Source organism: Metallosphaera yellowstonensis MK1 (assembly GCF_000243315.1).
GTDB classification, from domain to species: Archaea; Thermoproteota; Thermoprotei_A; order Sulfolobales; family Sulfolobaceae; genus Metallosphaera; species Metallosphaera yellowstonensis.
The window spans coordinates 377878-421928 of the sequence record NZ_JH597761.1; the positions used below are offsets into that span (position 1 = coordinate 377878).

Genomic DNA, 44051 nt, shown 5'->3' on the forward strand with positions numbered 1-44051 from the left:
TCAGAGGAACGTAAAGTTGGGCTGGATTTATACCATAGATGGTGGGTAGTACTTGGAAAATGAAGAAGTTGAAGACGAGGATGGCAAAGAGAAGGGCAAGCCTTTCAACGATCCGCCTCATCAGGTAACGGATCAACCCCATAAATATCAGTATAACATATGTGGTACGTTTTTAAAAAACTTAAGTGTTACCAACCTGGTTTCTTTTAAAATAATAAAAAAGCCAAGGTTCACTAAGAGAAGAACGACAAGCCTCGCCCCTTCTCGGTAGACCCAAAATCACCTCCTTGAAAATAAATCTATATTATTAATAAGCGGTTCTATTGATTTAAGTAGAAAATCTCTTAGATAGAATAAATCATCAGAAAACAAGAGTATTAGGAGTACCCTGAACTGCTCTCTCCTCACCTCCCCCTTGAACACGGTGTACAGGGAGTAGAGGGCCACGGCCAGCACGAAGATCAACGTGCGGAAGACGAACTTGGTGGAACTGGTGAAGGGGAGGAACGCCTTAACGTTCCGGTGAGAGGTCTCTATGGGACCCCTCACCTTGTTGTACAAGTCCAACACCTCCCCCTTCGGTAGGTCGAGGTTCGTAGCCCTAGCGAAGTAAACGAGAGTCTTCCTCTTCCCCTTCTCCCTACCGTAGACCAAAAGCCTGAACTTGACCTGCTCGTCCCTCCTGTGCCTCTTACTGTTAGTCTCGTACTCGCCGTCGAACTCCTGGTAGACCTTCACGTCCCCAACAGGGACGGCAATTACGTACTTGAACTGCGAAACGAAGTTGAGCACGTCAATCGCGTAGAAACCAGCGTCGAGAGTCATCAACCTTACCTTGAACCCCATGGCGACGACTTGCTCCACGAGGGCCTTCACGACCTCTTCCTTGGTCATCCCCTTGACTTGAGTGACGAAGGCCAGTAGGAGCACTTTCCCATTAAACTTTGTCGTCGCAGTTGCGTAGTTCCAAGAGTTTCCCTCCTCCGAACTCCCGAGCCCTCCCACCGTTTTCCCGTACCAGGTCTTGGTTGTCCAGTCTATTGAGAGGTCTATCTCCTTGACTCCCTTCAGCGTCTCCAAGGATATTTTCCTCACAGCAGTTATGGGAATCTTAGGGAGGTAATACGGGAAAGTCGGTATTAGCGAGAAGTTTTATTTTCGACGTCTTCCTGCTGAAAAGATGCCGAACGGAAAGGGACAGATCGAGTTCGCTAGGGGAGAGGCTGGTCAAGGCGGTAAACCAGGTTCTGGGCGTGGTCAGGAGGAACGGGAGGAGCAGGAAGGTCGGGTTGGCGCTAGTCCTCATGGTCCTGGTGGGTGGGGGGCCAGCGTGAGGAACGCGGCCGAGACGTTCGGGTTGGACTACGCGAACCTGCTGGAGGCGTTGGGGGAACTCGAAGACGCGTGGAGGGACTACCTGGAGGTCCTGTCGGGGCTGGTGAAGGGTCAGGTGGCCGTCATCGTGGACGACACCGTGGACCACAAGGAGTACTCCAGGGGGAAGGACGTGAGCCCCTGAGAACTACTGGACAGCAGTTATGGGGATCTTAGGGAGGTAATACCAAGAACTCGGTATTAGCGAGAAGTTTTTAATTTTAGACGTCGTCCCGCTGAAAAGATAAAGATGACGAACAGAAAGGGACAGGTCGAACTGGCTAAGGAGGATCTGATCAAGGCGGTCAACCAGGTCCTGGGCATAGTGAGGAGGAACGGGAGGAGCAGGAAGGTCGGGTTGGCACTCATCTTGATGGTCCTGCTAGGTGGGAGGTCCAGCGTGAGGAATGCTGCTGAGACGTTCGGGTTGGACTACGCGAACCTGCTGGAGGCGTTGGGGGAACTCGAAGACGTGTGGAGGGACTACCTGGAGGTCCTGTCGGGGCTGGTGAAGGGTGAGGTGGCCGTAATCATAGACGACACCGTGGACCACAAGGAGTACTCCAGGGGGAGGGACGTGAGCCTCCACGGGAACTACTGGATCTACTGCCACGCCCACGGGAGGTTCGAGAGGGGCGTGCAGCTCCTCACTGTAGCCGTAGTGGACCTCTCCACGGGCAGGGCGTTCATGGTGGGAGCCTTCCCCTACGCCGTGAGGAAGATGTTGGATTTGGGGATGGTCAACGAGTTCAAGACCAAGATCGACTTGGCCAGGGAGATGTTGGACGTGCTCAAGGGGTACTTCCGCGTGTCCAGGGTAGTCTTCGATTCGTGGTACTGGTCCGAGAAGCTCGTGAAGGACAACGTGGTGTCTGAGCTCAAGTCCAACCGGAGGCTCCTCAGGGTCGAGTCGGCCCAGGGGACCCTCGAGGAGGTGGAGGGACACCTCCGAGTGGGAGACCTACCCCCCGGAGTCTACTACGCCGACCTGACCCTGGGAGACCGAGCGATTACGGTAAAATTGCTAGTCCGGGAATATAAACGTGACTCCGGGACACACGTGAAGTACCTCTACACGACCGACCTCTCGCTCAGCGAGGAGGAGATCGAGGAGGCCTGTCGGGTGGGAGATCGAGGACCTCCAAGGGACGTTAAGGCCCTGGGCTGGAGGACTCCTCATCCTGGAGGAGGGAGAGGCTTCAGGGCTACCTCACGATCTTCACCATCAACAACGTCGTCAGGGAGCTGGTGGGGGAGCTGAACCTGAGGAGCGTGGAGGCGTTCCTCAGGCTCTCGAGCGCCCTTTAGGCGGACCGCCGGGGCTGATGAAAATCTTTAAGTTACGTTAAAGTCCCATAACTGCTGCTAGTTAGTCATCTTGGCTAGAAAAATTGAAGCAGGACTCTAAGCATACGACTCCTCTTTGTAATACTTAGGCTTCCATCCCTCCGGTAACTTGACCTCCAATATCCTCATCATCACTTCTCTCCTATTGTTCTCGTCTATGTACGTGTCCAAAAGGTTGTAGATGCTGTGTTCCTCCAGGGATTCGTGAGCCTCGAGCATCCTTGCTAGGTAAGAGATCGAGTCCCTCGGACTCTCCCTAGCTTCAGTTAGGGAAAGGAGTTCACGCCATATCCTAGAGTGTTGCTCCTGGAGTTCCTTGAGCCAGTACGCTAGGCCGTAAAACCTCCTAAAAAGAGGGAACACCAATTCCTCCTCCACATACATGTGGAATTTGATCTTGGTTTTTATGTTCCTAATCTCCTCTTCAGTTACAATATTACCTCTCAGGGAAGACTCAATCAATTCCTCGATCTCCCTGTGACTCCCAGATAGGACAGACCTCAAGGAATTATTACCACTCACCTTTTACTCCTCAGCATAATTTAAACGTCAGACCCTTTATGTCTTCTTGATTTTCCTGTTAAACGCGATACACAGAAAGTTTCAATATCTAAAATTATCTTACCTTGGCCTTCTATTAGCGTTCGACTTCCTCGTTCTACCTCTCGAATCCGTTGTCTCTCTCCTTCCTAGATTAGGCGGTACGTCCTTCGATTTAGCCTTCTCCCCCGTCATCACGAAGTAGTCCCTCATCCTCGCTAACGCTTCCCTGTAATCTGAGACTCCCTTCAGCATCTCAGCTAAGGTCCTGTTCCCTACGTAGTTCAGCCAAGATACTATGTGTCCCTCCCTCAGGTGATAATTCACGCACGCTGGATCCTGGCTCCCTATCCTCATGATCTCGGTCTCCAACTCCCTCTCGTCTCTAGCTACGCCAACTACCCTATCATAGGACTTGAAGTAAAACGGTTCTACCATGCTTACAAGATGCTCACGAAATTACTTATAAGGAAGAGGGCTCTTGAAGCGTTTATGTAGATGTTCGTGTAGATGGGATTAGTCATTAAGCCATAGATCTGGCATCAAACTTCTCTGTTACAGCAGTTATTAGATTTCGCCTTGACTTCAAGGCTACACCTAACGAGAAATCCCATAACTGCTGTCTGTTATAAGATAACGTCATTTAGTACTTGGTAATTTTTAATCGTTTTAGCAACTTTCGTCTCCCCCAAACTTAACTATCCTGTCCCTCAGTGAAGAGAGTCAGTTCGTGGAACTGTCCAGAACCCAAGTTGGCTTATCAGTCTCATATTCGTTGAGCCAGAGTATATGTTCAGGTTCTCCAATAAAAACAGATAGGGGAATTTCTCTTCAAGTACAAGATAACTCCATGGGAACATTTTCTCCTAGAATATATCTGGTTTATTTTTAATTAATGATTTATTAATTTATTTTTAGCATTAATTATTTCTTTATCTAAGCTCATTATCTCGCTCCCTAGGAGCTTGGCTGCCGATAAGTGGAGCAAATCTAAGGTCTTAAGCTTCACCTTGTTTGATAACTTTACAGCGAGATCTACTGCTTTGTCAAATTCAACATCTTCAACTTTACACCCGCACTTGTGGATGATGTAGTTAACGATCGCCTCCAATTCCTCATCCGAAACGTTCAACCTCCTGGAGTAGACTGAATATAACTCTATTAACACTAATTTACTGACCAACTTCTCTCCCTCCTTTGGGAAGATAGACAAAGCCAGTTCGTGGTTGGGGTCCCCATCGTTCACCAAAGCAACTGCGAGGCTCGTATCGATATAATATTTCATTCCCTCTCACTGATCACGTCCAGCGAAGTGGGTAACTTGAAGGGCAGACCTTCCTTAAGCCATCTCTGTGTTAACTCCTCAACTCTCTTTTTCCTCTGGATGTCCTCCCTGACCTTACCTATACCGTAAGATAGGATCATGTTGAAAGCCTCATTCTTGGACTTGGCTAAGCCTAACCTGACCATCTCCTCCGCGATGTTGTAGTACTCATCTTTTACCTTAAGTGTTACTATCTTCATACTATCATATTACTAAAGTAAGGATTTAAAGGTTACTCATTGTTAGAGAGCCAAAGAATTGAGAGGTCCTCTCTCACGTTCTCTAGTATGCGGTAGCAGAGGTTAACTTCAGGAGAGGATACTTCATTTAGAGATGTGAAGGAGACGCACGAAAATATGAATGGGGAAGTGTTCTCACGACTTCGCCTCATCCTAGAACCAGACTCAATGTTTACAAAAGGGGTCTATACACGAGACTGAGTCCCGTTCCTTCGTCTCTCCTTCCTCACCTCAAAATTCACACTCGACCGGTTATTGCAACATATAATAGTAGTTATTAGATTTCGCCTCGATTACAGGTCGATATTTTAGGGAAAGTCCCGCAACCGCTGATATAATAAGTTGGGAGTGATGAGGACGTTACAGTGTCTACCGTGGGTAACTTTCGCCTTCGTTTCTAGATACGCCACGGGCAACCCCTCTTGAGGGAAGACAGGTCACCCTCAGATCGTTAAAGCCAGTCGAGGAAAACACTGTCACCCTCCCGTCCACCTTCATCACTCCCAAGACCTCTGGGGCAGGGCCGATCATGAGCGAGGAGATCGTTGAAAGGAAATTTTAAAAGTAATACCACGTGGACGCGACGCTCACGTTGATGGTATTTTAAAGTGATTAATGGTGCTTGGAGGTTGCTCAGGAACTATACAGTCTAGTGGACCATCATCTCACAAAGGTAAGTCGCAGGAAGAAGGACAGCAGGAACGCTACCGCCTCCAGTCCTCCTAACGAAGATTAAGGCCAGCGACTCTCCAGTGGAGAACACTGAACCTAGGTACTCTTCCGTTTCGTGTCCTAAGTGGGGGAGAAGATGGGGGAAGTATCCCATCGTTGGTTCAAATGCCCCTGCGGTTATGAGAACGATCGTGACGTGGTCGCGATCATGAACTTGAACGGCAGGGGTCTCTGACCCTCTCGTCTGCCCCTCAGATGAGAGATGTAAGCCCGAATCGATGAGGGAAACCATCGCCCTTAGGGCAGGGAGGAAGTCAGCTTGTTACTTAAAATTAGTCATGCTCGAAATTCTATTAAATATTTGCTCCATGCCTACTCGTTAAAGGTCAATGGATGCCTTTAACTTTCCATTCACTCAGATGTCTGTTCCATTAAATACTGTTAAAAGAACGATATAATTACCTGTGTATGCAAAACTTGCATAAATAACCAGCTTTATTATCATTTCGGCATATTCTCTATAATGTTCAGGACAGACCCAACCTTTTACCCCTCGTCTAGGGCTGCCATGAGAGCCCCAAGAGAGGACTTGGCGTATGTTGCCTGTCTCTACGAAGGAACCGGCCTCAATAGACCGGACTTCATGGCGGTAGTGGACGTAGACCCCTCCTCCCCTACGTACTCTCGGATAGTGGGAAAGGTAGAGCTCAACAACGTGGGAGACGAACTTCATCACTTCGGATGGAACGCCTGTTCCTCCTCCCTGTGCCCCAACGGTAAGCCAAACCTGGAGAGGAGGTTCCTCATAGTCCCTGGACTCCGTTCATCTAGGATATACGTGATAGACACCAAACCGGATCCCAGGAACCCCAAGCTGACCAAGATCATCGAGCCCGGAGAGGTGGTAGAGAAGACTGGGTATACCAGGTTACACACTGTACACTGTGGTCCTGACGGGATCTACATAAGTGCATTAGGGAACGAGAAAGGGGAGGGACCAGGCGGGATATTGATGTTGGATCACTTCTCGTTCGATGTATTGGGGAGATGGGAGTTGAACAGGGGAGACCAATATCTGGCTTACGACTTCTGGTGGAACCTACCCAACGAGGTGATGGTGACCAGCGAGTGGGCTGTCCCAAACGTCATGGAAGGTGGCCTCAGGTTAGAACACCTTAAGGACAGATACGGTAACAGGGTGCACTTCTGGGACCTGAGGAAGAGGAAGAGAGTCTCCTCTATCACCCTCGGGGAGGACAACAGGATGGCCTTGGAGTTGAGGCCACTTCACGATCCTACTAAACTCATGGGATTCATTAACGTAGTGGTGAGTCTGAAGGACCTAAGTAGTTCCATTTGGCTGTGGTTCCACGAGGACGGGAGGTGGCAGGCTAGGGAGGTCATCAATATCCCAGCGGAGCCTTCTGAGGGAGGATTGCCTGAGATCTTGAAACCATTTAAGGCCGTGCCCCCACTGGTCACTGACATAGACCTCTCCCTGGACGACAAGTTCCTTTACGTTAGCCTGTGGGGAACGGGAGAAGTCAGGCAGTATGACGTCACCGATCCCTTCAGACCTAGACTTACCGGAAAAGTGAAAGCTGGAGGTATACTGCACAGGGAGGACCATCCCATGGGGAGGCTCACCGGAGCCCCACAGATGCTGGAGGTGAGCAGGGACGGGAGGAGAATATATGTGACCAACTCGCTCTACAGTTCCTGGGATAATCAGTTCTACCCGGAGGGAATAAGGGGATGGATGCTGAAGTTGAACGCCGACCCTGAAGGGGGACTCATCCTAGACAGGGACTTCCTGGTGGACTTCGGTGAGGCTAGGTCACATCAGGTGAGACTGAGGGGTGGAGATGCTAGTTCTGACTCTTATTGCTACCCTTAGTCTCTCAATCGTCTACGCCCTAGATCAGGGAAAGGGATCCCTTTTTCCGGTTTACTTCTACGCCCACAGGGGATTGAGGGCTAGTGCGTTAGCCATGGGTATAGCCAACTTGGGGGTCGTCCTACCTTTTCTACTCCTTTTCGTGCAGGTTCACTTGTATCGGGCCTTGTCCCTGGCGTTGATAGTAGTAGTACTTAATCATGCCGTGGTGAAGGCCCTAGTGGGTAACCTGTTTCACTATACTGGAAGCTTCAGACCATCCGTAACTAGTTTGGGTAAGTGGTATGCCGTGAACTACGTGCTCTCTGCCGAACCGCTCTACATTTTACTCATTGCCTCCCTAGGTAGTTTACCTCTCCTCATCTTCGTGAGCTCCTCTCTATCAGTGAGGCTTCTAGCGTGGACTACGCTAATATCACGGCGAAACGAGGGAATAAGAAGGCTCACCATGATAAACTACGACCGCGTCAACTTCGTGACGTCAATCCTCCTAATCCTGAGCGTGCTCCTCAAGGGAGTCAACTGAAGGGGACCAGCGAAACCAACGACAACGGCTAGATCTCACAAATACTCCCCAGCAGTTATGGGACTTTCCCTTAAATATCGCCCTGTAATCAAGGCAAAATCTAATAACTGCTGTTCTCCCTTAAAATTTCGCTCAGACTGACTGAGTCCCCCTCCTTCAACCCCAGTCTCCTATACAACCTCACCACTGGGTTCCTCCCGTATCCCAGCACGAACTCCATAAGTGCTCTCCTCCCACACACGGGTTTGTTGGAGAGAACCTTGAATGAGGCGTCCTTCTCCCAATTTCTCAAGACCCCACGTCTCATCTCAAAGAGGGAATACCTAGGCTTTGCCACCTTAACCTCACCTAACCTGACCCCCAGGCAGTTCACCTCCCCCTTCCTCAACTTTACTCCAACCACCCCTCCGTAACAGGCCCAAGGTATGCTCCCGTTGAGCAAACCTCCCGAACACGGAACTCCCGTCAGCTTTCCAGCCCAAGCTGGTTGAGTTACCTCCAGGTCCAGGTAATACGTGGACCTCCTGATGACAACAGCATCGTCTCCTCCCTCAGGTTTCGTGACCTTAGGAATCACTACCCTCAGTCCCTCTAAGTGAGCGTGAGGAATGTCTCCTCCACTGTACGGCGTGGAGATGAAGTACCCCAGTCTCTCTCCTCTCCTCACGGTGTCGCCTCTCACCTTGATTGGCTCAACGTGGAGTACCTTCACCAGGGATTCCCTAGTCCTGATTAAGGTCACCACGTCGTAACTCCTCTCAGCCCTCCTGTTGGGCCTCCCTATCTCCACAACCTCCACACTCTCAACTACACCGTCCACCGGGGAGTAGAACACGTCTATGTCTACGCTACCAATGTCAATGGCCTTTCCTCTGACGTGGGAGGCGAAACCGCTGGAGAAAAAGCTCAGTAGGTAACCTTCCTTCAAGAAAATTCTCGATCACTGAGAGAATTTGTTAATCAGTGAGGGTAACCTGGTTTGTCTTATGGACTTCAAGGCCTGCTCCCTGTTGGGATACCACGGGTAGTTCCTCATTTCCATCCCGGGTCTCTCGTTGGAGTACGGTCTGTTACATCCAGGACAACCGGAGGTCATGAATGCGGGCGCCAGCTCCTCCAAGGTGAGATCCTCGGGAACCTTCATGTCCACTATCCTGCCCTCCTGGTCGTACAGGATATCTTCAGGGGTTATCAGGTCGTTCTCGATCAGCCACCTGGCCAACTGAACTCTCCTATACACGTTAACCGGTGCAGGCCTCCTCCTCTCCATGACCGTGTTCTGCTCAGGGTAGAAGGCGAACAGGGTTATCTTGGCACCCCTTTCATGGGCGTACCACATCAGGTCCACGGCCTCTCTCTCGGTCTCTCCAAGCCCTACGATCAGATGTACCCCGGCGTTGCCTCTTCCGAAGACCTCCACAGCCTCATCTATGCCCTCCAGGTATCTCTCCCACCTGTGCATACTCCTGACCATCTTCCCTCTGGTCTCCTCAAAGACCCTCTTACTGGCTCCATCTATGGCCACATCTATCATGTCCGCCCCGTACTTCCTCATGTCCACCAGGTGTTTCTTGAAGGTGTAGGTAGGGGTGACCAGCTCTGAAATCCTGAGCTCTATCCCCTCCTCCCTTATCCTCCTAGTTATCTCAACTGCATCCTGAGCCGCCCTAGGGTGGGCCAACTCTCCCACACAGATCCCTTGTAACCCTAATCTCGGGTCTCCTTGTCTCTCCTTGATCCTCCTGAGGACGTCATCGAGTCTCCTTAGTGGCCACTCCACCCTTATGAGGGTCTTACAGTCTGGCCCCTGGGATACCTCCCTGGCCTGACCGCAATATGAGCAGTTGGCCTTACATCCGTCTGGATAGTACTGCAGGAGGTTTATGGTCGTGTTCAGTGCTCCCCTCAGGAATACTCCTGGGGAGAAACCGAGAACCATGTCGGCCCCGAAGCTGAGTCTAACCCAGTCGGGACTGCTTATCCTTTGAGTTCCTTCTAGTCTCAGGGTCATGACACGGACACCTGTGAAGATATGAAGTCGTGAACAACGTTGGCGCAACAGGCCGAACTAAACCTGAGCTCCCTCCTCCCCTTGGCATAATCGACTGTCTCCTCCTCAGGGAAGGCTATTCCGTCAACTCCGTAATCCACGGCGAACTTCTCCACCGGAAGATAGAGGTTCCCCCTGGGCCTGGCACAGCCCAACATGATGGGTATGCCAGGATATTCGTCCCTGGCCAGTTTTAACACCTGGATTATCTCCTGAGGGGAGGGTTCCCTAACTAACTTGTACTCTCCAGTCAATGGCATCATGGCGACAACTATCAGGGCGTCAGGGCTGACCTCCTTGAGCATGAGCACTGCCTCGGCCTCACTGCCCCTCTTACTTAATCCCACCACAACGTGGGGAACAACCTTCAAGCCTGCCTGCTTCAGGAACTTAAAGGAGTTGAGGTAGTCCTCCACGGTGAAGGGTTGTCCTAGAACCTCCCTGATGATCTCGTCATCTCCCACCATGTCCAACAGGCCTACCTTGACACCTGACTCGGCGAACTTCTTGGCAACCTCCAGAGACCTGACCACTCCAGTGTGTGCTATTACCGTGAGTCTGTCACTGTACTTCCTCACCACCTGGGAGAACCTCCAAACTGGCACTTCCCCCCTCGATGTCGAGCCCCCGGAGAGTATCACGCCCCTGTCACCATCCCTCACCGCGTCTCTTAGGATTTCCTCTAATCTCTGGGGAGTCGAGCCGTCACTCATGCCCTCCAATATCCTCCTTCCGCAGTGCTTACAGTTGAAGGCGCAAGAGGTTCCAGTCACGGAGACTGCCTTCCAACCCTTCCTCGAGTCCATGTAGTCCGTCTCGTACCTCTTGAGGTTCGGTGCGTACAGGAATAAGGGTTTCACTTGGAGGCCACCTCCCTTATGAGTGCTGATAGGTCAGCGGGGGAAATTCCCAAGATCTTCACTTCCTTTCCCCAATCCTTCACTTCTCTTTCTACGTCCTCTAACCTACTCCACTTGAGCCTAGCCTCCAGGTCGTATATGGCCCTCCTGGGCTCCACGAAGAAGTCTCCCGTGATCAGGACCGACTCTATGAGTCCTGGTCCAGCCCTCTTCACTTGAACCCTCACCAGACCTCCCTGGAACTTCCTCTCCCCTTCCACAACTCCCTGACCCTCCAAGGACCTCCTCGTACCAAAGATCCACTCCCTAGATGAGTACTTAATCCTCAACTCCCTCAAGAGCTCCAATTCTTCCCCTGTGTAATTCCCATCCTTAAGCGCTTGGTTGAGGACCGAGCTGAAGGCCTCCTTAGCCGGCTTGATGATCTCCTCCATTCCCACGTTCCTCCCCAACTCCCTGCCTACCCACGTGAGTCTCTCCTTGAAGTCCTTGGCGATCTTGTCCTTCATCTTCTCAGTTGACAACTTCAAGACCTTAACCATCTCCTCAGGATCGAAGTTCACGAGGATGGTTCCAGTCACAGCGGTGAACCTTCCGAAGGAGAACGCACCTATTCCAGAGATTTTCCTTCCCTTGACCTCAACGTCGTTCTTCGGCCTGAAGTTAGCCTCTATTCCCATTTCCCTCAGCGTTCTGATCACCCCATCGGCACCCAACCTCATGGCGGTCTCTGGAGTTCCTCCAAGAGCGTCAGAGGGAGCGTAGATCTCCCAACCCAGTTGCATATCTCCCATTATTATGGTTCCTCCACCGGTCGGTCTCCTCCCTATACTCCACCCCCTCCTCTCAACCTCCTCAACCCTGACCTCCTGTTCCACCGCCTGATGATATCCCACTAGAACAGCAGTGGGCTTGAACACGACAAACCTCAGGACGGGTTCAGCCCCCCTAGCCACTGACTCCAACAAGGCCTCCTCTCCGGCAAGGATCAAGTCCTGAGGACCTTCCTCCACCATGAATCTCATGGAAATTCAGGAAGATAAATAGCATAAGTATTATAAAAAGATTATGATCTATTTTTTACGAAACAAGGAACTTAAACCGGACGTCGAGTCCAGTCATGATAAAGGGGATTAAGGTGATTGAAAGCCCCCCTTCCGATAGAGCTAAAAACGAGTTTTCAAAATATTTCATAGTAACGTCAGAAATTAGATAAATTAACAGATTTGTTTGTCAGTATCACCTCTGTCAGCATCGATTCCCCAACAACATCAATTCACGTCATATACATCAGGGGTTTGGGCTTCATAGGATTTCATAATATTTAATATCAATCCTCAGCCCTTGGGCTTCACAGGAGTCGCGGGGAAACCCTTACTCCTCCGCCCCCTTAGCGGGGTAACCTAAACCCACCTACTCCCAGTGGGAGTGAGAAAGAGTTGGGGAAACCCACACATCTTGAGGAAGATGTTGAGGGATGCGTTCAGTTGCCTGTCCAAGGTGAAACCACACCTCTCACAACGAAAAGTCCGACCTTTCGGGAAACCCGTCCACATCTGGGGCAGGACTTGGAGGTGAGGTGAGGGTTCACCTCCTTAACTAAGGAGCCGTATAGTGGGGCCTTGTACTTCAACGCACGGTGGATCGACCTCCATACAGTCCTTGAAATCTTCTTAGACAACCTGTCGTCAGTGTCTTGGAACATCGACTGCTTGTTCAACTTCTCTATGGCGAACGTAGTCACGGGATACATCTCAAGGAGCTCGTTGACGAACTTGTGAACGTAATCTAGGACGCGGTCCCTTTCGCGGTGGGAGTACTTCCTCATCAACACTTTCCCTTTCCTACCGTGCTTTGAAGCGAAGGACTTGATTCTACCCCTCTTCAACTCCATCCCAAACTTGAGACTGTACAACTCCCTCAAGGAGAAAGTGACGAACTTCTCGCCGTCGTAAGCGTCCAGCGTGTAGAGGTTACTGTCGACTGCCAGGAAGTCCAGGGGAGTAAACCGGGGTAATTTGTGACGGAAAGGTAGGTGAACCTTGTCCTCCTTTATCACGGGCTCACCCAGTTCTAACCCTTTGACCCGTGGAGAGAACCAGGTGTGGGACCAGGAGAAGGTCAAGTACTGGTGAGGTTTTACTGTAATCCTAACAGTTTCGCCCTCAACCTTCCTCAGAGTAGACTTAACCCTTAGGTAAACCCTCTTCAATCTAGGTTTCCTCAACGACGCTCGTCCTTTTTCGGCCCTCCTCCTCCAACCTTTCAACACGGAGTAAGCGTCTCTTATGGCCTTATCAGCGTAGTGGGAAGCTAGATTGTTGATCTTCTCAAGCTCGTCTCTCAACGTCCTGTACACTCCCTTCTTCTCGGGGAGGGTTATCTTGACCTTCGTGAAGGTTTTCTTACCCTTTTTAACCTCCTTCCTCTCAACCTTGATCCTCTCCCACAACCAGTCTAAAGCCCTCTGCAGTAGGACACTGTAGTTCTCCAGCAGTACCCTGCTCTCCTCCCCCTCGTCGTTCTTCATGGAGTAAGTTAGGTAGACGTACTCCTCCTCTGGCTGAAACGATTTAAGCCTCAATTTCCTCGACGCACTTCCTCACCTTTTCGTACTCGTGACTCCCCACTCCGTACAGTTTTCCACATAAATGATACCGGTATAGAGATCAAGTCTTAGACCAGTTGCCGCTCAGGTGTTTTGTCCTCCCTATTTAGAACGACTATCTCACAATGTGCTTTGCACACTTCCTCTACTATCTCGAAGCCGAACCTAACTAGTCTGTCTGGGTAGGCTATGGCTTTTGACACCTCGTTGTTTAGTATCATTCTCAGTGATTTGAGGAATCCTCTCCTCTCCGTGTTTAATGAAGATCCCACGTCAGTTATCACCTGGTCGTCCTTTAACGGTCTCCTCTAGGTATTTCACTTGGTTTATCAAGTCGTCTTTTTGTGTGTTCGATACCCTAGCGTATAATATTACTTTCCTCTTTCTAACAATTCCCATTAACTTTTCTACATCCTCTTCTCTAAACCTCCACTTTCCAGTCTGTAGTACTACTGGTTTTATGTATCCCTTCTTTACGTATTCTCTGAGTGTTGCATAGGATATTCCTAAGCGTTGGCATACTCCTTTAGGTCTTAGCATTATATGAGAGTTTATGATGAAATAATATAAACTTTACGGTTTATCGGAAACTGTTGTTAACGGCTCTGAAGGGAAAGATAATCTATTTGATAAATAACGAAATTATGAAATATTTCCTCAATGCTTTCTCTAACACTTCGTTAATATGGCCGACCAGATGGGAATCCCGGTTAGGTAGAAAAATGAGTGGCATCGATTGAGAGAATTAATCTTCAGCGGACAAGATCCCTGGACTTACTTCCTGGAAATTCAAATAGGAAACAGCCTTAAAGACCCTTACTTCCTGGCTAGGAACCCTTACGTGGGTTTTCTAAAGTTCTCCCCTCAACGCTTCGGTTCAACCTTGAGGTTGGATCGCTAGGGAACCTCAGAGCCACGTAACCTCCCTTAGCCTAGTCTCAGTCTCAAGAGGGACTTGACGAGAGACTCCACGGTGCTGGCCTGGATGAAGGGGCTATACACGGAACAATCCGCGAATCTCCTGAGGCAGGCCACCTTAATCCTGGAGTCCGAGTACCTGACCGAGAGGAGGTCCAGTGGGGAGGAACCTATCACGACTGTTTTCATGGGGTCCCAGTCTGTTCTTGCTAGGAGTGCCTTCACTGGTTCCCCACTGGGCTTCGTCTTGATTGTATCTTCCCTGACCACCACCAGTTGAGGTTCCAGACTGAGGGATTTCATCACCTTCATAGTTTCGTCTCTTGTGAAAGGAGAGAGGATCGCGTATCTCCTCGTCCTCAAAAACTGGAGGAGTGGTCCTATGTCCTCGAACGTCTCACCTCTGAGGGAGAGGTCTACAGGATCACCCGAGTACGCCCTGTAGAGCTCCTCCGTAAGGTCTTGATTCACCAGGACACCGTCGATCCATAAGGCCAGTGGCATATTAATTAAGTTTTTAAATTAGTTAATAATATTTCCCCCATGCAGATAGGACAGTTCGATTTCCCTGATGAGCTGCTTTACGACCCTGAGAAACACCTATGGTTCAGGTTCCAAGGGGACGTGGTGGAGGTGGGTATGACCAGCTTGGGACAATACATGGCGGGAAAGATCTTTCAGGTCACAGTCAAGGGAAGAGGGGAGGAAGTTAGTCCCAGATCTGTGGTGTTCTCCTTGGAGTCGGCCAAATGGATAGGGAAGTTTAGACTTCCCCTTGAGGGAGAAGTGGTAGAGTATAACGAGGAGGTCGTCAGAAACCCGAGTCTCCTCAACTCAAGTCCTTACTCAGCGTGGATAGTGAGAATTAAGGTTAGGGATGCGGAGAAGAGTAAGTCCAAACTGAAGAGCGTAGAGGAGGCGAAGGGATCGTTCGAGAATGAGGTCAAGAGGCTAGTTAGGAGGTAGCACTCAGGCCAAAGGTTACACCGTCCCCTTTGGTTAACTGTTCCATCGATGTCACTACGGAACCGTTTAAAGCGGCGTGGTCGTCTATGTATAGGAACGAGTTGGTTGCCCTCCAGAGGGATATTCCATGAGCCGTCAAGGGTGGAGCGGTGGTGCCTATACCCGTGGCTAAAGGCTACGGGTAAGGTGGGGCTATGGAGCAGGAAGCCCCAACATGAGGGCAGGATGAGTTCACAGCGGTAAAAGGAGGGTATGGAGAGACTACGAGCTCAACAAAGATAAGGGGTGGAGGGTTTAACTAATCATTACGTTCAGTCCTTTGGCGTAGTTCCTTACTATTCTATTAATCTTGGAGCCAGTTAGGACTGGGATTACTCCCTTATCCTGTCTCTCTTGGAGGATCGCCTTGGTCTTCAGTAAAAGGACGTCCACGTCTTTTGGCTCCGCTCTCATCTTCACCTCTAGGACGTAAATTTTCTCATTGGTCTCCACAATTGCGTCGACCTCCCCATGTTCCGTCTCATACTTCCTGTAAATATTGAGGATCGCCTGGTTTTCCCTGACTAGACGGTTGATGAAATTCGAGATGTAGACCTCTTCCGCCACAAGTCCCAGGTCGCTCCTGGTCGCCTCGACCTTGGAGTCCACCTCCTGGATCTTCCTCTCCAGGTCGGCCTTGGTGTTGTGGAGATCGTTCCTGGTCGCCTCGACCTTGGAGTCCACCTCCTGGATCTTCCTCTCCAGGTCGGCCTTGGTGTTGTGGAGATCGTTCCTGGTCGCCTCGACCTTGGAGTCCACCTCCTGGATCTTCATGTCAGAGGCCGAGATCCTCACCTCCAAACCCTCAATTCTCTTGAGTAACTCCTGCCTTATCTTCTCGTCGTTGGCAAGTAACTCCTCTCTGGTCTTCCTTATTTCATCCCTGAGGTTCCTCTCGACTTCCACTAACCTATCCATTAACCGTCTCTCCAGGTTAGCGTTCAACTCCGTCAACTTGTTAACCAAGTAAACTACATGATCTCTCAACTGTGTGTTAGCCATGTAGTTAGCTACGATTTGTGTCTCGCTATTAGTCAACTCCTGTCCCTTCCTTATCTTCTCAATAACTCTCTCCAAGAAGTCCTTGTACCACTTCTCTAGCTCCTCTCCCATGAGCTAAAATCACCTTCTCTATTTAAAAATCTTTTAGGACTGGGAGGTTCACGATAGTGAACTCAGGATTCCAAGTTGGCTTTAATGTAATAGTCGAACTCCTCTGGCCTGACCATCTTTACGTTCTGTAACCTAACGAACTCCTCCTTGTCTTCTATCCTAAAGGCCTTGTTGAACTTCTTCTCGAACCCAACTGTCGATGCGGGTTTACCACTTATTCCGAACCCGCACACAGAACCTGACGTGTGGGCGGGGTAGACCTCAACGTAGTCCGGTAATTCCTTAAGCTTCTTCAGACTATAGAAAAGTAGCTCCGCCGAGTCCTCTCCTCCTATGTCGACTCTTCCCACACCTCCAACGAAGAGCGTGTCACCGGTCATCACCATCCACGGCTCTTCTCCCCTCCTGAAGTCCGTCACCAGGAGCGAGAGACTGTCTGGAGTGTGTCCAGGTGTATGTAAGAACTTTATCTTTACATTACCGGACTTTATCTCCTCCCCTTCTCTAACTCTCTCCACAGGGAATTTCACCTTAGAGGACTCATGGAGGTATACCCTGGCTCCAGTGAGCTCTGCTAACCTTCTCTTACCTGAGAGGTGATCTGCATGCGTATGAGTATCAATCACATACGCTATTTTCATGTTTAATGAGCTTGCAAGTCTCAAGATCTCCTCCACGTCTGAGGCCTTCGGATCAACGACGAAGAGCTCTCCAGCCTGGGTACAGCCGAACACATAGGTGACGCATCCTCCCTGTTTGGAGATCAACTGCCTGAATATCAACCCCTATCAGCTTTTACTCTGCCCCAATAGTAATAAGGATTCTTCACTTCCAGTGGTTAATTTGTCCCAGACCAGCTGAAAGTGTTCTGTGGAGTGGATCATGCAACCCTCACAACTCTCCACCGTTATATAATCCTCTCCCGTGAAGATGATGGAGAAGGTCTTATCGACAATGATATATTTGGATCTCACGCCGTTCCAGGCCCTTATCTCCCCAATGATGCCTGAGAGTCTCTCCTTGTCCCTTTCCTCCACAATCAGGAGGAGTTTGCCCCTGAAACTCTTTAACAGTCTAATTAGCCACTGCGGTATTCCTGGGTAGACCACTCTCAACTCCTTGGCCTGCTCCACCAACTTCTTGACGAATGCCATCACCTGCCTTCTTCCCTCCACGTGCGTTGACCTCTCGGTCTTGGAGAGCCTCGATCTCTCCTTGATCTCCCCCTTGACCTCCTCAATTATTCCGGAGAGGTTCTGCTTGAGTTTCTCAAAACTTACCTCAGGATCAATCAGTTTAACCCTCTTGGGTCGACCCTCCACTATCTCCAGGAAACCCCTGTTGGCCAACCTGACCACGACGTCATAGACCTTCTGGTACGGTACCCCCGATCTCTCGGAGAGTTGTTTCATGGTAGCCACGCAGAGCTCAACCGACGCCGTGTACACTAACGCCTCATACCGGGAGAACCCTAAGGCCTCCAGTTTGTCTAGAAATTCACCACTCACAGTGAATAAGCAGTATAAACGTTTAAAAATATTTGGTTCCATGAGAATTCAGTTCCTCCTCTTCACTGTCCTTGTGTTCTTCACCGGAGTGTATCTAGGGGAGTTCAGAGTAGCGTATCCCTTAGAGGCCGCTCACGTCTTTAACTTGGCTGAGCTCTCCCTGGTGATCTTCGGTTTTGGGAAGGGCATAATGAACTTCGCCTCTGGATTCCTCAGCGACGTTTATGGTAGGAAGGTGGTTCTGACGTTGGGGTGGCTCATGGCAATTCCTTTGCCTATAGTAGCGTTAATCTTTCACTCCCTACTCCTGGTTGCCCTATTGACGATGTTCTTGGCGATCAATCAGGCAATGACGTGGACCACCACAATAACTTCACAGATAGATATCTCGAGGGGAAGAACAGGGTTGGCCGCGGGAGTAAATGAGGCCTCCGGATACGCAGGAGTGACGATGGGTAGCTTGATCGCTGGCTACCTCCTCTCCGTGAACGTATCTCCGTATATTCTGATGGGAGGAGTTGCGACAACGTCGTTCCTTCTATCCTTCGTGGGCGCTAGAGAGACTAGACCGGTGATGCGGAGTGGGAAAACACGATCTTTAGCAAGAGGCGAAAAAGTCCTTGAACCCAGCGTCGTCCTGGGACTTGGGGGACTCCTTGAGAAGTTTGTGGACGCCTTCTTTTGGCTCATAGTGCCCGCTTTCCTTACCTTGAGGGGAGTCAATCCATTATTAGTGGCTTACGTGGTGGGAACATATGTGGGTGTATGGACGATATTTCAACCGCTCACTGGATACATAAGTGATAGGATGGGGAGAAAAGTTCTGATATTGGCAGGTTTCTTACTGATGACCTTGGGAATGACACTGTTTATGCTCAATTACTTTGCGTCGGCACTAATATGTGGTGCGGGGATGGCAATGGTGTACCCCACCTTAATAGCAGCAGTCAGCGACTATTCTCCCCCTGAGGGGAGGGGGACATCCCTGGGCGTGTATAGACTACTCAGGGACTCAGGATACGGTGTGGCTGGTCTCCTGGGGCTACTCGTTATGAGGGGGGACATCTTCACCTATTCAGAGACTGCCAGTTTAACCCAGCTCGTGGGATTCCTCTCTCTCATGCTGTGGTTCGCATTGAGGAGTAACGCCGTCAAGAGGACGACGCAGTGACGCGTGCGATTAATGACGTAATGAAATCGCTTATCCTCGTAACCTGAAGGACTAGATGAACCTTTCGAATTCCTTGAGGTCCTCAGTCTGACTTCCTGCCACAAACGGGCCGCATTGAAGCGTGACGGGTATGAGGTAAAAGGCGGCAGTAATTAGATCTCGCCTTGATCTTGAGGTAATGTTTGAGGGAGAGTCCCATCACTACTAGGGGACGTTTCTCGTCTTACGTGCCCCCCAAGGGGGGATGTTCTGGAGATATGGGAACCACATTTCAACCGCTCTGAGTTCTAAAAAATTTTTAGTGAACTAATTGGTATTCTGGATCATGAGCGTCATAGCTTACTTCGATGGTCTATGCGAGCCTAAGAATCCACGGGGAATTGCGACCTTCGGCTACGTAATCTATTTGAAAGAAAAGAAATTACGGGGGTACGGTCTGGCGGCTAAGCCCTTCTCCAAGGACTCCACAAATAACGTGGCAGAGTACATGGGGGTAATATGTCTCATGGAGGAACTCTCCAGACTGAACGTAAGAGGTTCAGTGGTGAGAGGAGATTCTCAATTAGTCATAAGACAACTCAGGGGAGAGTATAAGGTTAAGGCTCCCAGGATAAGACCCCTCTACGAGAGAGCCTCGGAACTGGCAAGGAGATTGGAAGTTACCTTTCAGTGGGTTCCCAGGGAAGAAAACGAGGAGGCGGATAAACTGAGCCGAGTGGCTTACGAACTTGTTAGGAAGGGGATAATAAGATCCGTGGGATGCGGAGAAGTCCACGGCGAGGACGAGAGGGTTCAGGAGGAAATTACCCATGCAGTTGCCGACAGTTTCCATGAGCTGTGAATTTTATGTGCCTTGAGTTAAACGAGGTGGCCCATGATTACTTTTGATACTTCGTTATTCAGAATCATTCTTAATAATTTGACGAATCCTTTCCTCTTCATGTTTAATGAAGATCCCACGTCAGTTATCACCTTCGTATTCCTTAACGTTCTCCTCTAGGTATTTAACCTGGTCTACCAAGTCGTCCTTTCGCTCGTTTGATACCCTAGCGTATAATGCCACTTTCCTCTTTCTAACAATACCCATCAATCTCTCGACATCCTCTTCCCTGAACCTCCACTTCCCGCTCTGTACCACTGGTTTTATGTAACCCTTCTTAACGTAGCTCTGCAACGTGCGGTAGGACATTCCCAATTCTTGGCACACTTCCTTAGGTTTCAGCATCATAATTAAACTCACAGACAAAATGTATAAACTTCACGGTTTGTCGGAAACTGTTGTCAACGGCCTCAAGAGTTCTTGAAACTCAACTTGGTCAGCCAATAGACCGACTTGAGCACTCCCAAGGTGTTATTGAGGCTAACTGCGGAGAAATCCAAGGACTTTTTGCCCTTACTCTCCTTAAGCTCGAGGAATATCTGGTCTATGGAGTCGAAGACCTTCTCTATCATGGTCCTAACTATCTTCCTCACTATGCTGTTGGGTATTCCGTTGGTGAGGATGGGAGACAACTTTTTCGTCACCTTAATGTTGTGATGCCAGCTAACGTAGAGGAGATCCCAATACCTAGACGGGAGCCTCTCGGCGTACGGGAAGGGATTCTCCCTTATCCTAGTGGTAGAGATTGGGATTACGGGGAGCGGGAACACCCACGCGGTGAAATCGTGGTCCACTATCTTTTGCACAAGTTCTATGGAGTCCTCTACGTCTTCGTTGGTCTCCTCAGGGTACCCTATGGTCATGGTATAACACGGGTAGATGTAGTTGTCGTTCATGATCGCGGTGGCGTCGATTATCACATCATCCCACTCCATAGGTGACCAAGGAAACGCCTTGGCTCTCATATATTTCTCAAATATCTTCACGCTACCAGTCTCAAGTCCCACAACCGGAGCCACAGCCCTGTCGAAGTTGTAACCCACTATCTCTGCCATGGCCCTCACGGTACCTGGACTCTCCCTGACTGCAGGTGCAGATATGTGGGGCCACCATATACCGTCAACACCCATGGCCATGACTTCGCTGAAAAGTCTGACTACAGCTTCCTTGTTGGTTCTAAGTTTCCTGGAACCGTAGAGGAGGACGTCATCCGTTATGAACTCCACCCTCCTCATCCCTCCAACCTTCAAGTTCACCTCAACTTCACTCTTTATCACGTCCAAGGGGATGGATCGGAAAGTCTCAGGCGTGATCGAGCAGAACTGACACCCCCTAGGACAACCCCTCGTTATCTGTACCTCCCCGAGCCTTGCAGGATTAATGATGGGAGGTATCTCCTCAACCTTGGGATCCCTTCCCCTTATCACTGTCGGCAAGTCCCCTCCCTCAATTATCTGCCTTGCTACCTCTGGAAAGGTGACCTCTCCCTCCCCCAAAAATATGTGGTCCACCCAAACTGGTCTGTCTCTCACTAGCTCCCACGCCCCTGGACCTCCCACTATCACCTTAAGGTTAGGTCTCCTCCTCTTAATCGTCGAGACCTTCTCCCCCAGTTCTCTAAAGAACCTGGCAGTCCAGGTCTCTCCTCCCCCAAACAAAAAGGTCAACTTAAATGATACTGGGTCTAGGCCGTAGGGATCATGTGCAGTGATCCCCAGTATCTTGGTCTCGTCCTTTACATGAGCCTCAAGGACCTCTGGAGGGATAACCGAGACCTGAAAACCCTTGTTGACAAGTGCCGCCTCTAGCTTCCTCAGGGCATAAGGTGCAATGATCGCTCCTCCGTCAGGATCAACCTTAACTGGAGGCGTGAAGAACTTATCCATGAAGAGTCTCGGTACTAGCCTGGAGGGCATGCAGGCAACGTATCCTAAGACGCTGGATCCCCCATAGTCGGTGAAGGAACCCCTATCCGCGGTCAGAACTATCTGAGGTTCCCTTTCAGTCATAACTTAGATTCTTGAGTATCAAGGATAAAAGCGTTTCTTTAAAGTGGCATAAATCGGCATTCAAATCCTCTTGGCCAGATCAAAGAACGCCCTCCAGAAGGGGTCTTCCTGCGGTCTCTCTATCCTCTTTCCGTCGACGTATACCCCATCCCCTTCCTCTACCTTCCCTACGATCTCAGCTTCTATTCCCTGCGATACCAATTCGTCCCTTACCTGAACCTTGTCGGTTAGGATTACCATAGTACCCTCGCTTATGGAGGAGAACGGATCGATACCGACTAGGTTCGTGACTTCCCTGACAGCTTGGTTTATGAATAGCCTGTCACCCTTAATGGTAAGCCTTTTTCCCGTGACCTCAGACAATTCCACCAGCGCGTTCCATAGACCACCCTCCGTGGCGTCATGCATCATGTGTACCCCTACCTTGCTGGCTATGAGCCCGTCCTTCCAACAAGACATCTTCCAGTACATGTCCATCGCCTCTTTGAACAGGTGTGGAGGAAGTCTCTCCTTGAAGAAGGATGGGTAGAGGTTCACCAAAAGTCCAGTAGCCTCAACGGCAGGCCCCTTGGTGACTATTACCAAGTCCCCATTCCTCACCTTCCTTGGATGACCCATCTTCTCCATCTCCCCTATTCCCAACATAGTGAAACCTCCAACCATGGGGTAGTTCACTCCATCATACCTGCCTGTATGACCTCCAACTACCATGACTCCTATTTCCTTCATGGCCTCGTGAAGACCAATCCACATCTCCTTGAACTGTTCGTCAGACATGTCTGGAGGTAAGTTGAGGTCAAGTAGTGCATACCTGGGAGGTATTCCTGAGGTCATTACGTCTGAGGCAAGGATGTGGACCGCAAACCATGCCGCCTTTCTAAAACCGAACTGTGGGACTATGAAGACCGGATCTGTCTTAACCACCATCACCTTCCCTCCCCCCAGATCGATCGCTCCAGTATCCACTCCGTGGCTCGGGGGAACCACGACCTCAGGTAATCTCTCTCCTAGATTCGGAAATATTACCTCGTCGAACGTCTTCCTGCCGATTTTTCCGAGCACGGGAGAAGTTATACCGATTAGGATAAAACGCTATCCCTCAATCCAAAACGTAATCTGAGACATACTTCAATATCTTCTTCTGAGCATTCCTCCAGTGATAGAGGAAAGTGACCTTGCTCAGGTTCAGCATTCTGGCCAGTTCCTCAGCATTAACCTCCCTGGGGTAGTCTATGTAACCGCGTGATATTGCCACCTTAAGTACCCTCCTCTCCATCTCGGTTAGGTTAGGGAAAGAGGGAAGGTAATCCTCAACTCTCATGTCCACAACCCTTCCCAGGGATGAAATCTCCCTCCTCAGCTCTGAGAGGGCATTCTTACCGGCCACAAACGACCAGACTTCCCTTCCCCCGACGTTGTAATTCCCCAAGATCAAGACCTCCCTGCTGTAAAGCAGGCCAGCCACAGACCCCTCATATACGTTAAGGAAGTCCACTATGACTTCACCCCTTGAGGAATAGACCTTATTGACCCTCTTCACTGTTGGTTCCCTGGCCATCCGTTCAGCCAGGTTGGGCTCTGAAGATAGGATCCAGCTTCTCAGATAACCCTTGTCCGGATAAACCTCAAGGTTAATTGTCCTGACCGTCTCATTGGAGGATTCAGTCCAACAGCCCTCATGTTCCAATGTCAAGTTCACTTTCTTCAACATCCTTTAACATCACTATATAGTACTGCTTATACTCTAATATGTTTAACACCTTATGAAATATGTAACACCATTAAACTAGTTTAATATAATATAGATTAATTACTGTTTTAAATGTTTAGATATGGCGGAAAAATCCGTTAAGGCGGGAGAGATTCTAGCTAGGTTGGATAGGATCCCGATTTGGGCCCTCTCCTACCTCTTCATAGGTATATTGGGGATGGGATTTCTCTTCACCTTTTTCGATATTTTCGATATCAATGTCTCTTTTATTCAGACATCTCTCACAATCTTTCACGTCTCTAGTCCAGCGTCTCCACGGATAGCCGCGCTCTTGGGACCGGCAGTGCTCCTCAACCTAATAGGGTACATAATCGGAGCCATACTACTCTCGCCACTTTCAGACAAGATAGGAAGGAGAAACATGCTCATGATAACCATGGCCATCACAGGTCTAGGTAGTCTGTATAACGCTCTAGTTAATGATTACCTCAACTTCTTGATCGCTAGAACCATAACTGGTATTGGCGTAGGTGCTGACCTGGCCATAGTGAACACGTATATAGGGGAGGTTGCCCCTTCCAACGGGAGGGCCAAGTACACCAGTTTCGTCTTCCTGTTCTCAACCATAGGTGCCGGTCTGGGCCTATGGTTGGGTCTCCTCCTAACAACTCCTCCAGCACCGTTTCCCCTGGGATTGCCAGTGGCCCTTGGAGGCTCAGGGTTCCTGGCAACTAACGGTTGGAGGGTCATGTACGGTATTGGAGCCCTGTTGGCCCTCATAGGACTTATACTCAGGTTTAATCTACCTGAGTCTCCCAGGTGGCTCATAAGCAAGGGAAGGTTGGAAGACGCTGAGAGGGTAGTGATGGGGATGGAGGAGAGAGCGAGCAGGAAGTTGGGACAGCTTCCCCCATTACCTAGCGTGATACAGCCCTACATCGTTGAGAAACAGTCGTACGCGGATTCCCTGAGAACCATCTTAGGACAGGGGAAGTACCTGAGGAGGCTCGCAGTCTTGATAGCCATGTGGTTCTTCGGTTACATGACTGTCTACGTCCTGGCAGCTGGCCTGACCACAATACTATCGTCACTGGGTTATCCACCACCTGAGGCAGGTATTATAGCCTCGTTCGGAGACATAGGATTCATACTGTGTGCCTTAACCATAATGGCCGTAGGGGACAGATTGGAGAGGAACAGATGGACTGCAATATCGGTGCTCTTTACAGTGCTTGGAGGGCTTACAATAGCCTTAGCCAGGACTGATCTTCCTCTTTCCTTCCTGGGCTCCATAATACTCTTCTACGGATTTAACCTCTGGGTACCTGTATCCTATGCCTGGAGCGCAGAGAGTTTCCCCACCAGGGCCAGGGCGACCGGGTTCGCGCTCACGGACGGTATAGGTCACATAGGAGGGGGAATAGGCGTGGTGGTCGTAGCGTCGTTCATTACCGCCCTAGTGTCCAGCGGGGTAAGCACGTCGTTGGCCGTTGAGGTCTTCCTGCTGATAGCTCTCTTTCAGGTGATATCTACCGTCATAGCCGTCGCCCTTGGTCATAGGACCGCGAACAGGAGGCTAGATGAGATCTCTCCATAAATTTAATGATCTGAACGAGGAACGGGTTGAAATCCCTTGTCTGACGTCATCAGGGAGGTGATGAGGAGTTTCCCTCTAGGGGTAGCAGTAGTTACCACCACCTGGAACGGTAAGAGTGTCGGGATGACGGTGAATACGTTCAACTCCCTCTCCCTCAATCCTCCCCTAGTTATGTTCGCTGCTGACGTTACCAAGGGAAACGACATACCCTTCAGGGAAAGCAAGGGATTCATCGTGAACCTAACGGATGACGAGGAGACATTGAAAACCTTTGCTTTTTCCCCAGTGGAGGAACGCTTCAAGTTGGTAGAGTATAGGGAGGTTGAAGGGATGCCGCTCCTGAGTAAGGCTTACGCCTACGTTGTTGCGGCTAGGAGGGAAGTGTTGGAGATAGGGGATCACGCCATAATTGTAGGAGAGGTAAAGTTCGGAGAGAGGATGAGAGACCCCACACCCCTGGTCTACTACATGAGGGATTTCAGGCGGTTATGTTAACTTTTTAATAGGCGTTCGGTGTAGAATCTTTAAGTATGGCTGGGAAACCACGTGAAGGTAGTTTTAAGTGTGTGACCCCCACCACTCCAAGGAGAAGGGTTCCGGGAGGCCTCAGGAGTTACGCCCTTTTGGGGGCACTGGGATCGTTTCATTCCTTTTCGCAGGTATTGAGGGAGTAATCAGCTAACGCTCCTCACCTCTGGGAAGGTGAGTAGACCATTTATAGCAGTTATGGGATTTTCCCTTGATTGCCCTGTAAGAAAGGCGAGATCTAATACAGCAGTTATGGGCATCTTAGGGAGGTAAAACAGGAAAGTCAGTTCCGCATATTAGAGATATTTACATTTCCCCTATTTCGACCAGCACTGGTACGGGCTAGGCATGCCTCGGCATTCTCATTCCTTTCTCTTTACCACTCTCCCTATTACGAGTTCCACTCCCATCTCCTTGGCCTTCCTCTTAATTTGAGGATAGACCTCACGGGCTACGGTCAGTGCTATGAGATACTTTCGTGGTTCTGCACCGAACCTCTCTCTAACCAATTTCGCCTTTCTCATCAACTTGTCCAACTCTGTTAGCGAATCAGCGTGACCCGTTACCTCCCCCACTATTAGGGGATTTTCGCTGAAAATATCTATTTCCTCAGAGTCTAATACCTTTCTTCGCAATGAGGCATTTTTAGGAAGTACACCTAGACCCTGTAGATAATTCTGCAGGAAATTCCTGGACAGTTCCTCCAAAGACATCCCAGCGAACTTGGACATTTCTGCGAAACCGTTGAGCATGGCTTTGAACAATGAGTCTATCTTCTCGTCCCTTTTCTTGCCCTCCTCTTTCATCTCCCTAATCTCCATTAACATCTTGTTGAAGTCCTCCCTCAACTTCTTGGTCTCCTCCCACAGGCGAGCGGTCTCCGTACGCATCTCCTCCCTCAGGCTCGTTATCTCCCTGTTGAAGTCCTCCCTCAACTTCTTGGTCTCCTCCCACAGGCGAGCGGTCTCCGTACGCATCTCCTCCCTCAGGCTCGTTATCTCCCTGTTGAAGTCCTCCCTCAACTCCTTAAGATCTTTACGTAATTCTGTAGTTTCCTTTCGCAGGTCCCTTATCTCCTCCCAAATTTTTCCCTGGCTCTCAAGTATTGCCTGGACATTCCTGTTCAGCTCCTGCTGTTCTTTAACTAAAGATTCCAGGACTACGTTCTCCAGTAGCCTCCTAAGCTTCTCTCCCAATGCTGGGTTACTACTTATCTCCTCGATTAATTTCTCCGTGAGCGACATGTACTCGTTTTAACTCTACACTCTAAATTAATATGCTTTCTACACAGGCTAGAAGGGGGCGAATTTAAGGGACGAGACTGACGTCCTGACCTGAGAGGGCCTTGAGCCATTTAGGAGAGGTTGTTCACACAAAGTTCCTGCACGCTGGGACGCCATAAGGAATCGGGACGTGCCAGTCACGGAACCAACGACGAATCCCATTATGGTCCCCACACTCTAACCTGTTTAATAAAAACTATTATATTTCCTTTATTTTACAATTACCTCATGAAAAACATCCAAGTACACAGGCTATCCCACGTATGCGTGAGAGTGACGGATCTTGAGAAGGCTAGAGAGCTCTACGTCAACCTCCTGGGCTTCGTGGAGACAGAGAGGGACGGAGACGCCTTGTTTCTGAGAGGAATTGAGGAGGGCCAACATCACAGCTTGATCCTCAAGAGGGCAACCTCTCCAGGATTGTCGTACATAGGTTTCAGGGTGATGGAGGACATGAACAGCGTTGAGAAGAAGGTGGCTGAGCTCGGGCTTAGATACAAGAGCTTCAAGGAGAAGGGCGTGGAGTCGGCTATTCTCCTGGAGTCGCCAGGAGGTCTTCCAATCCTCCTTTACAGGGACATGGAGTATGTGGGAGACATAAGGCTGAAGTTCCACCTTCACAGGGGCGTCTCGCCAGTGAAGCTTGCCCACGTCAATGTTATGGTCAAGGATCTGGAGCGTGAGACGAATTTCTTCAAGGAGACCTTCGGATTCTATGAGACCGAGTACTTCCTAGATAAGGAAGGAGCCAGAGGCGTCGTTTGGATGACGAGGAGGGGGAACTCACATGAGATTGCCATGGCCAGGAGCAATAACAGGGTTCCTGGCTTCCATCATGAGACCTATTACGTCCACGACTTGAGGGACGTGATAAGGACGGCCGACATACTGGCCTCAACGGGAATGTGGGATAACCTGGAGAGGGGTCCAGGGAGGCACGGTGCCACGGAGGGATATTACGTTTACCTGAGGGACTTCGACGGAAACAGGCTTGAGTTCTTCACTCAGGATTACGAGGTATTGGACCCAGACAAGTGGAGACCTGTCACATGGACTTACGAGCAGTTTAAGTATAGGAGCGACTTCTGGGCCAGGCCTATACCCCAATCTTGGTTGAACGAATGGATGCCGGTGGAGGATATAATCACTGGAGAGATTAAGGGGTGGTAGAATGATAAGGACCGGGAAGGACTACCTCAAGAGCATAAGGGAGAGACAGCCAGTGACGTATTACGAAGGTGAGATAGTGAATGACGTTACATCTCATCACGCCTTCCGTATTCCGGTTAAGACAGTCGCCGAGTATTACGATCTCCACTGGAGGGAGGATCACAAGGCCCTGAGGGTCTACAATAGGGACGTGGGTGAGGAAAGCAGTATATCGTTCATGAGGCCGAGAACCAAGGAGGATCTGGCAGTGATGAGGGACGGGCTACTCAAGATCTACGAGTTCTACAGGGGTTTCTTCGGTAGGAGCCCAGATTACATGAACATGTGGACCATGGTGTTCTTCGCTCACGCCGAGGATTACTTCGGTAAACACTTCGGCTCCAAGTTCATGGAGAACTCCGTTGGGATATATAGAGAGGCTGTGAAGAACGACCTCTTTTACACTCACGCGATAGTAGCCCCCATGTACGATAGATCGAAACCGCCTTCCCAATGGGATGACCCGTACATTCAGATAGGCGTAGTGGAGGAGAGACCCGAGGGTGTTGTGGTGAGGGGCTCCGCAATGATAAGTACTGCCGCACCATACTCGGAGATGTTATGGTATCTCCCCAACGTGAGGAGAGATACCGACCCTAGGTACGCCATTTACTTCTCAATTCCCACCAATACCAAAGGCGTGAGGTTCCTGGCTAGGAGAGGATTTCAGCCCAGGGAGGGAGGAGAGTTCGAGTACCCCATTTCCTCAAGGTTTGAGGAAGCTGACGCGGTCCTGGTCCTGGATAACGTTCTGGTTCCTTGGGACAGGATAATATTTTACAAGAAACCGGAACTAATAGAGGACCTCATGTGGCACACGGTATCTCTGAGAGGCTGGTTCAATTGGCACTTCGTAATTCAGCACTACTCTAGGCTGAAGTTTCTGGCTGGATTGGCCATGGCAGTGGCTGAGGCAGCTGGAACCTCATCCTTTATCAACGTCCAGGAGAAGATAGGGGAGATCCTCATATACGTGGCATTAAACGAGGCTGTGCTCCACGCCAGCGTGGAGAGAGCACAGGAATTGCCCAACATAGTTAGGCCAGACCCTTACCTGTCCATCTCTGGGAGTCACTTTAACATGAGGGCTGTTCCTAGAGCCAACGAGATACTACGTTCGATTACCGGAGGAGCCTCCATACCCATACCTGCAGGAGCCAAGGACTTCACCAATCCTGAGGAGAGAGTCTACATAGAGAGGTACATGGCCATGAAGGGGTTGGACGCCCTAGAGAGAGTGAAGTTGTTTAACCTCCTGTGGGATGTCGTGGGCTCGGAGGTAGGGATGAGGTATGAACAGTACGACAGGTTCAGTAGGGGCGATCCTACCATCAGGTGGGCACAGACATACACCGAGGTGTTCAGGGACAGGAAACAGGAGTTCGTGAGGTTGGTCAGGGAGATCCTGGACCAGATGCCCAACCCCAAGGCCTAACAACGTGGGGGGCTCACCTCTACTGAGGTTGAGACCCGTTTCATCGTCGACAGAAACGTTTTCATTTATGTTTATCTTAACGGGGGTTAAAGGGCGGAAGACCCACCGTGGGGATGGATAGCCCCCCAATAAGGGCTAACGAGGAACTATGTTGAAGCCCACCGTAGGGTTCCGTTTCGGGGCACACATAGATCAACAAACGTTTAGGGCGTTAGAGGCCCGGTTGGAGTTAGCCTCAAGTTCACAACACCCTGCGTTGGGCAGACGTGTACTTCCGTGAACTAGACGGGAAGTGGTCAACACGGACGGAGTTGAGACAACCGGCACTGGACCTGAGGAAGCAGGACGTCCAATGTCAGTCAATGTACTCCCAGGACGAACGGGGTGGTTGCCCCGGACGTCGGGATGGGAAGTCGCTCGTGGCCTCGGGTGGTGCCCAACCTGAGACCATACGAGAAGGCACTCGGGAGCTGAGGAAGCTGCACGGGGACCTCTCCAGGAAGGAGTTCCTGTCCAAGAACTGGTCCAAGAGAGGTCAAGCTCGCCGAGGCTCAAGGGCGCTCGAAGGAGCTGAGGGACGTGAGGTTGGGCAAACACTTCCCCGAGAAGTACGACGTGGTCGTCATGGGGGACGTTCAAGTTAAGGAACTGGTGGGTAGGTCCTCAAGGAGGATGAGGCTCCGCGACGTCGCGTTCCACGAGCTCGAGACCGTCCTGAAGTACCAGGTGGAGAAGTACGGCAAGGAACTGGTCCTCGTCGAACCATCATGTACCTCCAAGGCCTGTGCCAGGTGCGTACACGTGAAGGACTCGACCTCAGCAGATCGCGTGTTCTCTGCAGTTGGGTAACAGACCGTGACTACAACGCTTCCCTGAACGTGCTCAAGAGATCAGGACTGGTGGCCTGTAGTGCCTGTGGTCCTCCGCCCTCTATCCGTGGCTTTACGCTACGGCAAGGCTGGGCAAGGAAGCAGGAAGCTCCGTCCGCTAGGGCGGGGTAGTTTACATTCGTTTTCTTCTGATTAGGCACGATCCCCATACACGAGACCTCCCGAAGGGGCGACAGTAACGTGGGTGATGTTAAATCCTGTGTCGTTGAGCAAAGGAGTACAATCACGTTCTAACCGGAACGAAATCATTGTCTTAGGGCTAGAAATGTTTTCTCCTTTCTGAACTCCAGCAGTTACGGAACTTTCCCTCAAATGTTGCCCTATAATAAAGTGGAAATCCAATAAACCGCTGTAAACCCCTAGAACAAGGGAAGAAACCTCCTCCTCTCCTCGTGTATCCAGTCCTCAACCTCAGAGTGACACTCTATACCAACCTCTTCACACGAGCGAAGGATCTCCCTCTCCTTGGCCTCCCACCAACCCTTGTCCCCCCTTAAACCCAAGGAAATCCCGTACTCATTGAATTTGTCGTAAACGATCCTGGTCCCGATCTCTCCCGCGAGGACTATGATATCCCTTACTTCACCGTCGTTCATTCCACGGATGACTGGGCCCATGAAGAGCCAAGTATCGATCCCCTCACCCCTCAACCTCTTGAGGGCTTCTATCCTAGCCTTAGGGCCAGGGGCTCCGGGCTCGAGACGTCTCCACACCTCCTCCCTCAAGGTTGTCACCGTGAACCCTACATCCACCCTCTCCCTGTGACGCACTAGAACGTCTAGGTCCCTCAGCACCAAGGGAGACTTCGTCTGAATAGAGACTCTGAAGTCCTTGGAGAGGAGGATCTCCAACGACCTCCTGGTGAGCAACCTACTCCCCTCCACCGGCTGGTACGGATCGGTGATCGTGGATAGACCCACGGTTCCCCTCCTCACCCTCTGGACTTCCTTGAGTAATACCTCCACGAGGTTCCTCTTGACGACTATCACCTCTCCCCACCTATTGGACGCCTCCTCGTGGGGAGTGAATTTCCTAGCGTAACAGTAAAGACAGGAGAATTGACAGCCGTAATACGGATTTAGGGAGTAATCCAACTCCCTCAGTTTTGACTTGCTTAGGGCCGTCTTAACGTCAATCTCCTTCAGGACGATCAAAAGAGTCTCGACCTCATCAGGTTGAGTATCCAGGACTTCCTGGTCCAATCCCTGGAAACCTTGAGCCTGCTTGAGAGGTATTCTACAGCCTCCCAGACTGTGTCGAAGGTCTCTGGCCTTCCCTCCAAAAGCTTCCTCACGTTTTCCCTGACGAACCACACTCCCACTGGGAAGAAGAAACCCGGATACGTCTCCCTCCAAAGGACAACCGTAGCCTGTCTCCTTCTCTTCACCAGGTGTTCCGCAACGGCTAGCCTGGAGGCATAATAACAACCCCCTATCTCAGGATAGGTCTTTCTGCCGCTATAACCCTCGTGGTCTATTTCCACCGCAACCTCTCCTCCCCAATAGTTCCAGGCAGTCCTGGGGAACCACGCTTCACCCCACTCGAAAGACCAGTTACCCGGGATCAGCATAGCCACGAAGAGGTTTCTGAGGTGTTCCCTCACGTAGACCTCCACATTGTCGAGGATGTCGAACTCCTTGAGTTCCTTAACCAACTGGTCAGATAGAGTCTTGTCCACCGCAGTTATGCTCCACCTAGTGGGTACCAACTTCCTATCCACTCCCATCCCACCGACGCTGAGTATCCTGGATATCCTCTCCACGCCCACGCCTGAAGTGTAAAGGAGTCTCATTCCTTCAATGGCCTTCATGTCCTGACTGGAAAAGACCTTTTCCACGACCTTCTCCGGAGGAGGGATGGTTCCCAATCTGAGCTTGTCCAAGGGAGCTGAAGGACCTAGTGGAGGTAGGGTATCATCAATGACGTTCATAGTTTTAGGTGGTTCTTTGAACTTCATTTCCACTTCAACGGGCCTAGGTGATAGAGCCAGTGTCTGAACGTCCCACAGATCCCTAGAGGGATCAGAGGCCTGTTCCACCCTGAAGCTCTGTCCCCCTCTGAACACACTCAGCCTCATGGCCAAGAACTCGTCTAAGCTCATGGAGATCCACAGTTTAGGATCCTCATATCTGGAGGTGTCCCCTCCGAGCGGGGGTGCTGAGGGGTAGACTGCCACCTTGGGGTAATTGAACCTACCAACGAAGACGGAAGGGGGAGACGATCCTGAGAGTTCCTCGTATATCCCAGCCCTCATGTTCAGGATGGACATCTTGACCGTAACTGGACAATAGGTAAGACCGCACAGGTACTTGGTAGCCCTGCACCTCAGACACGTCCCTGGATCAACTTTCACGTGATAAATGTTGACTATGAGAGTATTAAACTATCCGTCCCACCGAAGGTATTACAGAAACTGAAATACGAAGCGTTCAGATCAGACTGATGGGGAGTGGGGCTCAGGCATCGCAAAACTCTCCAGGTTAAAAGAGCGTTTGTGATGGGAGACCTAACTCTCAGATCTCAAAGAGTTTTTAAAGGTGAACGCAAGCAGGAGATCGTTAGATGAGCAATACTATCTATCTCATACTTTTAACTAAGAGTATGAGGACGTTCATATTTGGTCTCATTAGTATATTGATTCCAGTTTACCTAATACATTTAAAATACTCTACATTTTACGTAACTTTAGGTATATTTTTCGTCGTAGCAGGTAATGCCACGTTTAACCTCCTGTTAGCCTTATACGAAGATTCGGTTGGAAGAAAGAAATTTTTAATCATAAATAGCTTACTCATGATAATATCCGCGATAATCTTATTTATATCGTATAATTTTGTATTAATATCTATAGCTCTCTTCATAGGAAATGTTAGTGTAACTGGAACAGAGACTGGCCCGTTCCAATCAATGGAGGTCGGGGTGATCCCCAAGCTCGTCAAAAATCCAGGTAGAATATTAGGGAATATATAATCTACTCGGCTATTCCTCGTCTTCACTGGGCGCCTTCTCTCTACCATTGCTCTCTGACTTCGTTACAAATAATGTTATTATTATAGCTAAATTCGCATATATATTCTATATAATTATGTCAATATTTCTCGTCATAGTCTATAAAAATATAACAAACATTGAGACAGACCACGGTAAAATGAGCACGAAATTGTTAGGCCTCTTGTTATATCCAGATCTAAGAAACCTTTCGGTCCTGTTTGCTCTCGATGCCCTTGGAGGAAGTTTAATTACCCAGTCACTATTGACGCTCTGGTTCTACCTCAAATACCATGTGCCAGTGACGAGTCTGGGTATCTTGTTCGGTATATCCAGCATCGTTACTGCGATCTCGCTAATTATAGCCCCGTTAATAGCAGAAAGAATCGGCAATTTACGTACCATGGTTTTCACTCATATAATATCTAACATATTTTTGATTCTTATACCATTTATGAATTCATTTAACTGGGCAGTTATATTCCTATTTTTGAGGCAAAGTTTCTCCCAAATGGACGTACCCAGTAGACAGGCATTCGTCTCTCAAATTTTTAATGATGAAGAGAGAGTTAAGGTGTTTGCGATAACGAATATTTTCAGAAATGTAAGTAGTTTACCAGGACCTGTATTGGTTGGTTTCATGCTTTCACTTAGGCTACTCTACTTACCATTCCTAGTCAGCGGTATAATCAAATTAGGGTATGATAGCACACTTTATAAGTTATACAAAAATAAAGTTAGGTGAACTACCGGCTAAGGAGCGAAAGGGATGAGTGAACCTCGAGGACTTTAGAGAGGCCCAAGGACTATGAGTTGGATTGATATCAAATTGGCGAGATCTTATGAGGTCCGAGCCCTCAACTGCGTCCCAATTTTATTTGGAGCTTTTAAGTGAGGAATCTGACCTCTCAAACGATCTCTTGAGAATCGTCAGTACCTCTGGCCTTATCATCTCTCTAGGAGGTTCCACTCCCTGAGAGAGCATCCTCCTCACTTGGGTCATGGATATCTTGACCCTTAAATCACCATCGTGATCACAGTTCCTCTCGCTGACCACCCCGTCACATCTCCTACAGTAGAAGGCCTCACCTAGGGCAATAACCTCTATGCCTAAATCGAGTTCCTTTAACGCCTTTTGGGCGCCGTACGGATCATAGTACGAACCGACTCCTGCCATATCCCTTCCTACAACGAAGTGGGTACAACCGAAGTTCTTCCTTATTATCGCCAGGAAAACTGCAGCCTTCGGTCCGGCGTACCTCATGGCAATGTTCAATGTGTCAAACAGAACCTTACGTTTAGGTAAAAACTCGTCTATGAACACCTTATAGGACTCTACTATGACCTCTGGAGGAAAGTCGTCTGTCTTCAGTTCACCCACCACGGGATGAATCAGGACGCCGTCTACGAGTTCCATGGCCGTCCTTATGACATACTCGTGGGCCCTATGCGGAGGGTTCCTAGTTTGGTAACCAGCGACGGTCTTCCATCCAAACTTGGAAATTTCCTCCCTGACCTCCCTAGGTGTCCTATCTCCGGTTATCCTTTTCACCAGTTCGATACTCCCTGAGACTGCGAACTCACTCATCTCCATGGTTTGTCTAACCCCTGGATGTGCAGGATCCAACGTACCGTAAACTCTCTCCGCGAACCTCCTCCTATCTAACCGGAAAGTCTCCTCCACAGTCATCACAGCGAATCCCTCACTTCCATGGGTTAACAGAATCTCCTCGCCCACCTCTACCTCAAGGCCTCTCCAGAGGGGGAGTATGATAGGGATCGTCCATGGGAGACCACTCTCAAGTGTACCTCGCTCCAGTACACTCTCCACCTCCCCGCTGCCCATGAAGCCCTCAAGGGGGGAGAACGCTCCCACCGCGATTTTCTCCGCATCCAAAGCGTATCTCTTAGGGATCTCCACCTTCCTTAATTCCTCTGGCACGTGTTTCCTCACCCTCTCCACTAATCTCCCTCCGTATGGCGAATTCACTTCACTCACCACCGGTGTGAATTCCACATTCCTTGCTCCCCATTTCCCACCACCATCTTCCTGCCCTGGGATGCTCTCCGGGCCTTATCGGCCTGGTGCAAGGTGCACATCCGATACTGGTATATCCCATAGAGTAGAGCTTGTTTACCGGCACATCGTTCTTCCTTATGTAATCCCAGACCATCTCCCACGTCCAATCAGCCAGAGGGTTGACCTTTAAGATGTTTCCGTGTATCCTGTCCACCTCAACCTTACTCACAGTCCTTCTGGTCTCCCATTGATCCCTCCTCAACCCCGTGATCCAAGCCCTAAGATCTTTGAGCGCCCTCCTCAAGGGTTCAACCTTCCTGATGTCACAGCACAGCCTCCTCAAGGAAGGGTCACGGTAGAAAAGATTGACCCCATACTTCTTTACCATCTCCTCCAACCTCGCCGTGTCTGGGAAGTAGACTTCCACCTCCACGCCGTAGAGCTCCCTTACCTTGTCCATGAGTTCGTAGGTCTCCTGAGGTAATCTCCCCGTATCTAAGGTGAACACCCTTATCCTTCCTATCCTGCTGGCCATGTGAAGGATAACCATGTCCTCCGCTTGAAAACTGGAAGCTAGGGCAACCTTCTCCCCAAAGGTCTTCATGGCCCACTCAATAACCCTTTCTGCCGGTTCTCCTTGCAGGGCGTGAACTTCCCAATTGGTCTCCATTTTCATCTCTGCAAAGGAACGTGGCCTATTAAATAAAACTAATTACTTGTGCAAGATTTGCAGTGCAAAAGTTGCACCTATAGGAATTTTTTAAATCGAGGGAGCCCCAAACTTCTCCATGATTTTGAAGGGGAAGCCCGTAACTCCGTCCTTCAGGACCTCACCGGAGGAATGGAGTAGGGAGGAATGGGCGAAGCTGAGAACCAAGGGATTCACTTCTGTGCCTGAGGAAATTAAGGAGGAGTTTAGGAACGACAAGGAAGATCTCTCCTTCGAGGCGGAGACAATAGCCAAATCCTGTGGGATCTATCTGGAGTTCAACAGGGACAGGTTCAGGAGAGATGGGGTGAAGGAGTTCATCTATATGATAAGGATAGTTGTTCCAGGCGGGGGTCCTATAACCGCAAGGCAATGGAAGATCCTTGACGAGATAAGCGATCAATACACGATATCTGATGCCTACACAGGCGAACCAAAGCCATCCCTTAGGCTGACCACGAGACAGGACGTCCAACTACATCACGTGAGGAAGAGAGATCTATTGGATGCCATAAGGGAGATAGCGAAGTCTGGATTCTTCACCCTGAATGGTTGTGGAGATAACGTTAGGAACGTCGTGGCCTGTCCCCTCTCCTCTTTCTCAAAGATATTTAACGCCAACTCGTTGGCTAAGAGCATAGCCTCCTACTTTAGGCTCCCAACAGGGCCCTACCTGGAGATCTTCGAGATAGATCCAGCAGGCATTACGGAGAGAGGGACGGAGAGGTTCAATTACTCTGAGAACCTCCTGAACAGGAAATTCAAGATAGCCGTCTCAGGTTTACACGAATTGAACGGCAAGATCTTGAGGGATAACTGTGTCGAAGTGAGGACGAACGACATAGGGATAGTTCCGGTTGATGGGAGGAAGTTTCAGATCTACGTGGGGGGAGGACAGGGTGAGAAGCAGGGAATTTCCACCTTCTCCTGTCTCGGAAGACCCTTAGGTATCTTCAGCGAGGAGGAGTTGATGAGGGCACTCCACGCCCTGGTGGAGGTTCAACAGGAGTGGGGAGACAGGAAGAACAGACAATGGGCCAGGATGAAGTACCTGGTTCATAGCCTAGGGATAGGCTGGTTTCAGGAACAACTGAAGGTTAGGGGAATCAGTTTTGAACCTCCAGACGAGGAACTAGACGTAGGTCCGAGGATGCTTCACCTGGGCAGGATAGAGATGGGGATCGAGGGCTACGGTCTGTTTATCGAGAACGGTAGGGTCATAGACAGGGAGGGAATGATGTATAAGACCATGTTGAGGGATCTGGCTGACTCTTATCCCGGCGTGAAGTTCTTCATAACCCCAAATCAACACCTGTTGATCACTGACGTGGACGACGTCAAAGAATTGGAGAGGTTTATGAGAAATTACCTTAAGAGAACTCCGTCGAAACTCAGGACTATGTCCATCGCCTGTGTAGGCTTCCCGACTTGTAAGCTCTCGTTCACCGAATCGGAGAGATTCCTTCCGAACCTAATGAGCAAGCTAGAGCAAGAGTGGGGGGATATGGAGGAGACTATCGGTGTCTCGGGATGCCTGGCCCAATGTTCTAGACCCGGAACCAAGACCATAGGCTGGATAGGTACTGGATATAACCTTTACATGTTGAAGATAGGAGGTGACGCTGAGGGTAGAAATCAAGGGGGACCGCTCGTTGACCCAGAAACAGGAGAGACTTATCTGACGCACGTACCCGGTGAGAGAGTGGCAGATGTAACTCAGGCCCTCTTCCAGCTATATAGGGATCTCGCTCCCCCAGAACTGAGGAGGCCTGGAGGAATGGGACCCTTCTTAAGGTCTTTGGGAAACAAAAGGATCATAGAGTACCTCAAGGCGGATCCTAGGACCAGGGACCTCATGAGGTCAACAATCAAGGCTGAGGTGAAGACATGAAGGTACACGTAGTGGGAGCGGGTCCTGGAGATCCGGAACTCATCACAGTCAAGGGATTGAGGTTGATCGCCGAGGCAGACATAGTGGTGTTGGACAGGCTAGTTCCCAAGGAGCTGGGCGGAGAGAAATCCGTGCCTATATCTTCTCTTCAGGATCCAGTGCGGTTCATGGCGGTGAACGCAAGGGAGGGTAGAAAGGTGGTCTGGCTCAAGAACGGTGACCCCTCTGTTTTTGGTAGGCTCCTGGAGGTATGTGCTGAACTCTCCCAGTGGGGCGTACAGTGTGAGGTAGTACCCGGGGTTTCCAGCGCAATAGCTGTTCCGGAACTCTTTGGAATTCCTTTGACCCTCCCAGGAGTGCATAGCTTCACTGTCCTTACGGCAGTTAAAAGAGGTAGGGAGGCATTATCCTCAAAGGAAATTCCAAGATGTGGCACACTGGTAATATTGATGGGGCTAGGAGTGATAGGACATCTCAAGAGGGAGTTACTGAAGGTGAGAGATCCAGATGAGGGAGTGGCAGTGCTATCCTGGTCCGGGGAGTCCAGAATGGAGGCCGTGGGAAACCTTAGGGATTTAGACAGACTATCCTCCGGCTTCAAGCCTCCAGCGGTGATAGTTGTAGGCGAGGGGGTAAAAAAGAGAGTTCCCTTTGCAGTAGAGGAACCCTCCTTGAACGAGAGATCATGTTTGAGGGCAAATAGCGTGATGGGAGATTAAGATTAAAATTTAAAACGTTGTGAAAGTTGTGATATTTATGGTCTCAAAAAAGAAGATAGAAGATCTTCCTTGTTCAGCCAAATTGGTATTCAAGGTATTGAAGATGAAGGGGAGGGCAACGTTTCAGGAGCTCAAGGAGGAAACATATATGCCAGATAGGACGTTGAGGGAGGCCCTCAAGATACTCAGGGATGAATCCCTTTTGGTAGTACAGCCTTGCCTCGGAGACACAAGGTCAAGAGTTTACGCCCTCAACGAAGAGGTATGTCTAAGTCTGATCGACGACTTAAAATCCAACAGGAGGAGGTGATCTCCCAGGGAGATAAGGGATCATCCCTTCTCCACCGTAAATGGCGATGTTTTCCGTAATCTCTCCAATGGCAAATTCGGTGTAATTATGGGACGTGTAATTGGTTCTTTAACCCTTCGCCACCCTTGCGATCCCTTAGCGCTTTTTAAAATGTATTACTTACGCGCAACAAAGATAACATGAGTTCATCGGATTCCAAAGCCCATAACAACCTAACCTTTTCACGGAGGGTAAGATAAGGCCAATGAGGACTAGGGACTGTCTGCAGTCACAGTTCTCACTCGAGGAGGGTTTATATTCAGCCACGCGAATTCTATATTGTGAAAAGGTATTTCCTGCCTTTCTGGCTCATTTTTGGTTTGAATTCGCTACTCTCCATTTATTCGGGGAGCGCCACAATGATCTCTGAAACCGTTCACTCCCTCTTGGACGCACTCGTGATCACGTTTTCGATGTACGCCATGAAACTGGTAAACGTTAAGGACTCCAGGTTCACTTATGGCCTTCATAGGTTAGAAATCGTCAGCTCTCTAGCTAACGTAGCTACCGTTGTCGTGGGAAGCATCATTGTCTCGTTGATATCGCTGTTATATTTGATCGAGGGGATGAGAGATCAGCCGGTGATATTGACTTTTGCCTCAGTCATTGCCTTCTCCCTATCCTTATTGCCTTTGAGTAAGAGAGATGAAACAACTAGATCGGGGGTTTGGCTACACGCCGTTCAGGACAGTCTTGCCTACCTTATTGGTATCCTGACGGGCGTCATCATAATTGCAACCGGTTGGTACTTTATAGATCCCGTGAGTTCCCTAGTTATAGTGTCTATAATGGTCCTAACATCAATCAAGAGCATGAAGGGCTCACTTTATGTCATAATGGAGGGCTCCCCACTTGACATCGAGGAAATGGAGAGTGAACTCAGGAAGGAGATTCCTGGAATTCATCACATACATGTGTGGGACATCTGTAATCATCTCAGGGTAGCTACTCTTCACGTGGAGGAACAATCTAATGTGACGTTGAAAGAACTAGACGAAAAGAGGGTTAAGATCGAGAAATTACTGGGAGAAAGGTTCAACATAAACCATGTCACTATACAATTTGAAAGTGAGGCCGAAAGAAGTTGATGTGGATCCCTAGACTCAATAGTTCTCACTACCAGATCGGTGAGAATAGCACTGTGGAGTCGATGAGTAAGTGAGGTGGAGGGAGGGACTAACGAAACTCCACATTTCGTGACAGGGAGTCCATACTCCCTAACCTAGGCGTGGGGAGCCGGACAAGGGGGAATGAGGACGAAAGGTTGACCACAAATTATGAAACCTCAATGAAAGTCCGACCCCTTAAAGTCGAGCAGAAATCTAATATCTGCTCCACTATATCTTAACGGACTCCAGGACCTTCTTAAATTCCTCGCTGACCTTATTTCCCCACCTGTCTACGAAGATTAGCTCGTCCACTGGCAACCTCCTATTCCACCCCTTTTCCTCTAGCTCAGGCATGTCGGGAAAACGGGTCACATAGCCTAGACAGAGGTATGCTACCAACTTCACTTCAGGAGGTATTTCCAAAATTGCCTTCACTCTATCCTTATCCATGAAACTCACCCAGCCCACCCCTACGCCTTCAGCTCTAGCAGCTAACCATATGTTACCCACCGCTAAGACCGCACTATATTCACACGTTTCAGGCATGGTATGTCTGCCCAGAACGTTGGGACCAAACCTCGATGGATCACAGGTGACCGCAAGATTCAGTGGTGTGTCCAAGATTCCCTCAATCTTTATCTTGTCAAAGAGCTCCCTTCTCCCTTCTTCTAGTCTCCTCGCAAACTCTTCCCTCTGTCGCGTCACCTCCTCTAGCACTCTCCTCCTTTTTTCAACGTCCTTTATTATAATGAAGTTCCAGGGTTGCGAAAACCCAACTGAGGGAGCCAAGTGACCCGCCTTCAGGATCTTGGCTAACACTTCATCTGGGATGGGGTCACTCCTGAAGGTACTCCTTACGTCTCTTCTTCTCTTTATCGCTTCGTATACATCCATGTGGATAGGTTATCCAAAGGGTTATATTTTAACATTGCGACGAGAAACCTTTCTAGAGTGCCCAATCACAGCTTGGTTTCCTCCCCCACCCTTACGGTAGACCCAAAATCATATTATGAAAAATAATTCTGGCAGTATAATATCGACTCATAGCGAATAACAGGATTTATAAGAGTATTAAGAATTCAGTTGTAGAAAGGTTTAAGGTGAGGGAGATGTGGTATTACCGTGTGGGAGATCAAGGTGATAATACACCATCTCCCTCACCAAAATAACGTACAACAAATAGGATATAAATTACTTTCCATGTTCTCCTTCAAGGGAAAGAGAGGGGAAGAGGTGGCGAGAACCCTCATCTCAGCCTGTCTGTGGAACGATTCGGTGGAAAGTAAGTCGAGGGCGTATGGCGTGTCCCCACAGACCGTAAGGAATTACGTGGAGGAGCAGGGGGTGGAAGTGGTTGAGAAACTCTTGGAACAAGTGAGGAAGATATCCTTGGAGGTACTGAAGGGAGTAAGGGAGATAGACCTCTCAATAGACTGGACAACCAAGACCTGGTACGGGAAAACGGTGGGAGGGCTCGGGAGTTCGGAGGAGGGGAGCTCTTGGAACTACGCAACTGCGACGACTAAGTTTGACGGGAAAGTGCTCCTACTGGCCTTCGTCACACTAGTCAAGGGGATGACCAAGGATGAGGTCGTGAAGGCCCTCGTGGAGCAAGTCGTCGCCATGGGGTTCAAGATAAGGTTGATGACTCTCGACGCTGGTTTCTACGCGATTGACGTGCTCAACTTCGTTTCGCAGTTCAAGTACGTAATCGGAGTTCCTGTTGGGGACGTGAAGGTCTACGAGGAGTTCGACGGCGAGTACGAGACTAACAGTAAGAGGCACAGGAGGGACGAGCAGGTCGAGTTCAGGCTTTTGGTCTACGGTAGGGAGAAGGGGAAGAGGAAGAAGGTTGTTTACTTCGCTAGGGCTACGAACCTCGACCTACCGAAGGGGGAGGTGTTGAAGTTGTACAACAAGGTGAGGGGTCCCATAGAGACCTCTTACCGGAACATCAAGGCTTTTCTCCCATTCACCAGTTCCACCAAGTTCGTCTTCCGCACGTTGATCTTCGTGCTGGCAATCGTACTCTACTCCCTGTACACCGTGTTCAAGGGGGAGGTGAGGAGGGAGCAGTTCAGGTTACTCCTAATACTCTTGTTTTCCGATGATTTATTCTATCTAAAAGATTTTCTACTTAAATCAATAGAACCGCTTATTAATAATATATATTTATTTTCAAGGAGGTGATTTTGGGTCTACCGTTAGGAGGAGATTCCCGTAGAGTGAGCCATCATGTGGTTTACTACCTTATCATCTCATCACTTGTCAGTTAGTGGGTGATTTCACGCCCACTTCATTCATCCACCTTTAGATCACTGGTCATCGTCAGTTCGCAACCCAAGGACCATCCCATTCTTTAAATGTCGCCTTCTCACCTCGGTTGACGTTAGCTTATCTAGTTCTCCCCTCGTTCCCTTACAACCCTTCTCCTTTTGATATGCCTTTACATGGGTCCAGAACTTCCTGTTAGAGTTCCGGTGGGATTGAGACGAAGTCTGACCTCCTCCACCCCCATGAGGGCGAGGATTCCCCGTTAAGGGTTACACCCCTTTACGGATGCTACTCGGTTGTGGTCAACCATGAAGGAGACGAGCTTCTTTGTTATTGAAACCGCCACATTGATGGATTTCCTGAGGACATTCAGGGCACCGTTCAGGTCGCTGTGCAGTCAGTGTCCCGGGGCAGTGGACTGCTCCTCTTGGTTTCCTTTGAACTTCTACGCCATGACTAGCACGGTGCTTGGAGGTGTTGTACTCGACGACCTCGAACATCTTCATGCGTACTCCTGGGCGTCTCATAGTTCAGCTCTTTGAACAGCTTGGCCGAGAGGTCCGCGAGCCTCCTGACTCTCCTTTCCTGAAGACCTTGCTAAGAGACGTACAACGTTAGTCCTCCTGTTCTAGTACTCGACCTCGTAGACGTCCTTCACAGACGTTGCGGGAGAGGTCGGCTCCACCTCCTCATCTCACGAAGTTGAGCTGAGGAAGGCATCTCGAGAGGAAGAGAGCCCTTCGAAGCTTAAAACCTTACAAAGGGGAGCAATCCGTCCCCACCTCAGGGAGGCGAGGCTTTCCTTCCTTTGAACCTCCTCTTCTATAATGTCTACACAATCGCCAATAGGAATTAATCATAATCTATGTTAGTTTAAACATTTTTTATTACATTAAGTTTATAGGGGCGATTCAGGGCTCCTTTGCGATTTCTATTTGTTTCTATAGAATGAAAGTGACTTAATTGATCCTACATCAGTAACACTAAAAAGGGGACGAGCGCTAGGTCATACCATGAGACACTCATTCAATCACGTGGTTACCTCGCTCGTCCCCGAGTTACTTGGGAAGGACGCGCCATTAAATGAAACGGTGGCTGAGATCGAGAGGAGGGTCCTGGAGGAGAGGAGGACCTCCCCCAGGTACGTCAGGGGGAAGGAGGTGAGGAGGAGGGGTTACGCCAGGTACAGGTTCTTGAAGGGGTTCAAGGTCTCCCTCCGGGGGTCGTGTACGGGCTGGAGTGGGTCACGGTGAGCTTACCCGTGCTGTACAGGGGAGGGGAGAGGGTGAGGACGAGGG

The 44051-nt window shown here is 49.7% G+C and carries 41 protein-coding genes and 8 pseudogenes; 23 read left to right on the forward strand and 26 right to left on the reverse strand.

Annotated elements, in window-relative coordinates; translation table 11 throughout:
• Window positions 1-279: 279 nt before the first annotated feature.
• A pseudogene (locus METMK1DRAFT_RS02655) lies at window positions 280-1095 on the reverse strand (ISH3 family transposase); the annotation flags it as partial.
• An 85-nt stretch (window positions 1096-1180) separates the two neighbouring features.
• On the opposite strand from METMK1DRAFT_RS02655, the pseudogene METMK1DRAFT_RS02660 reads away from it, so the two are divergent.
• Together METMK1DRAFT_RS02660 and METMK1DRAFT_RS02665 are read left to right on the forward strand one after the other, a co-directional pair.
• Window positions 1181-1516, forward strand: a pseudogene (locus METMK1DRAFT_RS02660) (IS701 family transposase); the annotation flags it as partial.
• Window positions 1517-1624: 108 nt separating this feature from the next.
• Window positions 1625-2723: pseudogene (locus METMK1DRAFT_RS02665) on the forward strand (IS701 family transposase).
• 55 nt (window positions 2724-2778) lie between these two features.
• On the opposite strand, the gene METMK1DRAFT_RS02670 reads toward METMK1DRAFT_RS02665, so the two are convergent.
• The 5 genes from METMK1DRAFT_RS02670 to METMK1DRAFT_RS17230 all read right to left on the reverse strand — a co-directional run bounded on the left by METMK1DRAFT_RS02670 (window position 2779) and on the right by METMK1DRAFT_RS17230 (window position 5355).
• The gene (locus METMK1DRAFT_RS02670) at window positions 2779-3243 is read right to left on the reverse strand and encodes a hemerythrin domain-containing protein (protein WP_009070562.1); all 465 of its coding nucleotides are present in this window, start codon (window positions 3241-3243) and stop codon (window positions 2779-2781) included.
• A gap of 99 nt (window positions 3244-3342) precedes the next feature.
• Window positions 3343-3699 (reverse strand): hypothetical protein, encoded by a 357-nt coding sequence (locus METMK1DRAFT_RS02675; protein WP_009070563.1) that lies wholly within the window; start codon window positions 3697-3699, stop codon window positions 3343-3345.
• A 454-nt stretch (window positions 3700-4153) separates the two neighbouring features.
• A complete protein-coding gene (locus METMK1DRAFT_RS02680; RefSeq protein WP_009070565.1) occupies window positions 4154-4546 on the reverse strand; it encodes a type II toxin-antitoxin system VapC family toxin in 393 nt (130 codons plus the stop codon).
• The gene (locus METMK1DRAFT_RS02685) at window positions 4543-4785 is read right to left on the reverse strand and encodes a hypothetical protein (protein ID WP_009070567.1); all 243 of its coding nucleotides are present in this window, start codon (window positions 4783-4785) and stop codon (window positions 4543-4545) included. Before METMK1DRAFT_RS02685 ends, METMK1DRAFT_RS02680 begins: the two co-directional genes overlap by 4 nt.
• Window positions 4786-5193: 408 nt before the next feature.
• Window positions 5194-5355, reverse strand: coding sequence for a hypothetical protein (locus METMK1DRAFT_RS17230; RefSeq protein WP_009070568.1), 162 nt, complete (start codon window positions 5353-5355; stop codon window positions 5194-5196).
• 221 nt (window positions 5356-5576) lie between these two features.
• Here METMK1DRAFT_RS17230 and METMK1DRAFT_RS16060 point away from each other — a divergent pair.
• From METMK1DRAFT_RS16060 to METMK1DRAFT_RS02700, 3 genes and pseudogenes are all read left to right on the forward strand, one after another.
• Window positions 5577-5778, forward strand: a pseudogene (locus METMK1DRAFT_RS16060) (zinc ribbon domain-containing protein); the annotation flags it as partial.
• 241 nt (window positions 5779-6019) lie between these two features.
• Window positions 6020-7393, forward strand: a complete 1374-nt coding sequence (locus METMK1DRAFT_RS02695) for a selenium-binding family protein (RefSeq protein WP_009070572.1) — start codon at window positions 6020-6022, stop codon at window positions 7391-7393.
• Window positions 7362-7919 carry a hypothetical protein gene (locus METMK1DRAFT_RS02700; RefSeq protein WP_009070573.1) on the forward strand — a complete coding sequence of 186 codons (558 nt, stop codon included), beginning with the start codon at window positions 7362-7364 and terminating at the stop codon, window positions 7917-7919. The genes METMK1DRAFT_RS02695 and METMK1DRAFT_RS02700 overlap by 32 nt, the downstream gene beginning before the upstream one ends.
• Before the next feature lie 100 nt (window positions 7920-8019).
• On the opposite strand, the gene METMK1DRAFT_RS02705 is transcribed toward METMK1DRAFT_RS02700, so the two are convergent.
• The 6 genes and pseudogenes from METMK1DRAFT_RS02705 to METMK1DRAFT_RS02730 form a co-directional block, all read right to left on the reverse strand.
• Window positions 8020-8847 (reverse strand): DUF8155 domain-containing protein, encoded by an 828-nt coding sequence (locus tag METMK1DRAFT_RS02705; RefSeq protein ID WP_009070575.1) that lies wholly within the window; start codon window positions 8845-8847, stop codon window positions 8020-8022.
• A 12-nt stretch (window positions 8848-8859) separates the two neighbouring features.
• Complete coding sequence (locus METMK1DRAFT_RS02710) at window positions 8860-9930, reverse strand: radical SAM protein (protein WP_009070577.1); 1071 nt, start codon at window positions 9928-9930, stop codon at window positions 8860-8862.
• The gene (locus METMK1DRAFT_RS02715) at window positions 9927-10829 is read right to left on the reverse strand and encodes a radical SAM protein (protein WP_009070579.1); all 903 of its coding nucleotides are present in this window, start codon (window positions 10827-10829) and stop codon (window positions 9927-9929) included. The genes METMK1DRAFT_RS02710 and METMK1DRAFT_RS02715 overlap by 4 nt, the downstream gene beginning before the upstream one ends.
• Window positions 10826-11854: a lipoyl protein ligase domain-containing protein gene (locus METMK1DRAFT_RS02720; RefSeq protein WP_009070581.1), complete on the reverse strand. Its 1029-nt coding sequence runs from the start codon at window positions 11852-11854 to the stop codon at window positions 10826-10828. Before METMK1DRAFT_RS02720 ends, METMK1DRAFT_RS02715 begins: the two co-directional genes overlap by 4 nt.
• A 280-nt stretch (window positions 11855-12134) precedes the next feature.
• Window positions 12135-13413, reverse strand: a pseudogene (locus METMK1DRAFT_RS02725) (RNA-guided endonuclease InsQ/TnpB family protein).
• A pseudogene (locus METMK1DRAFT_RS02730) lies at window positions 13403-13977 on the reverse strand (IS607 family transposase). Before METMK1DRAFT_RS02730 ends, METMK1DRAFT_RS02725 begins: the two co-directional pseudogenes overlap by 11 nt.
• 196 nt (window positions 13978-14173) lie before the next feature.
• Here METMK1DRAFT_RS02730 and METMK1DRAFT_RS17235 point away from each other — a divergent pair.
• Window positions 14174-14338, forward strand: coding sequence for a hypothetical protein (locus tag METMK1DRAFT_RS17235; protein ID WP_155812265.1), 165 nt, complete (start codon window positions 14174-14176; stop codon window positions 14336-14338).
• Window positions 14339-14364: 26 nt separating this feature from the next.
• Here the strand turns inward: METMK1DRAFT_RS17235 and METMK1DRAFT_RS02735 are convergent, their stop codons facing one another.
• A complete protein-coding gene (locus METMK1DRAFT_RS02735) occupies window positions 14365-14859 on the reverse strand; it encodes an HAD family hydrolase (protein WP_009070588.1) in 495 nt (164 codons plus the stop codon).
• A gap of 39 nt (window positions 14860-14898) precedes the next feature.
• Between METMK1DRAFT_RS02735 and METMK1DRAFT_RS02740 the strand changes: the two genes are divergently transcribed.
• Window positions 14899-15321, forward strand: a complete 423-nt coding sequence (locus METMK1DRAFT_RS02740; RefSeq protein ID WP_009070590.1) for a glycine cleavage system protein H — start codon at window positions 14899-14901, stop codon at window positions 15319-15321.
• Between the two features lie 294 nt (window positions 15322-15615).
• Here METMK1DRAFT_RS02740 and METMK1DRAFT_RS02745 read toward each other — a convergent pair whose 3' ends face one another.
• The 3 genes from METMK1DRAFT_RS02745 to METMK1DRAFT_RS02755 all read right to left on the reverse strand — a co-directional run bounded on the left by METMK1DRAFT_RS02745 (window position 15616) and on the right by METMK1DRAFT_RS02755 (window position 17981).
• A complete protein-coding gene (locus METMK1DRAFT_RS02745) occupies window positions 15616-16473 on the reverse strand; it encodes a hypothetical protein (protein ID WP_009070592.1) in 858 nt (285 codons plus the stop codon).
• A 62-nt stretch (window positions 16474-16535) separates the two neighbouring features.
• Window positions 16536-17255 (reverse strand): MBL fold metallo-hydrolase, encoded by a 720-nt coding sequence (locus METMK1DRAFT_RS02750; RefSeq protein WP_009070594.1) that lies wholly within the window; start codon window positions 17253-17255, stop codon window positions 16536-16538.
• Between the two features lie 6 nt (window positions 17256-17261).
• Window positions 17262-17981 carry a TrmB family transcriptional regulator gene (locus tag METMK1DRAFT_RS02755; RefSeq protein WP_009070597.1) on the reverse strand — a complete coding sequence of 240 codons (720 nt, stop codon included), beginning with the start codon at window positions 17979-17981 and terminating at the stop codon, window positions 17262-17264.
• Window positions 17982-18021: 40 nt separating this feature from the next.
• On the opposite strand from METMK1DRAFT_RS02755, the gene METMK1DRAFT_RS02760 reads away from it, so the two are divergent.
• Both METMK1DRAFT_RS02760 and rnhA read left to right on the forward strand, forming a co-directional pair.
• Window positions 18022-19152 (forward strand): MFS transporter, encoded by a 1131-nt coding sequence (locus tag METMK1DRAFT_RS02760; protein ID WP_009070599.1) that lies wholly within the window; start codon window positions 18022-18024, stop codon window positions 19150-19152.
• Between the two features lie 325 nt (window positions 19153-19477).
• Window positions 19478-19993: a ribonuclease HI gene (gene rnhA / locus METMK1DRAFT_RS02765; protein WP_009070601.1), complete on the forward strand. Its 516-nt coding sequence runs from the start codon at window positions 19478-19480 to the stop codon at window positions 19991-19993.
• Window positions 19994-20019: 26 nt separating this feature from the next.
• On the opposite strand, the pseudogene METMK1DRAFT_RS02770 reads toward rnhA, so the two are convergent.
• From METMK1DRAFT_RS02770 to METMK1DRAFT_RS02785, 4 genes and pseudogenes are all read right to left on the reverse strand, one after another.
• Window positions 20020-20377 (reverse strand): annotated as a pseudogene (locus METMK1DRAFT_RS02770) (helix-turn-helix domain-containing protein); the annotation flags it as partial.
• Window positions 20378-20442: 65 nt separating this feature from the next.
• A complete protein-coding gene (locus METMK1DRAFT_RS02775) occupies window positions 20443-22041 on the reverse strand; it encodes a B12-binding domain-containing radical SAM protein (protein WP_009070605.1) in 1599 nt (532 codons plus the stop codon).
• Between the two features lie 60 nt (window positions 22042-22101).
• The gene (locus METMK1DRAFT_RS02780; RefSeq protein ID WP_009070607.1) at window positions 22102-23103 is read right to left on the reverse strand and encodes an AIR synthase family protein; all 1002 of its coding nucleotides are present in this window, start codon (window positions 23101-23103) and stop codon (window positions 22102-22104) included.
• 37 nt (window positions 23104-23140) lie between these two features.
• Complete coding sequence (locus tag METMK1DRAFT_RS02785) at window positions 23141-23752, reverse strand: helix-turn-helix domain-containing protein (protein WP_009070610.1); 612 nt, start codon at window positions 23750-23752, stop codon at window positions 23141-23143.
• A 121-nt stretch (window positions 23753-23873) separates the two neighbouring features.
• On the opposite strand from METMK1DRAFT_RS02785, the gene METMK1DRAFT_RS02790 reads away from it, so the two are divergent.
• Genes METMK1DRAFT_RS02790 through METMK1DRAFT_RS17240 form a run of 3 tightly spaced genes read left to right on the forward strand, consistent with a single transcriptional unit; the run spans window position 23874 to window position 26023 of the window.
• Window positions 23874-25349, forward strand: coding sequence for an MFS transporter (locus METMK1DRAFT_RS02790; protein WP_009070612.1), 1476 nt, complete (start codon window positions 23874-23876; stop codon window positions 25347-25349).
• Window positions 25350-25385: 36 nt separating this feature from the next.
• The gene (locus tag METMK1DRAFT_RS02795; protein WP_009070615.1) at window positions 25386-25844 is read left to right on the forward strand and encodes a flavin reductase family protein; all 459 of its coding nucleotides are present in this window, start codon (window positions 25386-25388) and stop codon (window positions 25842-25844) included.
• Window positions 25845-25879: 35 nt separating this feature from the next.
• A complete protein-coding gene (locus METMK1DRAFT_RS17240) occupies window positions 25880-26023 on the forward strand; it encodes a hypothetical protein (protein ID WP_155812266.1) in 144 nt (47 codons plus the stop codon).
• A 216-nt stretch (window positions 26024-26239) separates the two neighbouring features.
• On the opposite strand, the gene METMK1DRAFT_RS02800 is transcribed toward METMK1DRAFT_RS17240, so the two are convergent.
• Entirely contained in the window at window positions 26240-27121 is an 882-nt protein-coding gene (locus METMK1DRAFT_RS02800; RefSeq protein ID WP_009070618.1) for a hypothetical protein, read from the reverse strand.
• 267 nt (window positions 27122-27388) lie between these two features.
• On the opposite strand from METMK1DRAFT_RS02800, the gene hpaD reads away from it, so the two are divergent.
• The 3 genes from hpaD (at window position 27389) to METMK1DRAFT_RS19895 (ending at window position 30653) form a co-directional block, all read left to right on the forward strand.
• Entirely contained in the window at window positions 27389-28330 is a 942-nt protein-coding gene (gene hpaD, locus METMK1DRAFT_RS02805) for a 3,4-dihydroxyphenylacetate 2,3-dioxygenase (RefSeq protein WP_009070620.1), read from the forward strand.
• A 1-nt stretch (window position 28331) separates the two neighbouring features.
• Entirely contained in the window at window positions 28332-29804 is a 1473-nt protein-coding gene (locus METMK1DRAFT_RS02810) for a 4-hydroxyphenylacetate 3-hydroxylase family protein (RefSeq protein ID WP_009070623.1), read from the forward strand.
• 579 nt (window positions 29805-30383) lie between these two features.
• Window positions 30384-30653 carry an IS200/IS605 family accessory protein TnpB-related protein gene (locus METMK1DRAFT_RS19895; RefSeq protein WP_052300180.1) on the forward strand — a complete coding sequence of 90 codons (270 nt, stop codon included), beginning with the start codon at window positions 30384-30386 and terminating at the stop codon, window positions 30651-30653.
• Between the two features lie 400 nt (window positions 30654-31053).
• Here the strand turns inward: METMK1DRAFT_RS19895 and METMK1DRAFT_RS02820 are convergent, their stop codons facing one another.
• Window positions 31054-31845, reverse strand: a complete 792-nt coding sequence (locus tag METMK1DRAFT_RS02820; RefSeq protein WP_048087557.1) for an SPL family radical SAM protein — start codon at window positions 31843-31845, stop codon at window positions 31054-31056.
• Window positions 31845-33047 (reverse strand): Nre family DNA repair protein, encoded by a 1203-nt coding sequence (locus tag METMK1DRAFT_RS02825; RefSeq protein ID WP_009070629.1) that lies wholly within the window; start codon window positions 33045-33047, stop codon window positions 31845-31847. The genes METMK1DRAFT_RS02820 and METMK1DRAFT_RS02825 overlap by 1 nt, the downstream gene beginning before the upstream one ends.
• A gap of 732 nt (window positions 33048-33779) precedes the next feature.
• Here METMK1DRAFT_RS02825 and METMK1DRAFT_RS18430 point away from each other — a divergent pair.
• Window positions 33780-34427 (forward strand): MFS transporter, encoded by a 648-nt coding sequence (locus tag METMK1DRAFT_RS18430; RefSeq protein WP_216586085.1) that lies wholly within the window; start codon window positions 33780-33782, stop codon window positions 34425-34427.
• A gap of 129 nt (window positions 34428-34556) precedes the next feature.
• On the opposite strand, the gene sat is transcribed toward METMK1DRAFT_RS18430, so the two are convergent.
• Window positions 34557-35699 carry a sulfate adenylyltransferase gene (gene sat / locus METMK1DRAFT_RS02835; RefSeq protein ID WP_009070635.1) on the reverse strand — a complete coding sequence of 381 codons (1143 nt, stop codon included), beginning with the start codon at window positions 35697-35699 and terminating at the stop codon, window positions 34557-34559.
• On the reverse strand, window positions 35674-36378 hold the full coding sequence (locus METMK1DRAFT_RS02840; RefSeq protein WP_009070637.1) for a phosphoadenylyl-sulfate reductase: 705 nt from the start codon (window positions 36376-36378) through the stop codon (window positions 35674-35676). The genes sat and METMK1DRAFT_RS02840 overlap by 26 nt, the downstream gene beginning before the upstream one ends.
• A 112-nt stretch (window positions 36379-36490) precedes the next feature.
• On the opposite strand from METMK1DRAFT_RS02840, the gene METMK1DRAFT_RS02845 reads away from it, so the two are divergent.
• From METMK1DRAFT_RS02845 to METMK1DRAFT_RS02860, 4 genes are all read left to right on the forward strand, one after another.
• Window positions 36491-38302, forward strand: coding sequence for a nitrite/sulfite reductase (locus tag METMK1DRAFT_RS02845; RefSeq protein ID WP_009070639.1), 1812 nt, complete (start codon window positions 36491-36493; stop codon window positions 38300-38302).
• Window positions 38299-39021, forward strand: a complete 723-nt coding sequence (locus METMK1DRAFT_RS02850) for a uroporphyrinogen-III C-methyltransferase (protein ID WP_009070641.1) — start codon at window positions 38299-38301, stop codon at window positions 39019-39021. The genes METMK1DRAFT_RS02845 and METMK1DRAFT_RS02850 overlap by 4 nt, the downstream gene beginning before the upstream one ends.
• A 37-nt stretch (window positions 39022-39058) precedes the next feature.
• Complete coding sequence (locus METMK1DRAFT_RS02855; protein WP_009070643.1) at window positions 39059-39331, forward strand: hypothetical protein; 273 nt, start codon at window positions 39059-39061, stop codon at window positions 39329-39331.
• Window positions 39332-39651: 320 nt separating this feature from the next.
• Window positions 39652-40458, forward strand: a complete 807-nt coding sequence (locus METMK1DRAFT_RS02860; RefSeq protein WP_009070646.1) for a cation diffusion facilitator family transporter — start codon at window positions 39652-39654, stop codon at window positions 40456-40458.
• A 249-nt stretch (window positions 40459-40707) separates the two neighbouring features.
• On the opposite strand, the gene bluB is transcribed toward METMK1DRAFT_RS02860, so the two are convergent.
• Window positions 40708-41373 (reverse strand): 5,6-dimethylbenzimidazole synthase, encoded by a 666-nt coding sequence (gene bluB, locus METMK1DRAFT_RS02865; RefSeq protein ID WP_009070647.1) that lies wholly within the window; start codon window positions 41371-41373, stop codon window positions 40708-40710.
• Between the two features lie 243 nt (window positions 41374-41616).
• Here bluB and METMK1DRAFT_RS02870 point away from each other — a divergent pair, with 243 nt between their 5' ends.
• From METMK1DRAFT_RS02870 to METMK1DRAFT_RS02875, 3 genes and pseudogenes are all read left to right on the forward strand, one after another.
• Window positions 41617-42669, forward strand: coding sequence for an ISH3 family transposase (locus METMK1DRAFT_RS02870; RefSeq protein ID WP_048087566.1), 1053 nt, complete (start codon window positions 41617-41619; stop codon window positions 42667-42669).
• 380 nt (window positions 42670-43049) lie between these two features.
• Window positions 43050-43295 carry a hypothetical protein gene (locus METMK1DRAFT_RS17250; RefSeq protein ID WP_155812268.1) on the forward strand — a complete coding sequence of 82 codons (246 nt, stop codon included), beginning with the start codon at window positions 43050-43052 and terminating at the stop codon, window positions 43293-43295.
• A 471-nt stretch (window positions 43296-43766) separates the two neighbouring features.
• A pseudogene (locus METMK1DRAFT_RS02875) lies at window positions 43767-44051 on the forward strand (IS256 family transposase); the annotation flags it as partial.

What these genes read in the sequence shown, in the direction of transcription:
- METMK1DRAFT_RS02675 (WP_009070563.1), bottom strand. Translation starts at nt 3,699, where the DNA reads ATGGTAGAACCGTTTTACTTCAAGTCCTATGATAGGGTAGTTGGCGTA.
- METMK1DRAFT_RS02800 (WP_009070618.1), bottom strand. Translation starts at nt 27,121, where the DNA reads ATGTCGCTCACGGAGAAATTAATCGAGGAGATAAGTAGTAACCCAGCA.
- METMK1DRAFT_RS02760 (WP_009070599.1), top strand. Translation starts at nt 18,022, where the DNA reads ATGAGAATTCAGTTCCTCCTCTTCACTGTCCTTGTGTTCTTCACCGGA.
- METMK1DRAFT_RS02840 (WP_009070637.1), bottom strand. Translation starts at nt 36,378, where the DNA reads ATGAAAATGGAGACCAATTGGGAAGTTCACGCCCTGCAAGGAGAACCG.
- METMK1DRAFT_RS02740 (WP_009070590.1), top strand. Translation starts at nt 14,899, where the DNA reads ATGCAGATAGGACAGTTCGATTTCCCTGATGAGCTGCTTTACGACCCT.
- METMK1DRAFT_RS02850 (WP_009070641.1), top strand. Translation starts at nt 38,299, where the DNA reads ATGAAGGTACACGTAGTGGGAGCGGGTCCTGGAGATCCGGAACTCATC.
- METMK1DRAFT_RS02855 (WP_009070643.1), top strand. Translation starts at nt 39,059, where the DNA reads ATGGTCTCAAAAAAGAAGATAGAAGATCTTCCTTGTTCAGCCAAATTG.
- METMK1DRAFT_RS02810 (WP_009070623.1), top strand. Translation starts at nt 28,332, where the DNA reads ATGATAAGGACCGGGAAGGACTACCTCAAGAGCATAAGGGAGAGACAG.
- METMK1DRAFT_RS02695 (WP_009070572.1), top strand. Translation starts at nt 6,020, where the DNA reads ATGTTCAGGACAGACCCAACCTTTTACCCCTCGTCTAGGGCTGCCATG.
- METMK1DRAFT_RS02745 (WP_009070592.1), bottom strand. Translation starts at nt 16,473, where the DNA reads ATGGGAGAGGAGCTAGAGAAGTGGTACAAGGACTTCTTGGAGAGAGTT.
- METMK1DRAFT_RS02720 (WP_009070581.1), bottom strand. Translation starts at nt 11,854, where the DNA reads ATGAGATTCATGGTGGAGGAAGGTCCTCAGGACTTGATCCTTGCCGGA.
- hpaD (WP_009070620.1), top strand. Translation starts at nt 27,389, where the DNA reads ATGAAAAACATCCAAGTACACAGGCTATCCCACGTATGCGTGAGAGTG.
- METMK1DRAFT_RS18430 (WP_216586085.1), top strand. Translation starts at nt 33,780, where the DNA reads ATGTCAATATTTCTCGTCATAGTCTATAAAAATATAACAAACATTGAG.
- METMK1DRAFT_RS17240 (WP_155812266.1), top strand. Translation starts at nt 25,880, where the DNA reads ATGGCTGGGAAACCACGTGAAGGTAGTTTTAAGTGTGTGACCCCCACC.
- METMK1DRAFT_RS02775 (WP_009070605.1), bottom strand. Translation starts at nt 22,041, where the DNA reads ATGACTGAAAGGGAACCTCAGATAGTTCTGACCGCGGATAGGGGTTCC.
- METMK1DRAFT_RS02685 (WP_009070567.1), bottom strand. Translation starts at nt 4,785, where the DNA reads ATGAAGATAGTAACACTTAAGGTAAAAGATGAGTACTACAACATCGCG.
- METMK1DRAFT_RS02700 (WP_009070573.1), top strand. Translation starts at nt 7,362, where the DNA reads ATGCTAGTTCTGACTCTTATTGCTACCCTTAGTCTCTCAATCGTCTAC.
- METMK1DRAFT_RS02790 (WP_009070612.1), top strand. Translation starts at nt 23,874, where the DNA reads ATGGCGGAAAAATCCGTTAAGGCGGGAGAGATTCTAGCTAGGTTGGAT.
- METMK1DRAFT_RS02845 (WP_009070639.1), top strand. Translation starts at nt 36,491, where the DNA reads ATGATTTTGAAGGGGAAGCCCGTAACTCCGTCCTTCAGGACCTCACCG.
- METMK1DRAFT_RS02735 (WP_009070588.1), bottom strand. Translation starts at nt 14,859, where the DNA reads ATGCCACTGGCCTTATGGATCGACGGTGTCCTGGTGAATCAAGACCTT.
- bluB (WP_009070647.1), bottom strand. Translation starts at nt 41,373, where the DNA reads ATGGATGTATACGAAGCGATAAAGAGAAGAAGAGACGTAAGGAGTACC.
- rnhA (WP_009070601.1), top strand. Translation starts at nt 19,478, where the DNA reads ATGAGCGTCATAGCTTACTTCGATGGTCTATGCGAGCCTAAGAATCCA.
- METMK1DRAFT_RS02680 (WP_009070565.1), bottom strand. Translation starts at nt 4,546, where the DNA reads ATGAAATATTATATCGATACGAGCCTCGCAGTTGCTTTGGTGAACGAT.
- METMK1DRAFT_RS02710 (WP_009070577.1), bottom strand. Translation starts at nt 9,930, where the DNA reads ATGACCCTGAGACTAGAAGGAACTCAAAGGATAAGCAGTCCCGACTGG.
- METMK1DRAFT_RS17230 (WP_009070568.1), bottom strand. Translation starts at nt 5,355, where the DNA reads ATGATCGGCCCTGCCCCAGAGGTCTTGGGAGTGATGAAGGTGGACGGG.
- METMK1DRAFT_RS02785 (WP_009070610.1), bottom strand. Translation starts at nt 23,752, where the DNA reads ATGTTGAAGAAAGTGAACTTGACATTGGAACATGAGGGCTGTTGGACT.